56 protein-coding genes (1 of these 56 cut by a window edge) are annotated in these 57085 nt (G+C 63.2%); 24 read left to right on the top strand and 32 right to left on the bottom strand.

The genetic code is table 11. From position 1 onward, the window contains the following. Window positions 1-1608: the 3' portion of a GNAT family N-acetyltransferase gene (locus IHE39_RS28920; protein WP_192568936.1), read on the top strand. It extends 15 nt beyond the left edge of the window; 1608 of the gene's 1623 nt are visible here — the last part of the coding sequence; its start codon lies beyond the left edge, outside the window; its stop codon occupies window positions 1606-1608. 37 nt (window positions 1609-1645) lie between these two features. Here IHE39_RS28920 and IHE39_RS28915 read toward each other — a convergent pair whose 3' ends face one another. From IHE39_RS28915 to IHE39_RS28860, 12 genes are all read right to left on the bottom strand, one after another. Further along, the gene (locus IHE39_RS28915) at window positions 1646-2452 is read right to left on the bottom strand and encodes a 3-methyl-2-oxobutanoate hydroxymethyltransferase (RefSeq protein ID WP_192568935.1); all 807 of its coding nucleotides are present in this window, start codon (window positions 2450-2452) and stop codon (window positions 1646-1648) included. Window positions 2453-2495: 43 nt separating this feature from the next. After that, a complete protein-coding gene (gene iolB / locus IHE39_RS28910; protein WP_184769727.1) occupies window positions 2496-3308 on the bottom strand; it encodes a 5-deoxy-glucuronate isomerase in 813 nt (270 codons plus the stop codon). 6 nt (window positions 3309-3314) lie between these two features. After that, entirely contained in the window at window positions 3315-3515 is a 201-nt protein-coding gene (locus tag IHE39_RS28905) for a DUF3329 domain-containing protein (RefSeq protein WP_184769726.1), read from the bottom strand. A 160-nt stretch (window positions 3516-3675) separates the two neighbouring features. Further along, window positions 3676-4593, bottom strand: a complete 918-nt coding sequence (iolE, locus tag IHE39_RS28900; protein ID WP_192568934.1) for a myo-inosose-2 dehydratase — start codon at window positions 4591-4593, stop codon at window positions 3676-3678. Window positions 4594-4726: 133 nt separating this feature from the next. Beyond that, window positions 4727-6577, bottom strand: a complete 1851-nt coding sequence (gene iolD / locus IHE39_RS28895) for a 3D-(3,5/4)-trihydroxycyclohexane-1,2-dione acylhydrolase (decyclizing) (protein WP_192568951.1) — start codon at window positions 6575-6577, stop codon at window positions 4727-4729. Window positions 6578-6638: 61 nt separating this feature from the next. Next, window positions 6639-8573: a bifunctional 5-dehydro-2-deoxygluconokinase/5-dehydro-2-deoxyphosphogluconate aldolase gene (locus IHE39_RS28890; RefSeq protein WP_192568933.1), complete on the bottom strand. Its 1935-nt coding sequence runs from the start codon at window positions 8571-8573 to the stop codon at window positions 6639-6641. 168 nt (window positions 8574-8741) lie between these two features. Continuing rightward, window positions 8742-9737, bottom strand: a complete 996-nt coding sequence (gene iolG / locus IHE39_RS28885; protein ID WP_184769722.1) for an inositol 2-dehydrogenase — start codon at window positions 9735-9737, stop codon at window positions 8742-8744. A 151-nt stretch (window positions 9738-9888) separates the two neighbouring features. Next, entirely contained in the window at window positions 9889-10932 is a 1044-nt protein-coding gene (locus tag IHE39_RS28880; RefSeq protein WP_184769721.1) for an ABC transporter permease, read from the bottom strand. Window positions 10933-10962: 30 nt separating this feature from the next. After that, window positions 10963-12504 carry a sugar ABC transporter ATP-binding protein gene (locus IHE39_RS28875; protein ID WP_434781353.1) on the bottom strand — a complete coding sequence of 514 codons (1542 nt, stop codon included), beginning with the start codon at window positions 12502-12504 and terminating at the stop codon, window positions 10963-10965. 197 nt (window positions 12505-12701) lie between these two features. After that, window positions 12702-13637, bottom strand: coding sequence for a substrate-binding domain-containing protein (locus tag IHE39_RS28870; protein WP_184769719.1), 936 nt, complete (start codon window positions 13635-13637; stop codon window positions 12702-12704). Between the two features lie 310 nt (window positions 13638-13947). Then, complete coding sequence (locus tag IHE39_RS28865; protein ID WP_192568932.1) at window positions 13948-14763, bottom strand: TIM barrel protein; 816 nt, start codon at window positions 14761-14763, stop codon at window positions 13948-13950. Between the two features lie 148 nt (window positions 14764-14911). Beyond that, window positions 14912-15943, bottom strand: a complete 1032-nt coding sequence (locus IHE39_RS28860) for a LacI family DNA-binding transcriptional regulator (RefSeq protein ID WP_184769717.1) — start codon at window positions 15941-15943, stop codon at window positions 14912-14914. Window positions 15944-16104: 161 nt separating this feature from the next. Here IHE39_RS28860 and IHE39_RS28855 point away from each other — a divergent pair, with 161 nt between their 5' ends. The 4 genes from IHE39_RS28855 (at window position 16105) to IHE39_RS28840 (ending at window position 19866) form a co-directional block, all read left to right on the top strand. Next, a complete protein-coding gene (locus tag IHE39_RS28855; protein WP_192568931.1) occupies window positions 16105-17193 on the top strand; it encodes a fatty acid desaturase family protein in 1089 nt (362 codons plus the stop codon). Between the two features lie 26 nt (window positions 17194-17219). Next, the gene (locus tag IHE39_RS28850; protein ID WP_192568930.1) at window positions 17220-17534 is read left to right on the top strand and encodes a MocE family 2Fe-2S type ferredoxin; all 315 of its coding nucleotides are present in this window, start codon (window positions 17220-17222) and stop codon (window positions 17532-17534) included. A gap of 4 nt (window positions 17535-17538) precedes the next feature. After that, window positions 17539-18771, top strand: a complete 1233-nt coding sequence (locus IHE39_RS28845) for an NAD(P)/FAD-dependent oxidoreductase (RefSeq protein WP_246485674.1) — start codon at window positions 17539-17541, stop codon at window positions 18769-18771. Between the two features lie 75 nt (window positions 18772-18846). Further along, complete coding sequence (locus IHE39_RS28840; protein WP_192568929.1) at window positions 18847-19866, top strand: aldose epimerase family protein; 1020 nt, start codon at window positions 18847-18849, stop codon at window positions 19864-19866. Window positions 19867-19869: 3 nt separating this feature from the next. Here the strand turns inward: IHE39_RS28840 and IHE39_RS28835 are convergent, their stop codons facing one another. The 5 genes from IHE39_RS28835 to chvE all read right to left on the bottom strand — a co-directional run bounded on the left by IHE39_RS28835 (window position 19870) and on the right by chvE (window position 25909). Further along, window positions 19870-20640 carry an SDR family NAD(P)-dependent oxidoreductase gene (locus IHE39_RS28835; protein WP_192568928.1) on the bottom strand — a complete coding sequence of 257 codons (771 nt, stop codon included), beginning with the start codon at window positions 20638-20640 and terminating at the stop codon, window positions 19870-19872. Window positions 20641-20651: 11 nt separating this feature from the next. Further along, a complete protein-coding gene (gene araD1 / locus IHE39_RS28830) occupies window positions 20652-21647 on the bottom strand; it encodes an AraD1 family protein (protein WP_184769712.1) in 996 nt (331 codons plus the stop codon). Window positions 21648-21804: 157 nt separating this feature from the next. After that, complete coding sequence (gene mmsB, locus IHE39_RS28825) at window positions 21805-23061, bottom strand: multiple monosaccharide ABC transporter permease (RefSeq protein WP_184769711.1); 1257 nt, start codon at window positions 23059-23061, stop codon at window positions 21805-21807. Then, the gene (gene mmsA, locus IHE39_RS28820; RefSeq protein WP_184769710.1) at window positions 23058-24599 is read right to left on the bottom strand and encodes a multiple monosaccharide ABC transporter ATP-binding protein; all 1542 of its coding nucleotides are present in this window, start codon (window positions 24597-24599) and stop codon (window positions 23058-23060) included. The genes mmsB and mmsA overlap by 4 nt, the downstream gene beginning before the upstream one ends. A gap of 242 nt (window positions 24600-24841) precedes the next feature. Then, complete coding sequence (gene chvE, locus IHE39_RS28815) at window positions 24842-25909, bottom strand: multiple monosaccharide ABC transporter substrate-binding protein (protein ID WP_192568927.1); 1068 nt, start codon at window positions 25907-25909, stop codon at window positions 24842-24844. 296 nt (window positions 25910-26205) lie between these two features. Here chvE and IHE39_RS28810 point away from each other — a divergent pair, with 296 nt between their 5' ends. Then, window positions 26206-27192, top strand: coding sequence for a LysR family transcriptional regulator (locus tag IHE39_RS28810; RefSeq protein WP_184769708.1), 987 nt, complete (start codon window positions 26206-26208; stop codon window positions 27190-27192). A gap of 46 nt (window positions 27193-27238) precedes the next feature. Here the strand turns inward: IHE39_RS28810 and IHE39_RS28805 are convergent, their stop codons facing one another. The 8 genes from IHE39_RS28805 to IHE39_RS28770 all read right to left on the bottom strand — a co-directional run bounded on the left by IHE39_RS28805 (window position 27239) and on the right by IHE39_RS28770 (window position 36516). Next, window positions 27239-28417, bottom strand: coding sequence for a serine hydrolase domain-containing protein (locus IHE39_RS28805; protein ID WP_192568926.1), 1179 nt, complete (start codon window positions 28415-28417; stop codon window positions 27239-27241). A 28-nt stretch (window positions 28418-28445) separates the two neighbouring features. Then, window positions 28446-29642 (bottom strand): serine hydrolase domain-containing protein, encoded by a 1197-nt coding sequence (locus tag IHE39_RS28800; RefSeq protein ID WP_184769706.1) that lies wholly within the window; start codon window positions 29640-29642, stop codon window positions 28446-28448. Window positions 29643-29708: 66 nt separating this feature from the next. Continuing rightward, window positions 29709-30743 carry an extracellular solute-binding protein gene (locus tag IHE39_RS28795; protein WP_184769705.1) on the bottom strand — a complete coding sequence of 345 codons (1035 nt, stop codon included), beginning with the start codon at window positions 30741-30743 and terminating at the stop codon, window positions 29709-29711. A gap of 107 nt (window positions 30744-30850) precedes the next feature. Continuing rightward, window positions 30851-31885, bottom strand: coding sequence for an ABC transporter substrate-binding protein (locus IHE39_RS28790; RefSeq protein WP_192568925.1), 1035 nt, complete (start codon window positions 31883-31885; stop codon window positions 30851-30853). Between the two features lie 17 nt (window positions 31886-31902). Then, on the bottom strand, window positions 31903-32703 hold the full coding sequence (locus IHE39_RS28785) for an ABC transporter permease (RefSeq protein ID WP_192568924.1): 801 nt from the start codon (window positions 32701-32703) through the stop codon (window positions 31903-31905). After that, window positions 32696-33616, bottom strand: a complete 921-nt coding sequence (locus IHE39_RS28780) for an ABC transporter permease (RefSeq protein WP_192568923.1) — start codon at window positions 33614-33616, stop codon at window positions 32696-32698. Before IHE39_RS28780 ends, IHE39_RS28785 begins: the two co-directional genes overlap by 8 nt. A 3-nt stretch (window positions 33617-33619) precedes the next feature. Continuing rightward, window positions 33620-34714 (bottom strand): polyamine ABC transporter ATP-binding protein, encoded by a 1095-nt coding sequence (locus tag IHE39_RS28775; RefSeq protein ID WP_192568922.1) that lies wholly within the window; start codon window positions 34712-34714, stop codon window positions 33620-33622. Window positions 34715-34839: 125 nt separating this feature from the next. Beyond that, entirely contained in the window at window positions 34840-36516 is a 1677-nt protein-coding gene (locus IHE39_RS28770; protein WP_192568921.1) for an amidohydrolase, read from the bottom strand. Window positions 36517-36772: 256 nt separating this feature from the next. On the opposite strand from IHE39_RS28770, the gene IHE39_RS28765 reads away from it, so the two are divergent. Further along, complete coding sequence (locus IHE39_RS28765; protein ID WP_192568920.1) at window positions 36773-37426, top strand: TetR family transcriptional regulator; 654 nt, start codon at window positions 36773-36775, stop codon at window positions 37424-37426. A 17-nt stretch (window positions 37427-37443) separates the two neighbouring features. Beyond that, the gene (locus IHE39_RS28760; RefSeq protein WP_192568919.1) at window positions 37444-38475 is read left to right on the top strand and encodes a histone deacetylase family protein; all 1032 of its coding nucleotides are present in this window, start codon (window positions 37444-37446) and stop codon (window positions 38473-38475) included. Between the two features lie 101 nt (window positions 38476-38576). Here IHE39_RS28760 and IHE39_RS28755 read toward each other — a convergent pair whose 3' ends face one another. Further along, entirely contained in the window at window positions 38577-39764 is a 1188-nt protein-coding gene (locus tag IHE39_RS28755; RefSeq protein ID WP_192568918.1) for a TMEM43 family protein, read from the bottom strand. A 412-nt stretch (window positions 39765-40176) separates the two neighbouring features. Between IHE39_RS28755 and IHE39_RS28750 the strand changes: the two genes are divergently transcribed. Both IHE39_RS28750 and IHE39_RS28745 read left to right on the top strand, forming a co-directional pair. Continuing rightward, window positions 40177-40878 (top strand): helix-turn-helix transcriptional regulator, encoded by a 702-nt coding sequence (locus IHE39_RS28750; RefSeq protein ID WP_192568917.1) that lies wholly within the window; start codon window positions 40177-40179, stop codon window positions 40876-40878. Further along, window positions 40875-41633: a helix-turn-helix transcriptional regulator gene (locus IHE39_RS28745; RefSeq protein ID WP_192568916.1), complete on the top strand. Its 759-nt coding sequence runs from the start codon at window positions 40875-40877 to the stop codon at window positions 41631-41633. The genes IHE39_RS28750 and IHE39_RS28745 overlap by 4 nt, the downstream gene beginning before the upstream one ends. 45 nt (window positions 41634-41678) lie before the next feature. Here IHE39_RS28745 and IHE39_RS28740 read toward each other — a convergent pair whose 3' ends face one another. From IHE39_RS28740 to motA, 6 genes are read right to left on the bottom strand one after another with little or no spacing between them, the layout of a single operon-like run. Next, window positions 41679-42122 carry a BspJ family T4SS effector nucleomodulin gene (locus IHE39_RS28740; RefSeq protein WP_184769694.1) on the bottom strand — a complete coding sequence of 148 codons (444 nt, stop codon included), beginning with the start codon at window positions 42120-42122 and terminating at the stop codon, window positions 41679-41681. Then, complete coding sequence (flhB, locus tag IHE39_RS28735; RefSeq protein ID WP_192568915.1) at window positions 42119-43195, bottom strand: flagellar biosynthesis protein FlhB; 1077 nt, start codon at window positions 43193-43195, stop codon at window positions 42119-42121. The genes IHE39_RS28740 and flhB overlap by 4 nt, the downstream gene beginning before the upstream one ends. Window positions 43196-43221: 26 nt before the next feature. Next, window positions 43222-44235 (bottom strand): flagellar motor switch protein FliG, encoded by a 1014-nt coding sequence (locus IHE39_RS28730; RefSeq protein ID WP_192568914.1) that lies wholly within the window; start codon window positions 44233-44235, stop codon window positions 43222-43224. A gap of 44 nt (window positions 44236-44279) precedes the next feature. Continuing rightward, window positions 44280-44684, bottom strand: coding sequence for a flagellar motor switch protein FliN (fliN, locus tag IHE39_RS28725; RefSeq protein ID WP_184769691.1), 405 nt, complete (start codon window positions 44682-44684; stop codon window positions 44280-44282). A gap of 51 nt (window positions 44685-44735) precedes the next feature. Further along, on the bottom strand, window positions 44736-45668 hold the full coding sequence (locus IHE39_RS28720) for a FliM/FliN family flagellar motor switch protein (RefSeq protein ID WP_192568913.1): 933 nt from the start codon (window positions 45666-45668) through the stop codon (window positions 44736-44738). A 36-nt stretch (window positions 45669-45704) separates the two neighbouring features. Further along, entirely contained in the window at window positions 45705-46580 is an 876-nt protein-coding gene (gene motA / locus IHE39_RS28715) for a flagellar motor stator protein MotA (protein WP_184769689.1), read from the bottom strand. A gap of 155 nt (window positions 46581-46735) precedes the next feature. Between motA and IHE39_RS28710 the strand changes: the two genes are divergently transcribed. The 14 genes from IHE39_RS28710 (at window position 46736) to fliP (ending at window position 56878) form a co-directional block, all read left to right on the top strand. Further along, window positions 46736-47857, top strand: coding sequence for a DUF1217 domain-containing protein (locus tag IHE39_RS28710; RefSeq protein WP_184769688.1), 1122 nt, complete (start codon window positions 46736-46738; stop codon window positions 47855-47857). A 6-nt stretch (window positions 47858-47863) separates the two neighbouring features. Beyond that, a complete protein-coding gene (flgF, locus tag IHE39_RS28705; RefSeq protein WP_184769687.1) occupies window positions 47864-48586 on the top strand; it encodes a flagellar basal-body rod protein FlgF in 723 nt (240 codons plus the stop codon). After that, on the top strand, window positions 48587-49987 hold the full coding sequence (fliI, locus tag IHE39_RS28700) for a flagellar protein export ATPase FliI (protein WP_184769686.1): 1401 nt from the start codon (window positions 48587-48589) through the stop codon (window positions 49985-49987). Beyond that, window positions 49971-50597 carry a hypothetical protein gene (locus IHE39_RS28695; RefSeq protein WP_192568912.1) on the top strand — a complete coding sequence of 209 codons (627 nt, stop codon included), beginning with the start codon at window positions 49971-49973 and terminating at the stop codon, window positions 50595-50597. The genes fliI and IHE39_RS28695 overlap by 17 nt, the downstream gene beginning before the upstream one ends. 72 nt (window positions 50598-50669) lie before the next feature. Beyond that, window positions 50670-51050, top strand: a complete 381-nt coding sequence (gene flgB / locus IHE39_RS28690) for a flagellar basal body rod protein FlgB (RefSeq protein WP_184769684.1) — start codon at window positions 50670-50672, stop codon at window positions 51048-51050. A gap of 5 nt (window positions 51051-51055) precedes the next feature. Beyond that, complete coding sequence (flgC, locus tag IHE39_RS28685) at window positions 51056-51472, top strand: flagellar basal body rod protein FlgC (protein ID WP_184769683.1); 417 nt, start codon at window positions 51056-51058, stop codon at window positions 51470-51472. Continuing rightward, on the top strand, window positions 51472-51783 hold the full coding sequence (gene fliE, locus IHE39_RS28680; protein WP_192568911.1) for a flagellar hook-basal body complex protein FliE: 312 nt from the start codon (window positions 51472-51474) through the stop codon (window positions 51781-51783). Before flgC ends, fliE begins: the two co-directional genes overlap by 1 nt. An 11-nt stretch (window positions 51784-51794) precedes the next feature. Next, a complete protein-coding gene (flgG, locus tag IHE39_RS28675; RefSeq protein WP_184769681.1) occupies window positions 51795-52583 on the top strand; it encodes a flagellar basal-body rod protein FlgG in 789 nt (262 codons plus the stop codon). 59 nt (window positions 52584-52642) lie between these two features. After that, window positions 52643-53062, top strand: a complete 420-nt coding sequence (gene flgA, locus IHE39_RS28670) for a flagellar basal body P-ring formation chaperone FlgA (protein ID WP_246485673.1) — start codon at window positions 52643-52645, stop codon at window positions 53060-53062. Beyond that, window positions 53059-54333: a flagellar basal body P-ring protein FlgI gene (locus tag IHE39_RS28665; protein WP_246485672.1), complete on the top strand. Its 1275-nt coding sequence runs from the start codon at window positions 53059-53061 to the stop codon at window positions 54331-54333. Before flgA ends, IHE39_RS28665 begins: the two co-directional genes overlap by 4 nt. Before the next feature lie 3 nt (window positions 54334-54336). Continuing rightward, a complete protein-coding gene (locus IHE39_RS28660) occupies window positions 54337-54930 on the top strand; it encodes a MotE family protein (protein ID WP_246485671.1) in 594 nt (197 codons plus the stop codon). After that, entirely contained in the window at window positions 54927-55631 is a 705-nt protein-coding gene (flgH, locus tag IHE39_RS28655) for a flagellar basal body L-ring protein FlgH (RefSeq protein WP_184769680.1), read from the top strand. Before IHE39_RS28660 ends, flgH begins: the two co-directional genes overlap by 4 nt. A gap of 9 nt (window positions 55632-55640) precedes the next feature. Beyond that, window positions 55641-56150, top strand: coding sequence for a flagellar basal body-associated FliL family protein (locus tag IHE39_RS28650; protein WP_184769679.1), 510 nt, complete (start codon window positions 55641-55643; stop codon window positions 56148-56150). Beyond that, window positions 56147-56878, top strand: a complete 732-nt coding sequence (gene fliP, locus IHE39_RS28645) for a flagellar type III secretion system pore protein FliP (RefSeq protein WP_184769678.1) — start codon at window positions 56147-56149, stop codon at window positions 56876-56878. The genes IHE39_RS28650 and fliP overlap by 4 nt, the downstream gene beginning before the upstream one ends. Window positions 56879-57085: the final 207 nt, after the last annotated feature.

Genomic DNA, 57085 nt, shown 5'->3' with positions numbered 1-57085 from the left:
ATTACCGATGTTGAAACGCTGGCCAAGCTGCAGCAGGACTGGGAGCGCCTGTACAAGGCCGACCCGGAGGCGCAGTTCTTCGTCTCATGGAGTTGGCTGGTGCCCTATATGCGCTTCTACAAGGGCGCATGGTTCGTGCTCGCCGCGCGCCTTGGCGATCCGGGATCGCCTTATGTCGCGCTGATGCCGTTGCGCATGCGCACCCGCATGAGCGGCAAGACCGGCCTGTTCTTCAACGAAATCAGCATGGCCGGCAACAATGCCGCCGACTACACCGGCGCCATCTGCGATCCGGAGCATGCCGAAAAGGCGTTGCAGGCCTTCGGCCGCCACGTCGCGCAGATGGGTTGGGCACGGCTCAATCTCGAAAACCTGCGCATGTCACGGGAGCGCGTCTTCGCCTTCATCGGCCAGTTCTCGCGCGACATCTTTGCGATGCGCGAGTTCAGCCGCGTCAATGCCGCCGACAATGTCGACAACTGCCGCTGTTTCGCGGCCGCCCTGCCCGACACCTTCGACGGCTATCTCGACAATGTGCTGAGTACCAACACCAGGCAGAAGCTGCGACGCTTCCTGCGCAAGGTCGATGCCGGCGAACTGCGCATCACCCGTGCCGACGCAAACACCTACGAGCGCGACATCGACACGCTGCTTGAACTGTGGCGGGTGAAGTGGGGCGCCCGCAAGGGCGACCGGCTGGCCGCCATCCTGCACAACAATCGCCGCGTGTTGCGCGACAGTTTCCGCAATGGCACGCTGTACCTGCCGGTCCTGTGGCAGGGCGACCGGCCGCTGGGCGGGCTTGCCATCTTCGTCGACCCGGTCAAGAAGGCGTTGCTGTTCTTCATGGCCGGCCGCGACGAGACCGTGCCCTCTATCCCCGCCGGCCTGATCCTGCATGGCCACTGCATCAAGCTGGCCATCGAGAACGGCCTCACGAGCTATGATTTCCTGCGTGGCGACGAGCCTTACAAGTTCGCCTTCGGCGTGACCGAGAGCAAGATCAACTGCGCTCAGATCTACACCCAGAGCGGGCGCAACAATGGTGACCGCCTCGATCCCCGTTCGCTCAACGGCATCTTCGCCGAGGTCACGCGCTTCCATCAGCAGGGGCAACTGGCGAGAGCGGAAAACGGATACCGCCAGATACTCGCCACCGACTCCCTTCATTCGCGCGCGCTCTATGGCATCGGCCAGTTGCTGTCGGCCAAGGGCGATCACCGCGAGGCGCTGGCTCATTTCCAAACACTGGCAACATCCGTGCCGACCTCGTCCAAGGCATGGCTGCGCGTGGGAATGGAATTCCAGGCGCTGTCCCGGCACATCGAAGCAGCGGATGCATTCCGCAAGGTGCTGCAGCTGGCGCCCGATTTCGCTGGCGCGGAGTTCCTGCTGGCCAAGAGCCTTGTCGCGCTGGAGCGCAGCGAAGACGCCATCGAAACGCTGGACGCATTGCAGAACAAACTCGAAGCGGCTTCGCGCGACGACATGCTGCTGGTCAAGACCAGATCGCTGCTCAGGCAGCTCAAATTCGATAACCGGCCGAGCTACATCATGCTCAATCCGGATCGGAAGGCAGTGACGCGAGTTCTGAGTACCGCGCTTTAGGCGCTGGCGTGCGAACCGTCTTCCGGAGCGGGCAGGCCTAGGCCTGCCCGCTCAGAAATTCCTCGAATTTGCGCATCTCGGCGGCGTCGATGCCGACCGTGTGGCCCGCTGCCGGATAGGCACCGCTGGCGACGTCGCCGGCATATTCCTGAAACGCCGCAATCCGCTCCTGCTGGATGCGGTCATATTCCACAGCCAGATTGCGATAGACCTTGGCGTGGCGCGGAGTGTGGCCGCGATTGAGCCCAAGCACATCTTCGGCAAACAGATACTGCGCGTCGCAGCCCGCGCCCGCGCCCATCGAGATTAGCACCAATGGCGTGCGCCTGGAGATTGCGCTCGCCACCTCAGCCGGCACGACCTCGATCTCGGCGGCAAAGGCGCCGGCGTCTTCGAGATCCTTGACCTGCTTCCACACCAGCGCCGCTGTCTCTGCCGTCTTGCCCACGGCCCGGAAGCCGCCGGTCCAGGTCGAGTGCGTCGGGATCAGGCCGACATGGCCACAGACCGGGATGTGCTCGTCGCGCAGCCGTCGGATCGTCTTGAAGCTCGCCGAGCAATAGACGGCATCAGCACTCGCCGCCTTCAGCTTGACCGCCGTGCGCAGGACCTCGGCTGTCGTCGCTCCCATCATGCCGTATTCGTCGCCGGGCACGGCAAAGCAGGTCGGAGCCGCGTCGCGAAAGCCCTTGTCGAGCATCAGCCCGTAGGTCACCGACAATAGGTCGATGCCGGCACGCTCGGCAGCCTCGGCTTCTTCGAGCGTCGTCACCCTGAGCTTCGACAGTTGCCGCTTGCCTTTCAGCGCGCGCAGGTCCGCGACCGTTGGCCTGTTGCGTGCCATCGTTTTCTCCTCGGTTCGGGAATGTGCAAGCTGCGTCGGCCCTTCAGGCCTTCAGCAGCCACTCATGCTCTTTGGCGTTGTGGAACTTCCACGTCCGCTTCGGCCCGGCCATGACGTTGAGATAATAAAGGTCGTAACCGTGGCAGGCCGCACAGGGATGGTAGCCCTTGGGCACCAGCGTCACGTCGCCGTCCTCGATCGCCATCGCTTCGTCGAGCTCGCGATGGCCGGCATCGTTGAACTCGGTGTAGACGCGCTGGAAGGCGAAACCCTGCGGCGGGTTGAGCCGATGATAATAGGTTTCCTCCAGCAGTGATTCAGCTGGAAGGTTGTCCTGGTCGTGCTTGTGCGGCGGGTAGCTCGAGCTATGGCCACCTGGTGTGATGACCTCGACCACCAGCAGCGAATCCGCCGGCTCGCCTTCCGGCAGGATGTTGGTGACGTAACGCGTGTTGGTGCCCTTGCCGCGCGTCTCCTGCTTGACGTCGTCGGGGCCGATCACCCGCACCGGCAGGTTGCCGCCGAGGCCCGGAGCGGTGCACACTGCGAGCTCGACATTGGTCTCCGCCCGCACCGACCAGTCGCCGCCCGCAGGCACGTAGACCGACCACGGCTTACCTTCGAATGGCGACATGCGCTCGCCCAGCGTTCCAAGATCGTCGTCGCCGACCCTGACATGCGCCTTGCCGGTGACCAGCACCAGGCAGGTCTCGCGGTCGGCCGTCCAGTCACCGAACGTGTCGCCAGGCTCGAGCTTGTGCAGGTCGAAGCCGACATAGGTCCAGCCGGCGGTTTCAGGCGTCACATGGGTGACACGTCCGGTGCCATGCTTGGGCTTGATCAGCAGTTTCGACATGGTCTCTCACTCCTTGTCGGTGGCGTCGTCGCCGGGTTTGTAGGCAATCAGGAACTGATAGGCGCCGACGACCGCCATGCCGCCGGCGAGCGTGCCCCAGAAAGCCGATCCGGTGGCGAACTCGAAAATCGACCAGGCCGCGCAGAAAACAACAAGCGCTATGCGCCTCCACAACGGGCGAAGGAACGGATGGTTCTGATCGTTCATCAATTTCGCAATGCCTCGCCTGTGATCCTGATGGGATCGTAGCTGGCCCCGGCACCATGCTCAAGCACCGCGGCGCCTCGCATCCATGACGGACACAGACTGCCGCAATGCCTTGAATTGAAGCATGGTCCCCAGAGATGACAGGCAGCACTCTTGCGGGTCATGCGTTGGGGAAGCCCTGGGTCTCTACCGTGTAACCGGCGGCGGTCATCACCCGCATCAGCTCGGCATGGCCGACCTCGGCCATCTTCAACGGCGGGTTCTTTTTCGGGTCCTGCTCGGCTTCAACGACGAACCAGCCCTCATAGCCGTAGTCGGCGAACTTCTGGACGATCTTGCCGAAGTCGAGCGAGCCGTCGCCGGGCACGGTGAATGCCCCGAGCGCCACGGCGTCGAGGAACGACTGCTTCGTCCAGTCGAGCGCGCCAATGACGTCCATGCGCACGTCCTTCACATGCACATGGTTGATGCGCTTGTGATGATTGTCGATGGCGCGCAGCACGTCGCCACCGGCAAAGGCGAGATGGCCGGCGTCGAGCAGCAGCGGGATACCTTCGCCAGAATGTCTCATGAAGGCGTCGAGCTCATGCTCGAACTGCACCACCGCCGCCATGTGGTGGTGGTAAGACAGCGGCATGCCCTGTTCGGCGCACCATTCGCCGAACGCGGTCAGCTTGCGAGCATAGACTTTCATCTCGTCATCGGAGAGTACCGCCTTGCCGGCGAGCGGCCCGGAGCGATCGCCCTGGATCGAGCGGCCGACCTCGCCATAGACGATGCACGGCGCGTCGACCGCCTTGAACAAATCGATCATCGGCTGGATACGATCCTTGTTTCCGGCCAGTTCGTCATTGACCAGCGTGCCCGAGAACCAGCCACCGCACAAAGTCACGTCGGCCTTCTTCAGGATCGGCAGCATCTCGCCCGGCGTAGTCGGGAACCGGCGCCCCTGCTCCATGCCGGTGAAGCCGGCTGACCGAGACTGGCGAAGGCATTCCTCCAGCGACACGTCATCACTCAGTTCCGCAAGATCGTCATTCCACCATGCAATGGGGGACATGCCCAGTTTGGCTTTCACTTCAATTCTCCAGTGTCATTGCCGGCTATCACGTCGGACAGCGTGTGTTCGTCATCGTCTGCGCTGGTCCTGCCGGACAGTCCGGCAGGACAGTGAGGGGCAGCGCCAACATTCACAAATTCCGGGCTCAGCCTCAGTCCCCAACCCGCTGCAGCTTGAGCTTTTCCTCATAGCCCTTGCGCGCAACATTCACTTCAGGACGGGCGCTCACCTCAGGCACCGCGACGTCCCACCAGTGCCCACCCGCGTCGGTCGAGATCAACGGATCGGTATCGATCAAAACGACAGTCGTCCGGTCGCTCTTGCGGGCGCGGTCGAGCGCTGCCTCAAAATCGGCGATGGACGACGCCTTCTCGGCATGAGCTCCAAGGCTCTTGGCATGCGCCACGAAGTCGATGTCAGGCAGCACCTCATGGCGGCTGTCGCGCAGGAGATTGTTGAAGCTGGCGCCACCGGTGGCCATCTGCAGTCGGTTGATGCAGCCATAGCCACGATTGTCGAGCAGCACGATAGTGAGCTTGAGGCCGAGCATCACCGAAGTCGCGATCTCCGAGTTCAGCATCAGGTAGGAGCCGTCGCCGATCATGATGACGACCTCCCTGTCAGGCCGCGCCATCTTGGCACCCAGCCCACCTGCGATCTCGTAGCCCATGCAGGAGAAGCCATATTCGGAGTGGTAGGAGCCGGGGCTCCCCGCCCGCCACAGCTTGTGCATCTCGCCCGGCAGGCCGCCAGCCGCATGCAGCACGATGACCTCGCTGCCCAGCGTACGCTGGACCGCACCGATTACTTGCGCGTCGGAGGGTAGTGCTGCGTTGGTCGCGGCCGTCACCTTGGCGGCCGCCTTGCGCCACTCGGCTTTTCCGCTCCTGGCATTCTCGGTCCACGATGCCGGCGCCTTGTAGGCGGCGACCGCGGCGCCGAGTTCGGCAAGCCCTTCCCTGGCGTCCGCCACCAGCGGCAACGCCTTGTGCTTGGCGGCATCGAACGGCTGGACATTGAGGCCGATGATGGTCTTGCCTGCGTTCTTGAACAGCGACCATGAGCCGGTGGTGAAATCCTGCAGCCGGGTGCCGACAGCGAGCACGACGTCCGCTTCTTCGGCCAGCCGGTTGGCAGCCGATGTGCCGGTGACGCCGACAGCGGCCATGTTGAGCTCATGTTCATCGGTCAGCGCCGACTTGCCGCCCTGTGTCTCGCAAACCGGAATGCCGGTGGCCTGGACGAAGCGGTCGAGTTGCTTGGATGCGCCGGAATAGAGCACGCCGCCACCGGCGACGATCAGCGGCTTCTTTGCTGCCTTCAACGCTTCGGCTGCTGCTGCGAGTTCATCACGGTCCGGCCGTGGCCGGCGCTGCGACCACACCTTCTTGGCGAAGAAGCTCTCGGGATAATCATAAGCCTCGGCCTGAACGTCCTGGCAAAGCGACAGCGTCACCGGCCCGCAATCGGCCGGGTCGGTCAGCACCTGCATGGCGCGCGCCAGCGCCGCAATGATCTGCTCGGGCCGCGTGATGCGGTCGAAATAGCGCGACACCGGGCGGAAGCAGTCATTGGCTGATACCGTGCCGTCGCCGAAATCCTCGACCTGCTGCAGCACCGGATCGGGCACGCGGTTGGCGAACACGTCGCCGGGCAACAACAGCACCGGCAGCCGGTTGACGTGGGCCAGTGCCGCCGCCGTCACCATGTTGACCGCGCCCGGACCGATGGAGCTGGTCGCCGCCATTATCCGCTGGCGGAAATTGGTCTTGGCAAAAGCGATCGCCGCATGCGCCATCGCCTGCTCATTGTGGGCGCGATAGGTCGGCAGCTCGTCACGTAGCTGGTACAGCGCTTCACCGATGCCGGCGACATTGCCATGGCCGAAGATCGCCCAGACACCCCCGAACAGCGGCAGTTTCTTGCCGTCGATCACGGTCATCTGCCGCGTCAGGTAGCGCGTCAGCGCCTGCGCCATCGTCAGGCGAACGGTCTTGGTCATCATATCCTCCTCCCGCTGCAGCAGTGCATCCGGGGATGCAGGCCTCGCTTCAGCTGTCTGTTTATGCCGCCCGACTGTCGCGTGCGGCAAGCCATGCCTTGGTCAGCTGTTCGAAACGCTGGGCCATGTCGTCGACCGCGGCCTGGTCGTTCATCCGGCCGGCCATCCACTCTTCCGCCGCATAGGCAAAGATGCTGCGCCCGACCGCGAAGCCCTTGACCACCGATGCATCGGCGGTCGCGGCAAACGCCACTTCCAATTCGGCCAATGGCGCCTCGAGCCCGAGCAGCACGACGCCACGGCAATAAGGGTCGTTGCCGGTGATGACCGCCTCGATCTTCTTCCACGCGCCGGCTGAAGCCTGCGGTTCGAGCTTCCACCAGTCGGGCTTGATGCCGATCGCATAGAGCTCTTCCAGCGCGCGCGGAATGGTGTCCTCATCGAGCTTGCCGTGCTTGCCAGCAATGATCTCGATCAGCAGTTCGCGACCCACCTTGCGCGCGGCCTCGAACAGGGTGCGCAGCTTCTGCTGCTGCTCGGCCTTGAGTTCCGCCGGATCGTCGGGGTGGTAGAAGCACAGGCACTTGATGGTGTGGTCGAGCGGCCATTCGACGAGCTGCGAGCCAATATCCTGCGAGAATTCGAAACGCAGCGGCCGCGAGCCCGGCAGCTCCACCGGCCGGCCGAGCCAGCCGAAGGTATGACGGGCGAATTCGAACATCGCCTCGCGGCCATGCTTTTCATCGATCAGCATTCCGTAGCCGTCGCGCCCGCCGGCAACCTTGGCCGCCGCCTTGACCGCCAGAACCTTGAAGTCGCGGATGCGCGCCGGGTCGGTGCCGGTGCGCGCGGCGACATCTTCGAGCTGGCTGCGGTGGTCGCAGGCCAGCGCCATCATCGAGGGGATCTCGTTGCGCCGGGTGGTTGCCCAGTGCACGTGGTTGATCGCCTCGTCCTTGCGCAGAGCGTGCTGCTTGCTGCCGTTGCTGAGGAAGAACTGCAGCTCCTCGAAGGTCGGGATTTCCGGCGAACAAAGCAGCCGCGACACCGCAAAGGCGCCGCAGGCATTGGCCCAGGTCGCTGAGGTGGCCAGGCTTTCACCGCCCAGCCAGCCACGCAGGAAGCCCGACATGAAGGCGTCACCCGCGCCAAGCACGTTGTAGACCTCGATCGGAAACCCCTTGCCGACGATGCCGGCCTCGAGGTCGTCTGATATCGGCCCGTCATAGACGATGCAGCCCATCGGGCCGCGCTTGAGCACGATTGTCGCGTCCGACAGCGCGCGGATGGTCTTCAGCGCGTCCAGAAGTTCGCCTTCGCCGGACGCGATCATCACCTCTTCTTCGGTGCCGACGATCAGGTCGCAATCGGCCAGCACACCCTTGAGGTGGTTGGAAACCGCATCGGAGGCGATGTAGCGGCTTTCGCCCGCCGCATGGCCGGCCAGCCCCCAAAGATTCGGACGGTAGTCGATGTCGAACACCACCTTGCCGCCGACCTCCTTGATGAGCCGCATCGCCTTGCGCTGGGCGGCATCGGTGGAGGGTCGTGAAAAATGCGTGCCCGTGACGACGATCGCCCGGGCCGACCGGATGAAATCAGGGTCGATGTCGTCTTCGACGAGCGCCATGTCGGCGCAGTTCTCGCGGTAGAAGATCAGCGGGAAGGTGCGGTCGTTCTCGACCGACAGCAATACCAGCGCCGTCAGCCGCTCCTTGTCGGTCACCAGCCCGTCGACGCAAACGCCCTCGCGCCGCATCTGCTCGCTGATGTAGCGGCCCATATGCTCGTCGCCGACGCGTGTCAGAAGTGCGGAGCGCAGGCCCAGCCTTGCCGTGCCGATTGCGATGTTGGCCGGGCAGCCGCCGACCGACTTGGCGAAGGACGCGACATCCTCGAGCCGCGAACCGGTCTGCTGGCCATAGAGATCGACCGAGGCGCGGCCGATGGTGATCACGTCGAGTTGCGCTGTAGGCTGGGTGTTGGGATCGGCCATGTGTTCCTCCCGGTCGCTCCGCCGCGCCGGCCTGCCTTGTTTGGTGCAGCAGGCCAAACAATGAAATTTCAATTCCACAATACAGTCAATCGGAATATTTATTCCTTTGACGGATTGTGCTTCGCCACCCCTGGCCTGTTGCGGTCGAGGGGTGGTGTTGCCGCACGATCAACCCTTGAGGCGGACCGTTTTGCCTTCCTTGGCAGATTTCAGCGCGGCATCGGCAAGCTGCAGCGCAATCAGCCCGTCGCGGCCGCTTGGCGAAACTTTCGCGCCCTTGGTCACCGAGGCGACGAAGGCAGCGATCTCGGCGGCATAGGCCTCGGTGTAACGGGTCATGAAGAAGTCGTGCAGCGGCGGGCGCGTGTAGCCCTTGCCGTTGGCGACCTCGATCGACACGGCGCGCTGGTTCTCGGCCGCCACCATGCCGTCCGATCCATGCACCTCGATGCGCTGGTCATAGCCATAGGTGGCGCGGCGCGAATTGGTGATGACACATTGCTGGCCGCTCGCCGTCTCCAGGATGACGCTGACGCTGTCGAAATCGCCGAGCTCGCCGATCTTCTTGTCGACAAGCACCGACGCTGTCGCCGTCACTGCCACCGGCTCGGCACCGAGCAGGAAGCGCGCCATGTCGAAATCGTGGATCGTCATGTCGCGGAAGATGCCGCCCGAACGCGTGATGTATTCCGCCGGCGGCGGGCCGGGATCGCGCGAGGTGATCACCACCTGTTCGACCTTGCCGACGGCGCCGTCGTCGATCGCCTTGCGCACGGCGGCGAAATGCGGGTCGAAGCGCCGGTTGAAACCGACCATCAGCGTGCCGCCCGCCTTGTCGACGACGGCGAGGCACTGTTCGACGCGCTTGGCATCGAGGTCGATCGGCTTTTCGCAGAACACCGCCTTGCCGGCGAGCACAAAACGCTCGATCAGGTCGGCATGGGTATCGGTCGGCGTGCAGATCACCACCGCGTCGATATCAGATGCTTCCTCGATCTGCTCGATCGAGCGTACGTCGCAGCCATAGGCCTCGGCGAGATCGTTCGCCGCCTTTTCGAAGGCGTCCGCCACCGCAACGAGCCTTGCCGAAGCATTGGACGCCACCGCCTTGGCGTGGACCTTGCCGATGCGGCCTGCGCCCAGGACACCAAACCGAACTGTCATGACAACCTCATTTCCGTGACCCGCACCGTCCGGGCACTGCATATCTTGATCTGGGAGGGATGGAGCCGCCCGCCGACGGGATGCCGGGCGGCCCGAGTTCTGACGTGATCCCAAAGGTTTTCGGACAAGATCACGTCCCAGGCAACGTCGATTACGCCTTCTTGCGCTTGTTCTGGCGGTGCTGGTCGATGATCACGGCCGCCACGATGATCATGCCCTTGATGATTTCCTGATAATAGGCGCCGACCTTGAGGAAGGTGAAGCCCGACGTCAGGACGCCGAGGATGATCGTGCCGATGACCGTGCCGGTGATGCGCCCGACGCCGCCCGACAGCGAGGTGCCACCGATAACCGCCGCCGCAATGGCATCCAGTTCGTAGGCGACGCCCATGCCCGGCTGGCCGGAGGCGGCGCGGGCCGCGGTCATCACCCCTGCCAGGCCTGAAAGCAGGCCGGCAATGGCATAGACCTTGATCAGATGGCCGCCGATGTTGATGCCCGAGACGCGTGCCGCCTGCGGGTTGGCGCCGATGGCGTAGGTGAACTTGCCGTAGCGGGTATAACCCAGCGCAATGTGGAAAATGACAGCAACGACAAGAAAGACGATCACCGGCAGCGGCAGCGGAAAGCCCATGATATTGAAGCTCTTGCCGAGCCAGGTGAAGCTGTCGTCGAGCAGCGCCACGGGCTGGCCGAGCGTGTACCATTTGGCAAGGCCGCGCGCTGAAACCATCATGCCGAGCGTGGCGATGAAGGGCGGTATCTTGGTTCGGGCGATCAGAAAGCCGTTGACCGAGCCGGCGAGAAGGCCGACGCCAAGGCCAGCGAGGATCGCCCAGATCGGTGAAATGTCAGTGAGCGAAGGGTAGACCGCCCTGGGATTGAGCGAGGTCTGTGCCAGGCTCGCTGCCACCATGGCGGCGAGACCGACGACCGATCCCGAGGACAGGTCGACACCGGCGGTGATGATTACCTGCGTCACCCCGACCGCGATGATGCCGATCACCGACACCTGCAGGATGATGATCGAAAGACGCTGCTTGTTGGCGAGGAAGCTGTCGCCGACGATGATCCAGCCAAGAATCTCGAAGACGATGGCAATACCGATCAGCACGGCCAGGATCGATACCTCAGGCGGCAGGCGCTTCTTGCTTCCAATGACACTTGTTGGGCTGGCAATCTCGTTCGTCGACATGGTTCTTCCACCCTTGAGCTCTTGGCGCCGTCAGTGCGACGCGAGTTCCATGATCTTGACCTGGTTGGCTTCGGCGCGATCGAGGAAGCCGGTCACTTTTCCCTCATGCACCACCATGATGCGGTCGCTCATGCCCAGAACCTCGGGCATTTCCGACGAGATCATGATGACCCCCACACCTTGACCCGCGAGCTTGGAAATCAGCCTGTGGATCTCGGCCTTGGCGCCGACGTCGATGCCGCGGGTCGGCTCGTCGAGGATCAGGATCTTGGGCTTGGTCAGCAGCCAGCGGCCGATCAGCACCTTCTGCTGGTTACCGCCCGACAGATTGATGATCGGCTCGGCCATGTCGGGCGTCTTCACCCTCAGCGCCGCGCTGATCTCTTTCGAATCCTTGGACAGTTGCGTCTGCTTGACGAAGCCGTTTTTGACGTAGCCCGACTGCAGCACCGCCATCTGGGTGTTTTCCTGGATGTCGAGCAAAAGGAAGCAACCGGTTTCCTTGCGGTCCTCTGTAAGAAACGCCAAGCCATGGCTCATCGCCGTCGAGGGACTGTCGACACGCACGGTCTTGCCGAAAAGCTCGATCGTGCCTGAAGTGGCGGGGGTCACTCCAAAGATCGTTTCAGCGATGTTCGACCGGCCGGAGCCGACCAGCCCGGCAATGCCGAGAATCTCGCCGGCGCGGAGATCGAACGAAACGTCGGAGAAGACGCCCTTCAGCGTCAGCCCCTTGGCCGACAGCACCACCTCGCCGATCGGCACTTCTTCCTTGGGGAACATCTGGGTGATCTCACGCCCGACCATCATCCTGATGATGTCGTCGCGCGTTACCTCGTGTGAAAGCTTTGTTGCGATGTACTTGCCGTCCCGGAACACCGAAAATTCGTCGGCGATCTCGAACAGCTCATTCATCTTGTGGGTGATGTAGATGATGCCCTTCCCCTGCTCCCGCAGCGTCCGGATGATCGTGAACAGGTGGTCGACCTCGCGCTCGGTTAGCGCCGACGTCGGCTCGTCCATGATCAGCACGTCGGATTCGTAGGACACCGCCTTGGCGATCTCGACCATCTGGCGGTTGGCGACGCTCAGCGTGCCGACCTCGATGTCGGGATCGATGTCGATGTTGAGACGCTTGAACAGCGCGACCGTCTTGCGCCGCATCTCGCCGTGATCGACGAAGCCGAAGCGGCTCGTCGGCTCGCGCCGGATCCAGATGTTTTCGGCCACCGTCATCGGTGCCATCAGGTTGAGCTCCTGATGGATCATGGCGATGCCGTTTTCGAGCGCGTCGAGCGGACCGTTGAGCCGGATGTCCTTGCCGCGCAGCTTGAAGGTGCCAGAATCGGGCGTATAGATGCCGGCAACGATCTTCATCAGGGTCGACTTGCCGGCACCGTTCTCGCCCATCAGCGCATGGACGCTGCCGCGCTTGAGCCGAAGCTGGACGTTGTCGAGGGCCAGAACGCCGGGGAATTCCTTGCGCACGTCGGCGACTTCGAGAAGGTAATCAGGAGCAGGCGCAGCACCGCTTTCGCGCGCTGCCTCGGTCATGCCAGGGCTTTGCATAATCGGTCCTCCCAGACCCGGCTCAAGCTTGGCTTGAGGCGCTGTATCCCACAGCGCTGCGCGTCCCATGGATGCGCAAAGGACGCCGCGACAACTCAAATCCGTGCATGAACTTCTTCGAAAATCGATCCCGATTTCCAGGGTCACGCACGGAGGGAAGATGCGCCACCGCCGCTCGGCGGCGCATCTCATGGATCGTATCAGTTCTTGGAAACGAACTGGTCCATGTTCTCAGGCGTCACCAACTGGAACGGGATCCAGACCTTGGGCTCGACCTTTTCGCCCTTGGCCAGAGACATCGCCGCCTTGATGGCGCCGCCACCCTGGCCGGCCGCGTCCTGGAACACGGTCACGTCGAGGTCGCCAGCCTTCATGTAGGCAAGCGCTTCCTGGGTCGCATCGACACCGCCGACGATGACGTCCTTCATGTCCCAACCGGCAGCCTTCATGGCGTTGATCGCGCCGATCGCCATGTTGTCGTTGTTGGCGATCACGGCATCCGGCTTGTGGCCGGCAGCGATCCAGTTGGTCATCAGATCCTGTGCCTTGACCGGATCCCAGCCGGCCGTCTGCTCGTCGATGATCTTGATGAAAGAGCAATCCGGCGTCGCGATCACGTCGTGGACGTCCTTGGTACGCATCACGGCGGCCTGGTTGGCGAGGTCGCCCTGCATCACCAGGATGCCGGCTTCGGTCTTGCCGGCCGCTTTCAGCAGGCGGCAGGCTTCCTTGGTCTCGAGCGTGCCGGATTCGGCCTCGTCGGAAGCGACGAACGCGCCCTTTTCGCCAAGCGCATCGACGTCGATCGGCTGGCGGTTGACGTAGACGATCGGAATGCCGGCGTCATTGGCAAGCTTGGTCATCGGCGTGGTCGCCGAGGTGTCGACGGCGTTGACGATGATTGCGTCAACCTTGGCGGCGATGAAGTTCTGGACCTGGCTGAGCTGCTTGTTGACGTCGTCGTCGGCAATTTCGATGACGACAGGCTGGCTGGCGTCGGCCGCGGCCTTTTCGATGCCCTTGCGCAGGACGGTCAGGAAGGTGTCCGAATTCGCCATGCTGACGCCGATGTCGCCAGCAAGCGCGGAACCCGTCATCAGCGCCGACAAGGCAGCGCCGAGCAAATACTTCTTCATGATTACTCTCCTCCACGAATGGTGCCCGGCTGCACCTCACAGTGCCGGAAGCCCGCAGCTGCGCCGAAGGCTCATATCCACGGGCGCCACCATCGCTCCTCTGCGATGTCGAAGTGCCGCCCGCCTCCCGATGGTGCCGACCCTGATTTCAGAATGTTCGGGCCGTGTTTTTATAATATGAAATGTTTATTCCATATTCCATGCGAACGTCAAGCGATATTCCATTTCGGCGCGATCAATCTTGCCCACAGGCAAAAGCGGGCCGGCCTGGCGTGGCCGACCCTTGGTTGTCAGTTGTTTTGAAAGGCCGTCAGAGCCGCGAGCCGATAAAGGCGATGCTCTGGGCCAACGCCGCCTGCGGATCGGCAAGCCGGTGCACGGCAGGCGAAAACGGCTCGAACGACAACAGCCCGGAATAGCCGCCGGCGACCAGCGCGCGGATCTGCCCGACATTGTCGAGCCTGTCGCCGGCATCGACAAGGATACGGTGTGGATCGCGCATGTCGGCGACACCGACTACCGGATCGTCGACGCCGGAAATGTGCACAAGGCCAGTCATCCCGGGGAAAATGTCGGGCTCGCCGGCAAGATGGTGGTGGAACGTGTCATGCACCATACGGAAAACGTCGAGGCCGCCGACATCGGCGATCGCTTCTGCCGCTTCGCGCTTGGAACGCAAGGAACAGACTTCGAACCCGAGCGGCTCGACAAGACCACGCACGCCGCGGTCGCCGAGGATGGTCTTCAGTGCTGACAGCGCGCCCCTGACGTTGCGCTGGCGCTCGCCATCGCCCTGCCCCGACCCGTCATTGACGGGCACCAGCACCAGAGCCGCAGCACCGACGTCGCGGGCATAATCGGCAAGCGCGATCGCTTCGGCCGCGCGCGTCGCATTCCACTCATTGAAGCGCTGCAGCGCGTTGATGCTCGTTATGGATATTCCAGTTTCCGCGGCCAGGTCGCGAATGACCCCGGCGGGCGTGCCGTCGAGGATCGCGTTGCTGGCGAGATCGTTGCGGATTTCAACATTGGAAATGCCGAGCTTCTTGCTCAGCGCAAAGAAGTCCGCCGGCGACAAGCCTGGCGCCGCCATGTGATTGAGCGCGAAATTGAGCGTGCTGGTCATGCCGATTTGTTCCTCCGGATCGCGGTCGACAAGCTACGATATTTTCGTTCCAATCTACCTATCAAATGGAATAGTCAATCTGAATAATGACGAAAATCCATCATTCTCTGATAGATTCGAACGGCCAGTCGCAGCACGTCAACGCCGGTTAGATGTTTTCCGGCAGGAAGACGTCAAACGGCAGGAAGGTCTGGCCGGGGGCATTGGCCGACCCCTCCTCGATCGAATGCGCCATCAGCCCGATGAGCTCACGGCACAATGGCCCCAACGGCGTTGCGATCACCATGACAGCCAGATTGTCGGCAAGCGCTGCGCGCGTGTCGTTGGTGATTTCGTTGCAGATCAGCACTGGCAGCGGATCGGGCCTCGCCTGCCGCAGCGCCGAGATCGCGCCTTCGATGCCACCGCCGGCGACATAGCAGCCGACGACGTCGTCATGCTGCCGCAGCAGGTCTTTGACAACCTCATGGGTGACCTCATGCGACTCGTGGTTGACGATCGTCTCGAGCAGCGTGAAATCGGGCGCGTGCTCGCGAAAGAAGGCGCGAAAACCGATCTCGCGCAGTTCGTGGCCATGGAAACGATGGCTACCGACAAACAGCGCCACCTTGCCCGGCTTGCGGGCGCATTTCGAGATCATCCATGCCGCCGTACGACCGACCTTGAGGTTGTCGATGCCGACATAACCCTCGCGAATGCCTGACGCGAAGTCGGACAGCAGCGAGAACACGGGAACGCCGCGCTCCTTCAACTCAGTCACCGCCGCCGTCACCGTTGGATGGTCGGGACTGACCAGTGCCACCGCATCGCAGCTCGCCGCCAGCCGCCGCAGCCGCTCCACAATCTCTTCCGGCGCCAGCGTATCGGCGAATTCGATCACCGCGGTGCCGCGGAAACCCGACGCCTGGGCGATCGCCTTCTCCAGTTCGCTGGCGAAGGCACGGTAGAACACATCCTTTGGGCGCAGCAGCACGAAGCCGAGACGGTGCACCGGCAGCTCCTTGCGCATGCGCTGCGCAATCAGCCCGGCGGCGTGATAGCCGATTGATGTCGCGGCTTCGTAGACACGACGCTGCGTTTCCTCGCGCACCGGCAGGCGCCCGTTCAGCACCCGGTCGACGGTGGCGACGCTGACGCCCGAGGCGTTGGCGAGATCGGTGATGGTCGGGCGCTTGCTCATGTCCGCTCCTGCAGCAGGCACCCACCATAGCTCACAATGATGGAAAATGATAGAAACCATCATGCTATGATTGAAAAAATATCATCATGCGTTACCATCCTTGCAGTGAACGATCTCCAGCGCCCATCGCGGAACCGTTTCCGACTTCCAGGGAGAGAGCCATGACCGTGACGCCTTCGGCGCGCGACTACAGTCTTGTGGGAGACAGCGCGCGCCGCGCCATCGACAGCGGCCTCGCCGCCGCCGAGTGGTACCACACCGACATTCCGCGCAAGCAGATGAAGGAGCTGATGCAGCGCTCCGACGGCCCGGCCATCCGCGACACCGCGATCTGGCTCGGCCTGCTCGTTGCTTTCGGCGCTGCCGGTGCAGCGCTCTGGGGCAGCTGGTGGTGCGTGCCGTTCTTCGTCTGCTACGGCGTGCTCTACGGCTCGGCCACCGACTCGCGCTGGCATGAATGCGGCCACGGCACCGCCTTCAAGACGCCTTGGATGAACGACGCGGTCTACCAGATCGCCTGCTTCATGATCATGCGCAATCCGGTGACCTGGCGCTGGAGCCACACCCGCCATCACACCGACACCGTCATCGTCGGTCGCGACCCCGAAATATCAGTCATGCGCCCGCCGGATCTGCTGCGTGTCGTACTGAACTTCTTTGGCCTGCTCGATGCCTGGCATGCCATGGTCGACATGTTCCGCAACGCATCAGGTGTGATCGGCGCCGAGGAAAAGACCTTCATCCCCGAAAGCGAGCAGCCAAGGGCCATCCGCATCGCCCGTATCTGGGTGGCGATCTATGCCGCGACCATCGCGCTCGCCGTCTATCTCGGCTCGTGGCTGCCATTGATGCTGATCGGCCTGCCGCGGCTCTACGGCGCCTGGCATCATGTGCTCACCGGCCTGCTGCAGCATGGCGGTCTCGCCGACAACGTCATCGACCACCGGCTCAACAGCCGCACCGTGCTGATGAACCCGGTCAGCCGCTTCATCTACTGGAACATGAACTATCACGTCGAACACCACATGTTCCCGATGGTGCCCTATCACGCGCTGCCCAAGCTGCACGCAATGATCAAGCACGACCTGCCGGCACCCTGTCAGTCGATCTGGGCCGGCTATCGCGAGATGTTGCCAGCCTTCGTCCGCCAGCTCCGCAACGACGACTATTTCGTCAAGCGCGAACTGCCGCCTACGGCGCGGCCCTATCGCGACGAGTTCCATAGCGAGACGGCGCTAGCCGCCGAATAGCTTTCGAAACATCAGGGGACAAAGACATGAGCGACTGGATCGAGGCCTGCGCGGCCGACGACATCGACGAGGAAGACGTCATCCGCTTCGACCATGCCGGGCGCACTTTCGCGCTCTACCGCAGTCCGGAGGACGAGTTCTTCGCCACTGACGGCCTGTGCACGCACGAGCAAATCCACCTGTCGCAGGGGCTGGTCATGGGCGACATTATCGAGTGCCCCAAGCACAATGGCCGCTTCAACTACAAGACCGGTGCTGCCCGCGGCGCGCCCGTCTGCGTCAACCTCAGGACCTATCCGGTGAAAGTCGACGCCGGCAAGGTCTTCGTCCAGTTGGGCTGACCCGATGTCGGCGGGAATGGTCATCATCGGTGCGGGCGAGTGCGGCACACGCGCTGCCTTCGCCCTGCGGGAAATGGGCTACGACGGCACCGTCACGCTGGTCGGCGCTGAAGCGCACCTGCCTTACGAACGGCCGCCACTGTCCAAGGACGCGATGGTCGCTTCCGAGACACCTTCCATCAAGGCCATTTCGGATGCAGCTCGCCTCAGCGAACATCGCATCGACCTGCTCGGCGCGAGCTCTGCCACCTCGATCGACCGCGCCAACCGTTCGATCCGCCTGAGCGATGGATCTGATCTCGACTACGACAAGCTGCTGGTTGCCACCGGTGCCACCCCGCGGATGTTGACGCTTCCGGGCCTGGGTGCCCGCTGCGTTTATCTCCGCACCTTCGACGATGCCCTCGCCATCCGTGGCTATTTACGTGCCGGCGCACACATCGCCATCATCGGCGGCGGCTTTATCGGCCTCGAACTCGCTGCGTCCGCCCGCAAGTTGGGGGCCGACGTCACCGTCATCGAGGCGCAGCCCCGCATCCTGATGCGCGGCGTACCAGCGGAAATCGCTGCTGTCGTCCACGAAGCTCACGCAGCCGAAGGCGTAGATTTCATCTGCGGCAACGGCATCGCTGCCGTCAACGACGACGGCACGTCCGTCCGCATCGCGCTGGCCAGCGGTCGTGCCGTTGCAGCCGACCTCGCCATCATCGGCATCGGCGCCATCCCGGTGACGGCACTTGCCGAAACCGCTGGCCTCACCCTCAACAATGGCATCGCTGTCGACGCGCAACTGCGCACCAGCGATCCCAACATCTTCGCCGCCGGTGACTGCTGCTCGTTTCCGCTTGCCGTCTATGGCGGACGGCGGGTCCGGCTGGAGGCCTGGCGCAGCGCCCAGGAACACGGTGCGCTCGCCGCCCGCAACATGCTCGGTGCCGACGAGGTCCATGCCGGCGTGCCCTGGTTCTGGTCCGACCAGTACGGGCTCAGCCTGCAGATCGCCGGCCTGCCCGACGAAGGCGAGCACACCATCCGCCGCGATCTGGACGACGGCGCCTTCATCCTGTTCCACCTCAAGCACGATGGCCGCCTCGTCGCTGCCAGCGGTATCGGTCCCGGCAATGCGGTCGCGCGCGACATCCGCCTGGCCGAGATGCTGATTGCGAGATCGGCGCACCCCGACATCGACGCACTGGCCGCGCCGTCGGTCAAGCTCAAGAGCCTGCTTGCCGCCTAGGCAAAAGCCACTTGAGAATCGTGTCGGTTTGCAGGACGCTGCGCGGGGCCCGATGGCCGCGCGGAGCGAACCAAGATGCCGATCAGCGAATTCGGTCGAATGCCCGACGACAGCGTGGTGCAGGCGATCACCATCGCCGCCGACGGCATCGAGGCAAAAATCCTGACCTTCGGCGCGACGCTTGCCGATCTGATCGTCGCCACGCCCAGCGGCCCGCGCTCGGTCATCCTCGGCTTTGACGATCTATCCGGCTACCTCAGCCATGGCGGCTACTTCGGCGCCATTGCCGGACGTTGCGCCAACCGTATCGCCGGCGGCCGCTTCTCGCTTGACGGACAGGACTTCCGGCTCGACCTCAACGAAGCCGGCCACACCCATCTTCATGGCGGCGGCGACGGGTTTTTCCGCCGCAACTGGATCACTGTCGACGCTGATGACAGCTCGGTCCTGCTCGCCCTGATCTCACCCGACGGCGACCAGGGATACCCCGGCAAGGTCATCGCCACCTGCCGCTATTCGCTCGATTCCGGCGGCTTGCGCATCGCGCTCGGTGCCCGCACCGATGCGCCGACGCTGGTCAACCTTGCCGCCCACGCCTACTTCAATCTCGACGGCGGCGGCTCGATCCTCGATCATCGCCTCAGGATCGCCGCCGAGGCCTACACCCCGGTGGACGATCGCAACATCCCGACCGGCGAGGTGCTCGCCGTGGACGACACCATTTTCGATTTCCGCGAGCTTCGCCCCATCCGCAACGGTCCGGACGACGCGCACAATGCTTACGACCACAACTGGGTGCTTGCCATGCAGCCGGCGCCCGAGCCATGGCACGCCGCTCGGTTGGAAGGTCCGCTATCGGGCATCCGGCTTGACCTGTGGACCACGGAACCCGGGCTGCAGCTCTATGACGGCGCCTTCCTGCCGGTCGCCCCGCCATTGCGCGGCGGCATCGAGCCGGTGCGCCACGGCGCACTGTGCCTAGAGCCGCAGCGTTTCCCCGACGCCATCCACCAGCCGCATTTTCCGAGTGCCATGCTGAGGCCGGACGAGATCTACACGCAGGTCACCGAGTATCGCTTCTCGATGGCCGAATAGCTGCTAGACCCAGCCGCCGTCGACGACGAAATTCTGTGCCGTACACATCCTTGAATCGTCGGCGGCGAGGAACAGCGCCATGCGCGCGATGTCGTCGGGCAAGACACGCCCGGCCAGGCACTGGGCCTTGTCGATCTCGGCATTCGCCGCATCGTCGACCCAAAGGTCGATCTGGCGTTTGGTCATCACCCAGCCCGGGACCAGCGTGTTGACCCGGATGCCATGCTTGCCGAGGTCGCGGGCGAAGGAACGCGTCATGCCGTGCACCGCCGCCTTGGACGCGGCATAGATGGGATAACCGCCTGATGCCTTCATCCAGCCGATCGAGCCCAGATTGACGATCGCGCCCTCGCCGGCGGCGATCATGCCGGGTACCACCGCCTGGATGGCGAAGAACGCGTGCCGCAGGTTCACCGCGACGCGGGCATCGAAATAGTCAGGCGTGACCTCGCGCCAGTCGTGCCTGATGTCGTTGGCGGCATTGTTGACCAGCGCCAGCGTCGGACCGTGCAGCGCCTCGATCGCTGAAATCGCCTTGCGATAGGCCTCGATGTCGGTGATGTCGCAGCAGCGGAACGCCACTGTCGCGCCTGTGGCGGTCAGCTCATCGGCAAGCGCATTGCCTTCCATCTCGGCGAGGTCGATGAAGCCGACCTTGGCGCCTTGCGCGGCGAAGTTCCGCACCAACGCTTCGCCGATCCCGGACGCTCCGCCTGAAACCAGCACCCGCCGGCCGGCCAGGCTCGGATAACGCCCCATGATCTCGATGGTCATCATTTGGATCCCTAGAGAGTTCGCACGGCAACAGGTGCGGTCGCCCGCGCCAGCTTGAGCGAATTGCGCAATGGCAGCCCGAACGCCGCCGCCTCGATCTCGAACACGTCGCCCGGCTCGGCTTTCACGCCATCGGCGAAGGACAGCGTCGCGGTGCCGAACATGTGCACATGTACGTCGCCCGGCTGGCGGAACACACCATACTTGAAATGATGGTGCTCGAGATTGGCGATCGAGTGGGACATGTTGGCCTCGCCCGACAGGAACGGCTTTTCCCAGATCGTCTTGCCGGCGCGGACGATACGCGACGTGCCCCTGACATCAGCGGGTAGGTCGCCGACGAGGATCTCCGGACCGAAGGCGGCATTCCGCAGCTTGGAATGGGCAAGGTAGAGATAGTTGATGCGCTCGGTGACGTGGTCGGAAAACTCGTTGGCAAGCGCAAAGCCGATGCGGTAGGGCGTGCCGTCGTCGCCGACAAGGTAGATGCCGGCGATCTCCGGCTCTTCGCCGGCATCGAGCGCGAAGTGCGGCGACACCAGCGCCTTGCCGGGATCTACGACCATATTGCCGTTGCCCTTGTAGAACCATTCCGGCTGCACGCCTGCCTGCCCGCGCCCCGGCTTGCCGCCTTCAAGGCCCATTCGGAACATCTTCATGGAATCCGTCAGCGCCTGCTCGCCCTCCGCGTCGAGCTTCTTGTGCATGCTGTCGCGTGTCGCCGCCGAGCCGAGATGGGTAAGCCCGGTGCCGGTGAGATGCAGATGTGCGGGGTCGGGATGCCTGACCGGCGACAGCACCTGCCCAGCGCGTATGGCCGCTTCGAGATCGACGGCCTCGCCAAGGCCGCGGTCCGAGACGACGGTGGCAAGCGTGGTCCCGGCGCGCACCGCCTCCAATGCCAGCGCGTAGATCGACTTGGCGTCGTTGACCAGCCGCGCCGTACCGCCTTCTCGCACGGCCACCCGGCTCTTGCCGTCGGTGGAGATGATCTGGGACATCAACATTCCTGCACTCCTTTCGGTTCGCCCCAGCCGGCTTGCGGCGATCGGCAAAACCTCCCCGTCGCGCAACGCCTCGACGCCGCACGCCTGATTACGTTTCTTTCGAGATTGCGAGGCCCGCTCCTCCAGGCGCCGCAGTCGGCCGCGCTCTCCTTGCGGCCTAGGCCTTCTTCTTGTTGTAGAGATCGAAGGCGACAGCGCCGAGCAGCACCAGGCCCTTGATCACCTGCTGCCAGTCGATGTTGATGCCCATCACCCCCATGCCGTTGTTCATGACACCCATGATGAAGGCGCCGATGACCGCGCCGGCAACCTGGCCGACACCGCCGAGTGCGGACGCCCCGCCAACAAACACCGCGGCGATGACGTCGAGTTCAAGCCCCGCACCCGCCTTGGGTGTCGCCATATTGAGGCGCGCGGAATAGATCAGGCCAGCAAGGGCCGCCAGCATGCCCATGATGACGAAGATGTAGAATGTCAGCCTTTCGGTCTGGATGCCCGACAGCTTGGCCGCCTTCTCATTGCCGCCCATGGCATAGATGCGCCGGCCGAACGTCATGCGCTTGGTCACGAAGACGAACAAGGCGATCAGTATCCCCATGACGACAAGGACGTTGGGCAAGCCCTTGAACGAGGCGAACTTGTACATCAAAAACAGGATAATCCCCGACAAGACGAGGTTCTTGACGACAAAGAACGAGAACGGCTCGGCGGCATAACCGTGCTCTTCGCGGTTCCGGCGGCTCTTCAAGGCGAAGTAGAGCATCGCCGCAACGATCAGGATGCCGATCAGCATCGTTGTCGAATGCAGCACGATGCCCGTTCCCGGCGTCGGTCCGCCGGCTGCGTTGAGCCTTGGCGCCACAAGGGTCACCGGTCCCAGGAAGTCGGGAATGAAGCCGGCGCTGAGCAGCTGGAACACCGGCGGAAACGGGCCGACCGAACGGCCGCTGAGAACGTTGAGCAATAGCCCCTTGAACACCAGCATGCCCGCCAGGGTGACGATGAAGGACGGGATTTTCATATAGGCGATGAAATAGCCTTGCACGCCGCCGATGGCGGCACCCAACGCGATGCACAACAGGCCGGCAAGCAACGGATTGACGCCGTAGTCGACCATGAGCAGTGCTGCCACCGCTCCAATGAAACCCGCCACTGCGCCAACCGACAGATCGATGTGGCCGGCCACGATGACCAGCAGCATGCCGAGCGCCATGACGATGATGTAGGAATTCTGGAGAACGACATTGGTGAGGTTGACCGGCAAGAACAGGATGCCGTTGGTCATCACCTGGAAGAAGACCATGATGATGACGAGCGCCAAAACCAGGCCGTATTCGCGCAAGTTTTCCTTCATGGCACCTTGCATCGAGGCCTTGGCGGCGTTGACGACGGGCGGTGCGGTTTCGGTGCTCATGACGCTACCTTCTCTTCGCCGCGGACGATCGCCCGCATGATCTTTTCCTGTGATGCTTCCTCGCCTGAGAGTTCGCCGACGATGCGACCCTCGTTCAGCACGTAGATGCGGTCGCAGATGCCGAGCAGCTCAGGCATTTCCGAAGAGATCATCAGGATGCCTTTGCCCTCCTCCGCGAGCTTGTTGATGATCGTGTAGATCTCGTACTTAGCCCCGACATCGATGCCGCGTGTCGGCTCGTCGAGGATCAGCACGTCGGGGTTGGCAAACAACCACTTCGACAGCACCACCTTCTGCTGATTGCCGCCTGAAAGGTTGCCGGTGATCTGATAGATGCTGGACGAACGGATGTTGGTCTTCTTGCGATATTCGTTGGCCGCCTTGACCTCGCAGTTGTCGTCGATGACGCCTGACTTCGACGAAATGCCGGGCAGGTTGGCGATCGTCACATTGTGCTTGATGTGGTCGATCAGATTGAGGCCGTAGACCTTGCGGTCCTCGGTGGCGTAAGCGAGCCCGGCAGCAACGGCCTTGCCGACATTGCTGGTGTCAGACGGCTTGCCATGCAGGAAAACCTCGCCGGAAATCTTGGCGCCATAGGTGCGGCCAAAGACGCTCATCGCCAGTTCCGTGCGCCCTGCTCCCATCAGCCCGGCAATGCCGACCACCTCGCCTTTGCGCACCGACAGATTGACGTTCTTGATGACCTGCCGTTCGAGGTTAAGCGGGTGATAGACCGACCAGTTCTTCAACTCGAAGATGGTTTCGCCAATTTTCGGCGTGCGCGACGGGTAGCGGTTTTCCAAGGCGCGACCGACCATCGAGGTAACGATGCGGTCTTCGGTGATATCCGCCTTGTCCATCGTCTCGATCGACTTGCCGTCGCGAATGACGGTGATCTGGTCGGCGATCCGTTTGATCTCGTTTAGCTTGTGCGAAATCATGATCGAGGTGATGCCTTGCGTCTTGAACTCAAGCAGCAGGTCGAGAAGCGCATGGCTGTCTTTTTCCGACAGCGAGGCTGTCGGCTCATCGAGAATGAGCAGCTTGACGTCCTTGGCCAGCGCCTTGGCGATTTCAACCAGTTGCTGCTTGCCGGTGCCGATGTTGGTGATCAGCGTGTCGGGGGCCTCCTTCAGGCCGACCTTCTTCAGCAACTCGCCGGCACGGCGCTGCACCTTGTCCCAGTTGATGATGCCGCGGCTTGCCTGCTCATTGCCGAGGAAGATGTTCTCGGCGATCGACAACAGCGGCACCAGCGCCAGTTCCTGGTGGATGATGACGATGCCGAGCTTTTCGGAGTCGTGAATGCCATTGAAGCGGCACTCCTTGCCCTCGTATTCGACCTCGCCCTCGTAGCTGCCGAAAGGGTAGACGCCGGAGAGCACCTTCATCAGCGTCGACTTGCCTGCGCCATTCTCGCCGCAGATGGCGTGGATTTCGCCGCGCTTGACCTGCAGATTGACCTGTTCCAGCGCCTTGACGCCGGGAAACGTCTTGGTGATGCCGCGCATTTCCAGAATGGTGCTGTTCGTCATTCGAGCTCTCGATCCAGCATGGCCGCGCATCTTGCAGCTAAGTGACGTCACTTGGCGGTGGCAAGACGTGCAAATTCAAAGTGCTAGAGCGGTCATGTGCGTCGTTCGGGCGCGCGGCGCTCTGATACAACAGACATCGCAGTCTGCCGCACTTCTGGAGAGAAGAAAACGCCTGTGCTTGGACCCTGCCACTTCCCCCGCTGTCGCGGGAGAAGGGGTGAGGTCCGAGAGGGCGCGTTGAGTTACTTCAGCTCTTCCGCCTTGATGTAGCCGGAGCCGACCACGATCTGCTCGTAGTTGGACTTGTCGACCGAAACCGGGACCAGCAGGTAGGACGGAACGATCTTGACACCGTTGTTGTAGGTCTTTTCGTCGTTGATCTCCGGCTTGCCGCCAGCAAGCACGGCATCGACGAGATTTGCCGTCACCTTGGCCAGTTCGCGGGTGTCCTTGAACACCGTCGAATACTGTTCGCCGGCGATGATCGCCTTGACCGAAGGTACTTCGGCATCCTGGCCCGAGATGATCGGCCATGGCTGTTCGGCAGTGCCGTAGCCAACGCCGCGGAGCGACGAGATGATGCCGCGCGACAGGCCGTCATAGGGCGCCAGCACCGCGTCGACGCGGCTGCCGTCCGAGTAGTTGGCCGACAGGATGTTGTCCATGCGGGCCTGCGCCACCGCCGCATCCCAGCGCAGCGTGCCAACCTTTTCCATGCCCATCTGGCCCGACTTGACGACCAGCGTGCCCTTGTCGATCAGCGGCTGCAGCACCGACATGGCGCCGTCGTAGAAGAAGAAGGCGTTGTTGTCGTCGGGCGAACCGCCGAACAGCTCGACGTTGAACGGACCGGGCTTTTCGGGATAGCCGAGGCCCTTGAGCAGCGACTCGGCCTGCAGCACGCCAACCTTGAAGTTGTCGAAGGTGGTGTAATAGTCGACATTGCCGCTCTCGCGGATCAGGCGGTCATAGGCGATGACCTTGACGCCCTTGTCGGCTGCCTGCTGCAGCACCGCCGAAAGCGTCGTCCCGTCGATCGATGCGATGATCAGCGCCTTGGCGTCCTTGGTCACAAGGTTCTCGATCTGGGCGAGCTGGTTGGGGATATCGTCTTCGGCATACTGCATGTCGACGGTGTAGCCCTTGGATTCCAGTGCCGCCTTGAGCGCGTCGCCATCTGCGATCCAGCGCAGCGAGGACTTGTTCGGCATGGCGATGCCAACCAGGCCCTTGTCCTGGGCCTGGGCCGCAAAGGTCATGGCCGATAGGCCAACCGCCAGGGCGGCTACGAACGTCTTGATGATCTTCACCTTCTCTCTCCCTTGTGAAGTGCCGGCGCGCGGACGCAAGCGCTCGCGCGTGGCCCCGCCATGAACGGCGCGGCTAAGCCAAATTCTGTGACTTTCTCCCAAAAGGCCGCGAGCCCTGCGTTTCCTCCGCTCGATGCGCCAGCGTCGGGCTGGCTGACATCGAACTCGCGACGACCCTCAACCTCAGGGAGAGTGACATAACAGTCAAATGCAAATTCAGCTCCATGGCATATCATTTCTGATATGCTTTTCTCTGTCTGGCCGGGGTGACCGGCCGGCACGGGAGGCATGGTGCTATGGTCGACATCCAGAATGACGCTCGCATAACCGGCTCCAGCGTGCGTATCAGCGACAACGAGACCCTGCTGCGCAGCGGCCTCAAGCTGCGCCACATGCGCATGGTGGTGGCGCTCGAGGATCATGGCCAGATCAGCGCCGCAGCCCAGGTGATGAACATCTCCCAGCCCGCCGCATCGCGCATGATCTCCGAGATCGAGGATATCCTCGGCGTGCAGATCTGCGAAAGGCTGCCGCGCGGCATCCGGCTGACGCCTTATGGCGCGGCCCTCGCTCGCCGCGGCCGCGCCATCCTGCTCGAGATGCAGCAGGTCGACCGCGAGATTTCGGATCTCAAATCCGGCAAGGGCGGCTCGGTTGCGATGGGTGCCGTCACCGCCCCTGCGATCGAGCTCGCCGTGCCCGCCATCCGCAAGATCCGCGAGCGCTACCCGCGCATCGAAATAAGCGTCCAGATCGAGACCAGTGCCGTGCTGGCACGCGAATTGCTGGCGTCACGCCACGATTTCATCGTCGCCCGCGTGCCCGACGATCTCGACCCGCGGCTGTTTGAAAGCCGCATCATCGGCATCGAAAAAGCCTGCCTCATCGTCCGCCGCGGCCATCCGCTGGCCGGGTCCGGCACCATCGCGCTCGAGCGTCTCGCCGAATTCGACTGGGTGTTCCAGCCTGGCGGCTCGCTGCTGCGCCAGACGGTGCAAGGCATCTTCATGAGCCGCAACGTTCGCATGCCCGACCGCATCCTCAACACCAGCTCGCTGTTGCTGACGCTGGTGATGGTCGCGCAGTCCGATGCCATTGCCCCCATCGCCATCGACGTCGCCAAATTCGTCAACAGCGAGAGCGGGCTGGCCGGCGCGATCGAGATCCTGCCGATCGCCTTTGACATCAACGTCCAGCCCTACAGCCTGATCACGGTGCGCGGGCGCACGCTGTCACCGACGGCACAGCTGCTGCACGACCACATCCTGCGCGAAATCGCGTAGCAACGCCGTGACGGAGAGAGGTTATTCGATCAAAAGCCAGGCATCCTCAAACCCTTGCGCAGATCGCCTCGAAAAACGCGACATTGTCGAGGTCGAGCGGATCGTCCACCGGCAGCGCCTGCGACGACATCTTGGAGATGACCAGCTCGGCCTTGGGGTCGACATAGAGCCATTGGCCGTGGATGCCGATGCCGCAATAGGCGCCGCTCGCATTGGCGCTCTGGTACCATTTGTTGCGATAGCGCCCATGGGCAAACAGGTTGGTCATCGTGCCACGCTGCCACACTTCGGCATCGCCGCCATGGATGGTGTCCTCGACCCAGACCTGCGGCACGATCCGCCCACCTTCGGCGGCACCCCCCTGGCGCATCATTTCGCCGACGCGGGCAAGATCGCGCACCGCCACCGACACGCCACCGGCGGCGCGCGCAGAGCCTTCCGCGTCGACGCTGACAAAGCCGTCGCGCACCGCACCCAGCGGCCGCCACAGCTTGTCCGACATCAGGTCGGCATAACGCTGTCCCGAGGCGCGCTCGACGACGATGCCAAGCAGGTCGGAATTGGGCGAACGGTAGCGGAAGGTCCGGCCATGCGGCTCGTCCAGCTGATGCAGCGAAACGAGGAACTCGCGCAGCGTCTCCGACCCGCCGCCCGGGTTCCACATCGTGGCGCGGCGATAGCGCGCAAACGCGCTTTCGGGATCGAGATAGGCCTCATCGAAATCGAGGCTGACGGTCATGTCGAGCACGTGCCGCACGGTGGCATTGGCATAGACCGAGCCTTTGGCCTCCGGCACGTAATCAGTCACCGGTGCATTTGGATCGAGCTTGCCCTCGCCTTCCAGCGCGCCGGCAAGGATCGCCGTCAGCGACTTCGAGATCGAGAAAATGACGTGCCGCGCTTCGGGCGGCATCGTCGGCGCGAACCAGTCGCCGATGAAGCGCCCCTTCTTCATCACCGCGAACGCATCCGTCGATGAGCGCTCGAGGAAACCAGCCACGGTCTCGCTTCGGCCATTGATCGCAACGGTTTCAGCCAGAAGCCCTCCGAGCTCGACCGGCGCGCGCTCGACCTTGCCCTCGCCGGCAGGGATCCGCGCGCTGCGCACCATCTCGCCGATATTCTGGAACGCCCAGCGGTTGAACGGCTGTTCGCGCCAGTTGCCGAGCGTCACATCCGTGCGCGCAAAACCGAATGCCTGCTCGAAGGCGGTTGATGACGTCATGATATGTCCTTGCTGCTTGTTGTTCCGGTCAGGCGAGTGCGGCTGAAATCGCGTGCACGGCCTTCAAGGTCGCCACTGAATAGGGCACCGAGGTGAAGTCGGGCCAGGTCGACAGCTTCACCGTCACCATCGCGGCGTCGAAGTCGATATGGATCAGTTGCCCGAACACGCCGCGGCACATCAGCGCCCGCGAGCGCGGGTCCTCGATCCAGAACTGGTTGCGGTAGCTCGCCTCCGGCATCGACGTGCTGAAGTTCGGGCCATGCACGCCATTCCGCGTGTCGGCGATCCAATCGGCGGGCACGATGCCGGCCCCGTCTTCGAGGATCGTCTGGCCGAAGCGGGCATAGTCGCGCAGCGTCGCGTTGAAGCCGCCGTCGGCCACCGCGTAGCCAGCGCTGTCGACGGTGAAACAGGCGCTCTCTTCGGCGCCGATCTTCTGCCACAGCTCTTCCGAAACCAGCTGCGGCAGCCGCTTGCCGGTGGCGCGTTCCATGATGAAAGCGAGCACGTCTGTCTCGATCGAGCGGTACTCGAAGGCAGCGCCATGCGGCCGCGTCGTTTCGCTGAGGCGCTGGATCAGCTCGAACATATGCCGCGGCCATTGGAAACCGGGATCGGTGCCGGAGGGGATCGGCTTCCAGCCACAAGCGACATCGACCTGACCGATATCGGAATAAGGATCGGTGTAGGCTTCGCTGAAGCGCACGCCGGTGGTCATGTCGAGCACCTGCTGGACAGTGCCACCTTTCCAGCCGGTCGTTGCCAATTCTGGCAGATAGTCGGTCACAAGCTTCTTCGGGTCGACGATGCCTTGCCCGGCGAGGATGCCGAACACCGTTCCCGTCACTGATTTCGCCACCGATTGCGACAGATGCAGCGTGCGCGCCGTCATGCCGTTGAAGTAGCGCTCATAGGCGATCTTGCCGTCCTTGAGCACGAGGAAGCCGTCGGTGTAGGTCTCGTCGAGCAGGCCCGAAAGCGGCGTCGGCTTGCCCTCGCTGTCGACGACATCAAGCCCATCGAGATCCGTCTCCAGGCGTGGCAATGCACGCACCGGACCTTCACCGCGCCACACCTCCGCTGTCGGCACGATCTCGCGCACATGCTGGAACGCCCAGCGGTTCCATGGCGGCATATCCCAGGCTGTCTTCGGCACAGGCATTGCGGGCGGCGAGCCCTGCATGATGGGGGGCGGCACGTCGCTGTTGCGGTAGGAGCTCATCGCATCACCTCACGCTTTAGGCGAGCATGGGGTCAGGCGCGGACGCCGAACCCCGCTGTCGAACGTTCACTTCTGCAGGTCGGTCCAGATCTTGGTATAGATCGCATCGACCTCCGGCGGGCACATCATGGCCATCGTACCATGCGCCTTGCTGGCCTCCGGAATGACGATCTCGGGTGCATCCTTCATCTCGGCCGGCATGAACTTTTCCGAGCCGGCGATGCCGTTGGCATAGCGGTGAAAGGTCGAAAGCCCGGCCGCGATCTCGGGATCCATGATGAAGTTCTGGAACAGCTTGGCGTTCTCGACGTTCTTGGCGTCCTTCAGCACCACGACATTGTCGCTCCAGTAGGTGAAGCCTTCCTTCGGATAACCGAAGTTCACGTCAGGACGTGCCAGTCGGATGCGCAGCGCGGCCCCATTCCAGGTTGTCGAGGCCTGGAAGTCACCTGCCTTCATCTTGTCGATGGCGCCATATTCCATGGCCACCCAGTTGGGCTTGGCCGCCACCAGCAGGTCGCGCGCCTTCTTCAGCACCTCCTTGTCGGCCGTGCACTGTTCGCCGCCGACATAGCGGATCGCCGCTGTCACAACGTCCTTCATCTCGGGGACGACATTGACCTTGCCCTTCAGCTCGTCAGGCGTCTCGAAGATGATCTTCCAGGTGTTGATGTCGCCCTTGTAGGTGCTGGTGTTGACCACCGTGCCGACGGTACCCCAGGCCCACGGCACCGAAAATTTGCGGCCGGGGTCGAACTCGGGATTGGCCCAGTCGGGCGACACGTTTTTGAAGTTCTCCATGCCGCCCGGATTGGTCTCGAGCAGCAGTCCCTCCTTGATCCAGATCGGCAGGTGCGTCTGGGAGGGAACGGCAATGTCGAAACCGCTGCCGCCCTGACGCACCTTGGCGAGTGCCGTGTCGTTCGAGTCGTAGTCGGTGATCGTCACCTTGACCTTGTATTTGTCCTCGAACTTCTTGATCATTTCGGGATTGGTGTAGTTGCCCCAGTTGTAGATGTTGAGCTGGCCTTCGGCGCGGGCGAAGCCAGTTGCAGCCAGCAGCGCCAGGACGGCGGTGGCCGCGGACAATCTCGGGTTCATGGCAATGTCCTTTCATTGATATGATTTCTTCTGCCAGCGGCAGATAAGAAGTGGGTGACAACCGGGATCGATTTTCGTCGACCCCGGCTGCATTGTCCGCGCAGAACTTACTTCTGCAGTTCGGTCCAGATCTTGGTGTAGAGCGCCGTCACTTCAGGCGCGCAGGTCTGCAGGATCTCGCCGTTCTTCTTGAACTCCTCCGGCACGATGACCTCCGGTGCCGTGGTCATGTCGGCCGGCATGAACTTCTCCGAGCCGGCGATGCCGTTGGCGTAGCGGTGGAAGGCCGAGTTCATCGCCGCGTTTTCCGGATCCATCATAAAGTTCTGGAACAGCTTGGCGTTGTCGACGTTCTTGGCTTCCTTGAGCACCACGACGTTGTCGGACCAGTACTGGAAGCCCTCGACCGGATAGCCGTAGTGGATGGCCGGGGTCTTCAGCCGCTGGCGCAGTGCCGAGCCGTTCCAGTCGCTGGTTGCCTTGAAGTCGCCGGCGCCCATCTTCTCGATGGTGTTGTATTCCATGGCGATCCAGTTCGGCTTGGCGGCGACGAGCACGTCGCGCACCTTCTTCAGCACTTCCTTGTCGCCGGTGCACTGCTCGCCGCCGACATACTTGATCGCGGCGTGCATGACGTCGTTCATCTCGGGGACGACGTTGACCTTGCCCTTCAGCTCCTCAGGCGTGTCGAAGACGATCTTCCAGGTGTTGATGTCGCCCTTGTAGACGTCGGTGTTGACTACCACGCCGACGGTGCCCCAGGCCCACGGCACGGTATACTTGCGGCCCGGATCGAAGGCCGGGTTGGCCCATTCGGGCGCCACGTTCTTGAAGTTCTCCATGCCGCCGGGATTGGTCTCGAGGATGAGCCCTTCCTGGATCCAGATCGGCACATAGGTCTGCGACGGCATGGCGACGTCGAAGCCGGTACCGCCCTGGCGCACCTTGGCGAGTGCGGTGTCGTTCGAGTCGTAGTCGGTCACGGTGACCTTGACGCTGTATTTCTCCTCGAACTTCTTGATCATGTCGGGGCTGATGTAGTTGCCCCAGTTGTAGATGTTCAGCGCGCCTTCAGCCGAGGCGAGGCTGGTCGATGCCAGCAGCGCAACGCCGGCTGCCATCGACATGGATTTCAGGTTCATCATCTCACTCCCGTTGATTAATCCCGTTTCCTGCTCATGAAGAAGAACAGCGTGACGATGACGACCGACAAGAGCAGGAAGACGGTCGATATCGCATTGACCTCCGGCGTGATGCCGCGGCGGATCTGCCCCAGCATGTAGGTGGGCAGCGTGTCCTGCCCGCCCGACTTGACGAATTCGGTGATGACCACGTCGTCGAGCGAGATGACGAAGGCCAGCATCAGCCCGGCGATGATGCCCGGCCACAAAAGCGGCAACGTCACCCGGCGGAACGCCTTCCATGGCGTGGCGTAGAGATCGGCCGCGGCGCGTTCGAGCGTCAGGTCCATGTTCTCGAGCCGCGCCCGGATCGGCAGATAGGCGAAGGGGATACAGAACGCCGTATGCGCAGCGATCAGGTAGCCGAGGCCGGTGTAGCCGCTGCTGATCTTGATCTGGGCGAAAAAGATCAGCAGCGCCACGCCGGTGACGATCTCGGGCACCATCAACGGCTGGTTGATGAAGGCGTATTTGAACGTCAGCCCGCGATAAGCCCGCGTGCGGGTCGTCGCCAGCGCCGCCATCGTCGCCGCAATCGTCGCGATGATGGCCGCCGAAGAGGCGATCTTCAGCGACCGCCAGGAAGCGTCGACGACCTGCTGGTTGGACCAGGCAGCAGCAAACCAGCGTAGCGAGAAACCGCCCCAATCGGAGACCGAACTCGACTCGTTGAAGGCATAGATCACCAGCACGGCGATCGGCAGGTAAAGCAGGAAGAAGCAGGCGAAGGCGATCGTCGTGAAACCGGTCTGCTGCTTGATCGAAAAGCGCTTAGCCATGACGCACCTCCGAGCCCGAGGTGTTGCGGACATAGACCAGCAGCGCCACCATGACGATCGCCATCACGGTGATCGAAAGGGCTGCCCCGAGCGGCCAGTTGCGCCCTTGCCCGAACTGCAGTTCGATCAGGTTGGCAAACATCATGTTCTTGCCGCCGCCCAGGACGCTTGGCGTGACATAGGCGCCGATGGCCGGGATGAACACCAGGATCGATCCGGCGACGACGCCGGGCCTGACCAGGGGAAAGATGATCCGCTTCAGCACCTGCCAGCGTGTGGCATAGAGGTCGTAGCCTGCCTCGACGAGGCGGAAGTCCAGTTTTTCCATGCTGGCATAGAGCGGCAGCACCATCAGCGGCAGATAGACATAGACCATGCCCACCATGATGGCGAAGTCGGTGTAGAGCATCTGGATCGGCTGATCGATGATGCCGAGATTGATCAGCGCCGTGTTGATGAGGCCTTCGTTGCGGATCACCTGCAGCACGGCAAAGGTGCGGATCAGAAGGTTGGTCCAGAACGGGATGGTGATCAAGAACAGCCAGATGTCACGCGTCCGCTCCGGCCGCGTGGCGATGAAATAGGCGGTCGGAAAGCCGAAGACCAGCGTCGCCACCGTCGCCATGAGGGCGAGCTTCAGCGACCGCCAGAAGATGGTGAGATGGGCACTGGCAAACGACAGCGTGTCGTCGAAGATGTCGCGTTCGAGGAAGACCGAGACCCAGCCTTCGGTCGAGAATTTCCAGACGACGTCGCCATAGGGCCCGGGCGTCAGGAACGAATAGAAAAGCACGATCAAAAGCGGGCCTGATGCGGCCAGAAGGATGATGATCAGCGCCGGCGCCGAGAGAAACCAGCGGTTCCTGACCTCCCGCGCCTCTGCCTGTTTTTCGATTTCGGCTGCGGTTGCCATGGCTCAGTCCTTCAGGATCTGGGCCGCATCGTCCCCGATGACGATGCCGACGCGCTCGCCGCGCTCAAACTCCATCATGGCGCCGCGCGTGTTCTGCTGGCGCACGGTGAAGGTCTCGCCGTCGTCCAGCCTGACATGAACATGCGTGTCGGTGCCGAAATAGACGACGTTTTCGACCACGCCGGAGATGTCGCCCGTGCCCTTCACCGCCTTGGCGTGCTCGGGCCGGATGACGACGGTGGCGTCGCCGTCGGGCTTGAAGCCGTCGGCCACGGTCGCCGAAATCGTCGCGCCCGACTTCAGCGTCACCTTGGCCTTGCCGCCATCGATGCTGTCGATACTGGCGTCGAGGAAGTTCGTTTCGCCGATGAAGTCAGCGACGAAACGAACCGCCGGCCGGTCGTAGATCTCGCGCGCCGATCCAACCTGCAGGATCTTGCCCGACGACATCACCGCGATGCGGTCCGACATGGTCAGCGCCTCTTCCTGGTCGTGGGTGACGAAGATGAAGGTGATGCCGGTCTCATGCTGCAGCCGCTTGAGCTCGATCTGCATTTCCTTGCGCAGCTTGTAGTCGAGTGCCGACAGCGGCTCGTCGAGCAGCAGCACCTTGGGCTGCGGCGCAAGTGCGCGGGCGAGTGCTACGCGCTGCTGCTGGCCGCCCGAGATCTGGCTGGTGCGGCGCTTGGCAAGCTTTTCCATGCGCACCAGCTTCAGCATCTCGGCGACGCGGGCGTCGATCTCGGCACGCGGCTTGCCCAGCATCTCGAGCCCGAAGCCGATATTCTCGGCCACGGTCATGTGCGGGAACAAGGCGTAGGACTGGAACACCGTGTTGACCGGCCGCTTGAACGGCGGCAGCGGTGCGATATCGCTGCCATAAAGCAGGATCTCACCTTCCGACGGGAAGTCGAAACCGGCGATCAGGCGCAGAAGCGTGGTCTTGCCGCAGCCGGAAGGTCCAAGCAGCGTGAAGAACTCGTTTTCCCTGATCGACACTGAAACGGTGTCAAGCGCCGCGACCTGCGCCTCTCCCGTCCCGAACACTTTTCTAACCCCGCGAACCTCGATCGCATTCTTACCCGGTGTGTCCGGCACGCAAACGCCCCATTGTTTCGCCCACCTTCACGGTGGAACTTTTTTCCCCGTTCAATTGTCACCATAGGCCGTCAGGCTTGGCAACAACGGCTCGCAGTCTCGTTGCCAGGTGCTTGCCATGCGGCTCACGCCTGGTAGGTCACCCGTCCCCCGCAGATCGTCGTCACCGGCCGCACCTCGTGCAGGAGCGCCGGATCTGTTGCTTCCATGTCGGCAGAGAGCACGACAAGATCGCCGAAATAGCCTGGCTTCAGCCGGCCCTTCCGATCTTCCATGAACTCGGCATAGGCGCCCTCGACGGTGTAACCGGATAGCGCCTGGTGCAGCGAAACGCTCTGGTCGGGCATGTCGTGCGCCCACGGCCTGCGCAGCATCGCCGCTTGCATGCCCTCGATCGGATCGATCGGCGCCACCGGCCAATCGGAAGCGAACACCACATGCGCGCCGGCCTCGATCAGCGTCCGGGTCGGATAGGCATAAGGCCAGCGCGCGCGGCCGATGCGCGACACCGTCGGCTCCAGCGGAAAGCTCATCGCGCCCGGCGGATGCGGAGGCTGCATCGAGGCAATCACGCCAAGATCGACGAAGCGCTCGATGTCAGCGGCGGTGGTCAGTTCGACATGCTCGACGCGGTGGCGGCTGTCGCGCTTGCCGTTGGCCTTCGCGGCCGCTTCGTAACCGTCGAGCACGGCACGTGTGGCGCCGTCGCCAATCGAATGCACGGCGATCTGCAGGCCGCGCCGGTCGATCTCGATAGCGATGCGCTTGAATTCCTCGGCCGAAAACAGCGGCTCGCCGACCCAGTCCGGACGATCGGCATAAGGCTCGATCATGACAGCCGTCCAGGAGTCCAGCACGCCGTCGTAGAACAGCTTGACCATACGCGACGACAGCCACTCGCTGTCATAGCGCTCGGCCATGGTGGACGCCTTGTCCAGCATGTCTGGTGTCATGAAGTTCTTGTAGTGGAACGGGATCTTCACCCGGCAGATCAGGTCGCCCTCGGCCTCGACCTCCGAGAGAAGTTCCAGTTGGTAGAAATTGCCGTCCATGTTCTGGATAGAGGTGATGCCGTGGCGCGCGCACCAGTCGAGGCCGCGGCGCATGATGGCGCGGTCGCCGGCGCGCTCCTCCGTACTTGGCATCGGATCGGGCTCGCCGCCGGTAGACAGTCCGAGCCGCACCCGCTCCTCACCCGCAAGCTTGAGCACCGGGTTGAACGCCTCGTTCTCACGCAATTCGCCCTCGGCTAGGCCGTCGGCGCCCATGACGATCTCGTTGCCGGGCGTCAATTCGCGCCCGCGCAACACATCGGCCATCTCGAGCGCCCTGGTATTTGCCCAATAGGTGTGATGGTCGGGCGCAGCCATCAGGAATGCCCGGTCGGGCAGGATGGCGTCGAGGTGATGCCGCGTCACGCGTTCGCTGCCCAGGATGGTGTAGTCAGCCCCCTGGGCGACCAGCATGCGCTGGTTCGGATAGGCAGCCGCATAAGCCAGCACCGCCTCGCGCAAGGCATCGAAGCCATGGATGCCGGAAAGCTGCAGGTGCGCAAGTTCCGCGGCACCCGAAAACAGATGCATGTGTGCTTCGATGAAGCCCGGAACCACCGAGCCGCCGCGGGCATCGATGACCTTCGTGTCGGGTCCGCGCAGTGCTTCGATTGTTGTCTTGTCGTCGACTGCGGTGATCAGGCCATCGGTGATCGCCACTGCTTCCGCGGTCGGACGGGTCTGGTCCATGGTCAATACGCGGCCGTTGATGACGATCAGATCGGCATTGCGAACCGTTTGGACAGACATCGCGACTCCGCGCTCTTGACTGACTGAGACCGCTCAAACCTGCATCGGCTGCCCCCCATTTTCCACGGAGTGTCGCAACCAGACTGGAAGGCTGGGCCGGTACGCTGCCCCAGGAATTCCCCTAAGTTTCCCTAAAGACAGCACTCTGAAAAAATGCGACTAATTATTCGCGTTTGTCAATGCGGGATTCTTGGAGGCGTTGTGGAGGACGCCGTCGTGTATGATGCAGGCGCCCAGGGAGCGAGAAGTTCAGTCCGTGAATCGCAGTCTCACAAAGAAGGCCACGACGGCGCTTAGCCCGCGCAAGCAGCCGCGACAGGAACGGTCGAGCAAGGTCGTCGACAGGATCCTCAATGCCGCCCTGATCCTGACCCGGGAACAGGGAACCAAGACACCGACCACGCTTGCCATTGCGCAGCGCGCCGGCCTATCGGTCGGTTCGGTCTACCAGTACTTCCCCAACAAGGAAGCCATTCTTCTCGATCTCGCCCGTCGCTGGCTCGGGGCCTTCCCCGAAGTGATCGCCAGGCGTATAGCAGCACCCCGCCCGACCAACCGCGACGAGTTCCAGCTGGAAGTGGACAAGCTCTTCGTCGACACGTCCAGGCTCTATCTCGACAACGCCAACTTGATGCCCGTCATCGAGGCCATAACAGGTAACCCCGATCTTAGGCCTATCCAGAACGAGTACGATGACCAGATCATCGCGCTTTATGCCGCCTGGCTGCGGCACGTGAATCCAGACCTTGACGACTCCATCGCCAGCCGGCTCGGCGTGGTGATGATGGAAGTCGGCCACGTCTGCCGGCTCGTCGGGCTCAAGCGCGACCGCAAGGCCTTCGATCTCATCCAGGACGACGTCAAGACCATGTGGCTTGCCCTCGTCGACCCTTATCTCGACCTCAACTAGAACCAGGAAGGATTTTCATGAAGACAGTCTTTTCGCCGCTCCATGCCGGCCACAGCGGCCAGATGGAGCTTGTCGCCGGCGCCATCGTGCCCGGCTTCGAAAAACCCTCGCGGGCCGAGATCATCAAGGCGCGGATCGAAAATCAGAAGCTGGGGGATATCCTGGCGCCCGAGGTCCATGACCTCACCGCCGCCAAGCGGGTGCACACCGCCGACTACATCGACTTCCTGCCGACCGTCTGGCCGCAGTGGGAAGCCGCCGGCAAGACCGGCTCGGCCATTCCCTTTGCCTGGCCGACGCGCGGCTTGCGCGGAGACGTACGCCCCGGGACACTTGAAGCGCAGCTCGGTTACTACTCCTTCGACGGCGGCGCTTCATTCGTGAAGGGCACCTGGGACGCCATCAAGTCGTCCTATGACGTGGGGCTGACCGCAGCCCAGCTCGTCAAGTCAGGCGAGCGCGCCGCTTTCGCGCTGTGCAGACCGCCGGGCCACCATGCCGGTGCTGCCTTCATGGGCGGCTACTGCTTCATCAACAATGCCGCCGTCGCAGCCCAGTGGTTCCGCGACCAGGGCGCCAAGCGCGTCGCCGTCCTCGACGTCGACTATCACCATGGCAACGGCACGCAGGAAATCTTCTACGCCCGCGCCGACGTTCAGGTCATCAACCTGCACGGTGACCCGATGACCGAGTATCCGTTCTTCCTTGGCCACGCCGACGAGCACGGCGCGGGCGAAGGCGAAGGCTTCAACCTCAACTACCCGATGCCGTTCGGCACCGCGTGGGAGAAGTGGAACGAGGCGCTGGAAGACGCCTGCCAAAAACTGGCGGCATATGCGCCCGATGTCGTCGTCGTCTCGCTCGGCGTCGATACCTTCGAGAAGGACCCGATCAGCCACTTCAAGCTGACCAGCGCCGACTATCCGAAGATCGGCGCCCGCATCGCCAGGCTCGGCCTGCCCAGTCTTTTTGTCATGGAGGGCGGCTATGCCGTCGACGAGATCGGCGTCAACGCCGTCGGCGTGCTCACCGGCTTCGAAGGCCGTTAGTCGTCAAGCTCCTTCTCCCCGCCTGCGGGGAGAAGGTCCCGGCCCGGCGATAAACTCAGGGTCGGATGAGAGGCGGCGCCAGCCGCCGAGCCGCTCTCAAATCACTGTACCGAGACGGGACCCACGGCCGCCGGCGCGGTCGTCTTCTTCCGTCCGAACCGCGTCAGCAGATAGGCCAGCGCCAGCCCTGCCACCGCGATGCCGATCGCAAGCAGCGGCCGGTACCAGAACCAGGCAATCGCGATCGTCGCCGTTCCGACCAGCAGCGCCAGCACGAAGGCGACAAGCCCCGTACCCATGCGCACGATCGACCCGACGAACGGGATCACGTCGGCGATCACGCCGAGCGGCGCCAACAGCAGCCCGAAGCCGACCGCCAGCAACAGCAGGCAGCCGGCGCGCACCAGCCAGGTGATGATGGTGTTGGCGCTCACCGCGTCGGCGAACATCTTGTCGGACGGCACCCGGCCGCTGTCGACCAGCAGCAGCTCGTCGCCGGCGACCGTCTGGTAGGGCGAAAACCTGTCGCCGGTCTGGCGGCCGATGACGCTGATGTCGCCGAGCGGCACCAGCCGGTACTCGATGCGATAGTCGCCGATGGCCGGAGAAGTCGAATTGGCACCGAGATAGATGCGCCCGTCGACAACGTTGACGCGCTCGGTGCCGGGATAGGCCGCGGCGATATCAGGCAGCTGGCTCGGCGTGATGGTCAGTGGATTGCTGTCGCCGATGCGGTCGAACACCGGCTCGTCGAGCGTGAAGGCGCCGAGCTTGCCTTCATGGATCTGGAACGTGCGCGAGCCGAGCGCCATCGAGGGGTTCTGATGGTTGGCCGGCTGCTTGAACTCGGCCGAGTCGATCGGCCTGTCCTGCCATTCCTTGGCATAACTGTAGGTGGTGACGGTTTCCTCACCGCCACCGAGCTTGGTATTGGTCTCCGACTTGGAGTTCTCCACCCACTGGAACATCTCCACGGTGCGCACGAGGCGCACGCCCTTGGCTTCGATGGCGAAGTCCGGATCACTGACCTCGTCCGAGGTCTCCACCGGCCCTGTCGTGTGCACCAGTTCGCCCTCATTGGCGGCGTCGATCTTGTCGACAGGCACCGACACCACTGCCCCGGCACCCTCGGCCAGCGAGCGCGCGGTGATCACCGCCCGGCCCTCGTTCCAAAACAGAACCGCAACCATGGCAAGGACGAGGATCAGCCCGACCAGCACCCCGCCGACCGAACGCCTGATCCGGCCGAACCACGACACGCTGGTCACTTCACGAAACTGATCGCTCATCGCATCCCCCTGCCCTCGGCGACGCAGCGTTAAGCCGAATGGGTCGGTCGATCAATGGCGATTCTTGCGAAGCTTTCCCCAAGGTTTCCGCAGCCTTTCTGCCTACCTTGAGTCTGTCGAAGGACTCTGAATTAACTTTTTGTCAATTATGTTTGCGGAGCGATTCGCGAGGGGTTAGATTACACCCGAATCAGCCGGTCCTCGGGGGGCGCGGCGAACCACCAACTCTCTGAAATGCCGGGATTTTCCTCGGTTGAGAGCGCGTCAGGTTTCGCGTGACCCGCACGGATTCTGCCGATGGATGCCCAAGCGTCCGCGTCGCGTTTTTAACGTCAAAAGTCACGAGTTTTTCGACCGGTTCGGGCGCCGCCCAAATCTGGTTCCACAATGGATTCCGGCAGAAGTTTTTGAAATGACCGCCCTCGCCGCCCGCAACGAACAGACCAACGTCGCAGCTAGGCTCGCATCCAGGAGCGATCTCACCGCTTTCTTCATGAACCTGACCGATGAGATCGGCGCAGACGGCTACATGCTCGTCGCCATCGCCCAGGAGCAGGAGCGTGACAATCTCCAGATCATCGCCTCGAACTGGATCTATGACGCCATCCAGCTCGCCGGCCATGCGCTGATTGCCGGCCTCGCCCAGGGCCCTTTCGCCAGCGCACCGGGTACACGCCCGCAAAGCCTGCTGGCCTCTCAGGCGCCGGCCATCCTCGGCGGCGAGGAAGCCCGCCTGCTCGAGGTCCTTGGCCATGCCGAAATCTTCGCGCTCCGCCTGCATGTCGGCCGCCAGCGCCTGTTCGTGCTGTTCTCGGCGGCCGAAGCCGGCCGCATCGACCCGAATATCATGCCGCGCACCCAGCTCGAATGCTGCTATGCCCTGTCGCAGGCGCCGAGCGTGCTGGCCGCCGCGACGATGCAGGACCCGCTGTCGGACCGCGAACGCGAGTGCCTGTTCTGGGTCTCCGAAGGCAAGACCACCGACGAGGTGGCGCTGATCCTTGGCGTGTCGTCCAACACCGTCAATAGCTACATCACCCACGCGATCCAGAAACTGTCGGCTTCCAATCGCGCCATGGCGATTGCGACCGCAATCAGGAGCGGCATCATTTGAGCTACGCCCAGGCAAAGCAGCTGAGCCGCGCGCCAGAGTTCGAACAGGACGTCGCCGCCTCCGCACCGCACGCAGCCGGCCTGCACGCCGTCACGCTTGCCGATGCCGCCAAGCGCTGCCGCTGGATTTCTGTCGACCTTGGCGCCCGTGATTTCACGCTGTGCCTGGCAGGCCCGGCAGCCGACAGCGGCCGGCTGACGCCATGCTTTGATTCCGACTACCCCAGCACCATGTCCGCTGCCCGCCTGCTTGGTGGCGGTATCGGCGAACACCTGATGCGCCATGCGCGCCAGTCGACGGCGCCATGCTGGTGGGCGGACGACGCCGATGCCGCCCTGGCCTTTTCAACGCTTACCTGGACGAGCCGCATCGAACCGCTGGCACAGAGCGGCCGTGGCATCGCCTTTCCTGTCTACACCGATCGTGGCCAGGTCGGCCTTTTCATATTTGGCGGCCCAGAGCTTTCGCCAAACCCGCAGACCCTGCACGACCTGCACGGCCGCTGCTTTGCGCTGTTCGATGCGGTGTCGCGTATCATTTCCACTCAGTCGCGCGACCTGCCGTCCATGTCGCGCCGCGAAATTGAGTGCCTGAAGCTGACCTCGCGCGGCTACACCAGCGAAGAGATCGCCAAGCTGCTCAAGCTTTCGGTGCACACCGCCAACCAGTATCTCACCCAGACGACGCAGAAGCTCAATGCCGTCAACCGCATGCATGCGGTCGCCAAGGCGCTGCGGCTCGGCCTGATCGACTAACCTATGTTGAGATGAAGGTCAGGCCGAAGCGGCCTCACCTGAAGCTTAGGCGGCCTCAGCCTGCGGTGTTTCCGTCCGCCTTATCATCGCGTGCTGGATGGCGGCGGCAAGATATTCGGTGTTCTTTTCGGGCTCGGGGTCCGGCTTTTCGAACGACACGTAGTGGACTTCCACCGACGCGTTGGTGGCCGTCATCGACAGCTGGAAATAGACCACAGCCCCTTCTGGCCTGAGCTCGAGATCGAGAACGATGCGCGGGCTGCCCGTCCAGCTGACATGTGCCTCGCCGCCCAGCCCCAGGCGCAGCGCGCCCGGCATGAAGTAGAGCTCCGCCGCTGAATCGACCAGGTCGGCCACGTTGGCGAAATGCTCGAGCCTGATGAAGGCGATATAGTCGGCCAGGTCGACGAGGCGCAATTCGCGCACCACCGGCTGGATCGCCGTTGCAACAAGTACTTCACGGGTCGAAGCGTACTGCTGATTTTTCATGACGGATTGTGCTGAGCCTTGTTTCCGTAAACGATCCGCACCAGTTCGGCGACGGCCTGGTAGAACTGCGATGGAATGACACTATCCACCGAAACTTGCTTGTACATGGAGCGGGCAAGAGCCACGTCCTCGAATACCGGGATGCCGTTCTGTTCGGCAATTTCGCGGATCTTCAGCGCCACCAGGTCTTGCCCCTTGGCGAGCACGACGGGTGCTGCGTCCTCGTTGCGGACGTAGCGCAGCGCGATGGCGAAGTGGGTCGGGTTGGCGATGACCAGGGTCGCCCTGGGCACTGCCGTCATCATGCGCTGGCGGGCGCGGTCGCGGGCGATCGAGCGCAGGCGGGCCTTGACGATCGGATCGCCCTCCGACTGCTTCATCTCGTCTTTGACCTCCTGCTTGGTCATGCGCTGTTCCTGGAACCAGTGGAAGCGCGACCACAAGATGTCGGCGACGCCGATCGCGCCCATGACGAAGACGATCGCCACCAGGATATCGACGGTGATGCCGCGGATGACATCGCCGAAGGCAACCGGATTGGTGATCATGCCGGCCAGCAGCCGGCGATGGTCGTCCGACAAAACGAAGTAGAGCACGATCATGACGAAGGCGAGCTTGCACAGCGACTTCAGGAACTCGACGAGCCCCTGGGCGCCGAACATGCGCTTCCAGCCCTTGGTCAGCGAGATACGTTCGGCCTGCGGGCGGATGCGTTCGCCGACGAATTGCGGCACGTTCTGGACCAGCGATGCGCCGACACCGGCAACGATCAGCATCAGGAACAGGCTGGCTACCGCACGCCCGACCTCGACCGCCACCGCCTGGTAGAGTTCGATGACATCGCGCTCGGTGCCGAGCGGCCAGGATTCGGGTTTTTCCAGGAAATTGGCAAGGAAGACGCCGAGTTCGGCCACCGACGGACCGACAAAGAACACGGCATAGACCATGATCGCCAGGAACGAGGTGAAGATCGCGACTTCCTTGGAGACGGGCAGCTTGCCCTTCTCCATCGTGTCGCGGATTTTCTTCTCTGTCGGTTCTTCTGTTTTGGAGTCTTTGTCCTCGCCCGACATCGCTCAGCAGACCGCGCCGGATAAGGTCAGGCGGCGTTCTGCGCCGATGGCAATTCGAGGAGACCCTCGTTGGCCATGCGCAAAGCGGTGGAGGCAATGGTCTTGCGGGCACGCAGGATGTCGGCGGGCTGGATGCCTTCCGATCCCTGGCTCAGTTCGGATTCGATCATGCGGCGCGAGCGCGCGCCGATCGACGACAGCACGGCCTCGGCGAGCGGCAGTGCGGTACCGCGCAAGGCCATGGTGATGAGTTCGGTCGACAGCCCGTCGAACAGCGCCACGCGCGCCTTCTGCGCCATCGAGGGAATGTCTTCGAAGGAAAACAGCCGGGCGCGGATGGCGTCGAGATCGGCCATGCCGACTTCTCTCAGGTCGCTCATGACTTCTTCGAGTTGCGACTTGTCGAGTTCGTTGAGGACGCTGGCAACGCGCGTCTGTCCGGCCGAGGTATCCTTCTGGGCGCTTTCGGTCAGCACCTGGCTGCGAAGCTGCTGTTCGACCAGCTTGGTCGCGGCCTCAGGCACGTTGGCCAGTTCCATCATGCGCTTGATGATCTCGCTGCGCTGCGGCTTGTCCAGCGACAGCACCACCCTTGCCGCATAGGTCGGCGCTAGGTTGGACAGGATCATCGCCGCGGTCTGCGGATGCTCGTTGGCAAGAAAGGCGCCGATCTGCGTCGCTTCGAGCCTTTCGATCTGCGGCCACACCGGCGGCAGGTTGTCCTTGATCGCCAGGGGCTCGCCATTGCCCATCAGGGCGTTCATTTCTTCCGCCGACAGCGACTCGTTGAGGATCGTGTCCATCTTGTCGGCCGAGTCGAGCAGGCCGGCACCTTCAGTGAACTCGGCCTCGAATTCGGCGACGATGCGTTCCAGATCGGCCTGCGGGATCGTGCGCAGGAGCCGCGCACCTTCGATCAAGGCCTTGAGCTCTTCCTGCTTGAAGAATTTCAGCAGACGGCTGGCCGAGGGCTTGCCCATCGCCACCAAAATGGCCGCGGCCTTCTGTGGCCGCGTCAGCGACGCCAGCGACGTGGTCATGCGGAGGCCTCTCTGGAAGCAAAGGTAAGCACGGTCAACAGTCCTCAGGCGCTCTTCGTCGCCGCTACGATTTCAGTCAGGCGGATGCCGAAGCGCGACGGATCGCTTTCAAGTACCGTGATTTCGCCACGCGCGATACGCCTGCCATTGACCACGACATCGACGGGTTCGCCGATGCGGCGGTCGAGAGCAACCGTCGAGCCCTTCTGCAACGCCATCAGTTCGGACACCGGCATTTCAGTGCTGCCGAGCACGATCTGCACTTCGACAGGAATGCCAAAGATCACGCTGTTGTTGCCGGCAGCGGTAGTCGCGCTCGTCGCACTTGGGCGCTTTTCTTCTTCGCTCAGCACGCCGCGCAATTCCTCGATGGCACGGTTGAGCTGATCGTCCTCGACTTCTTCGATTTCGGGCTTGTCGACCTCGGGCTTGGACTGCGCCTTGCTCATCGGTGTTCTCCAGTTCTGTCGTTCGCGGTAGCCTATGCTGTGGGCAGCACTTCAACCCGCGACGATCCCTTCAATTGTTTCTTCGGTAGAGTCGAACGGACGCCGGATGCGTACAGTGTAATTCTGGCCGAGCTTGCCGAACTCGCAGGCAAACAGCGTCTTGCCGCGGGCAGCGATCACCGCATTGGACTGGGTGTTCTCGGCGAGTTCGATGACCTGCCCAACCTCGAGCCCGGTCAGTTCGCCAAGCGTCATGCGCCCGATCGGCATCGAGGCCTCCAGCTTCACGGTCGAGCGCATCAACTCGTCGGAGAAGCGCGAGCGCCATTCGGTGGTCGGGGCAGCAGTGGTTTCAACCTCGGCCGGGCGGCGGTCGGACACCAGCACGCGTTGCGGCAGCGTCAGCGTCAGCGTACCGCGCGAAGCGGTCGTCGAGACCGTCAGCACGATACGCGCCGAAGGCCCGTCGCGAAACACATGCTTCTTCATCGTCGCGCCGGTGATCGCTTCGGGCGCCGGCAGCTTGACGCCGAGCCCGCCGTCCGGGCCTTGCGCGTTCATCGCACGCGCCACGTCCTGGATCAGCAGCGAGACCACGCCGAGTTCGATCGAAGACAGATCGCGATCGATCGCGGCGACATCGCGGGTCGGTTCGCCGCCGAACATCAGGTTGACCAGGATGGCGATGGCCTGCGGATCGAACGTCATCACCAGGCCATCGGGCGAAAGCCGGGTCGGGGCGACTGTCATCGCCTGGTTGCTCTTGCCTGCCTTGGCGTCGGTCATGCGGCCAAGCTTGACCTCGCCGACCTCGACGAAGACCGATGTCGGCAGCGCCTGGTTGATCGCTTCGGCAACCGCTGACGCCGCGCGTTCGGCCAGACGGCGCGCTGCGGCAAGCACCTTCTCCGGTTCGCCGGTATCGCCCAGCAGCCGCTCGATGACGACATCCCGCGATTCCGCCGGGCTTGCGGTGGTATTCATGACTTGCAATGCCCTTTATCAGCGTCCCGCATTGGCTCAGGCCGCCTTCTTATCGACGATGGCCGTATTCAGCGTGCTCTGCTCCACCGAATCGATCGACGGACGATCATAAGACGAGATCGTCTTGCGGCCGAACTCGATCGCAACCTGCGGCAGCGAGCCGTTCATGTAGGCAAGCAGCGTCTGCTTGACGACGATGTAGAGACGGTTCTTCTTTTCGCGCACCGTCTTGATCTTGGTGGCGATCGGCGCGACCACGGCATAAGACAGGAAGATGCCGAGGAAGGTGCCGACGAGTGCGGCACCGATCAAGCCGCCGAGGATTTCGGGCGACTGGTCGAGCGCGCCCATCGCCTTGACCACGCCGAGCACGGCGGCAACGATGCCGAGTGCCGGCAGGCCGTCACCGACAGCGATCAGCGCGTGGTAGGACTTGAGCTTGTCGGCGCGGATGGTCTGGATTTCTTCGTCCATCAGCGCCTCGATCTCGTGCGAGCGGGCATTGCCGATGATGATGATGCGGCAGTAGTCGCAGATGAAATGCGTCAGGTCGTAGTTCTTGAGCACCAGCGGATAGGCCTGGAAGATCGGCGAGTCGTCGGGATTGTCGATATGCGCTTCGACCTCCGAGCGGGTCTTGGTGCGCAGCTCGCGCATCAGCGAGTGCAGAACGCCCAGTGTCTCGAGATAGTCCTGCTCTTTCGGCACCGCCTGCTTGAGCGCTTCGACAATCGCCTTGCCGGTATCCTTGACGGTGGCCATCGGGTTGGCGACCAGGAACGTTCCGAGGGCTGCACCGCAAATAATGACAACCTCCCAGGGCTGCATCAGGACGTCCAGGTGTCCACCCATCGCCATGAAGCCGCCGAGCACACAGCCCAGCGTCACGACGAGTCCGATCAGAATGCCCACAGCAGGTCCTTCCGCACATTCAAAGCAACATACAGGCACAGATAGCTGCCGTGCCTTGTGTGAGGCTGAAGAAACATGCCGTCGGCCGATTCAGCCTCGCGCAAGCATTTGGGCGTAGCCTTCCCCGTCTATGCTGCGGCGGAAGGGCTGTTGTCGTGATCAATACCTTTACAAGTTACCAGATGATCGCGCGGGATCTCGACAGGGCCCTTGGCCGTGTCGAGGACCAACCGACGGTCGAGCGTGAGACGGAATACTACCTCAAGAACATCACCAAGGTGAAAAGCGTCGACGAGTTCGTCAAGAACGACCGCCTGTTCAGATATGCCATGAAGGCGCACGGCTTGGAGAACATGACCTACGCCAAGGCGTTCATAACCAAGGCGCTTAAGGAGGGCCTGGCCAACAAGGACGCCTTCGCCAACAAGCTGAGCGACAAACGCTACGCCGAATTCGTCAAGAGCTTCAACTTCGCCGAGCTCGGCGACAAGGCCACCGTCTTCAACAAGGCGCAGCAGGGCGCGGTCGACAAGTACCTCGCCCAGGTCAAGCTGGGAGGGGGAGACCCCAACTCCGCTGCCGTTCAGCAAGAGGTCAAGTACTACCTCGACAACATCGTCAAGGTGAAGTCGGCCAAGGACCTGATGGCCGATAACAGGCTTTACACCTTCGCGATGAAATCCTTCGCCATCGAGGCATCGATCCCCAACAAGGAGATGATGGAAAAGGTCCTGGCCGGCGGCGTTCGCGATCCGAAAAGCTTCGCCAACCAGATGACGGACAAGCGCTACGCCGCTTTCGCCGGCACCTACAATTTCGAGGCCTTCGGCAAGGATGCGACCACCTACAATCCGGCCCAGAGGCCCGCGGTTGACAAATATGTGCGCCAGACGCTCGAGGAAGACGCCGGCAAGAGCAATGAGGGCGTACGCCTCGCCCTCTATTTCGAGCGCAAGGCCAAGACAGTCACCAGCTTCTACGAAATCCTTGCCGATCCCGCCCTGGCCAAGGTCGTGCGCACCGCGCTCGCCTTGCCCGAAGCCTTTGCCCAAGCCGACATCGACAGGCAGGTCAAGCTGTTCGAGAGCAAGCTCAAGATCGAGACTTTTTCAGATCCCAAGAAGCTCGGCGACTTCCTCAAGCGCTTCACCGCCCTTTGGGAAATCAACAACTCTTCCTCGCCGGTACAGCAGTCGGTCGGCGTGCTCTTCGGCAAATCACCGTCCTTTGGCATTTCAGCCGACTTGCTCTTTTCGATGCATAAAATGAGGTTCTGAGACATCATGCAGAACGGTCTCTACGTCGCCCTTTCCGCCCAGGTGGCGCTGGAAAAGCGTCTCAACACCATCGCCGACAACGTCGCCAACGCTTCGACCGTCGGCTTCCGCGCCACCGGCGTGAAGTTCGAGGACGTGGTTTCCGGCCTCGGGCAACAGTCGGTATCCTTCACCTCGCCGGGCGATACCTATCTTTCGACCCAGCATGGCGCCATGCGCGAGACCGGCAACCCATTCGACTTTGCCATCCGTGGCGATGCCTGGTTCGGCATCGAAACACCGGCTGGCGTGGTGATGACACGCGACGGCCGCTTCTCCATGACATCCGAAGGCCAGTTGGTCACCGTCGAGGGTCACCCGGTGCTCGATGCCGGCGGCGCACCGATGCAGCTCGACCCGCGCGCCGGCCCACCGACGGCAGGCACCGACGGCTCGTTGCGCCAGGACGGACGCCTTGTCGGCGCCATCGGCCTCTACGAGTTCAATCCGGGCACCAATTTTGTCCGCTACGGCAATTCCGGCATCATTCCGCCGACAGCGCCCGAACCGGTGGTCGACCGGATGGATGCAGGCATCGTCCAGAACTTCGTCGAAGAATCCAACGTCAATCCGATCAAGGAGATGACCAAGCTCATCATGGTGCAGCGCGCCTTCGAAAACACCGCCGCCCTGATGCGCCAGACCGAAGCCTCGTTCTCCGACGCCATCAAGACTCTCGGTTCGCGATAAGTGAGCACCTCGCTGGCCAGCATCCGCAACGAGCCCCAGGCGGTCCACGACAATCGGCTCGAAGCGCTCGAGCGGATCCAGCATCGCTTCGCCGATGACCGCCTGCTGGTCAGGCGTGGTGGACAAGTAACCGAAATCGCGCCGACCCATTACAAGGTCGGTGGCCTGTCATCGAGCGCGCGCCTTGGCGACATCGTCGAGCATCGCGGCCATGGCCGCAACCGGCGCGGCGAGATCGTCCAGATCGGCCGCGAAGAGGTACTGGTCGCACCTTATGAAAGCAGCGGAGAGGTTGGCGTCGGCGATGCCGTCTTCACCCGCGGACCGATCGCCATCACGCCGCATCCGAGCTGGCGCGGCCGTGCCATCGACGCGCTCGGCCGTCCCATCGACGGCGGCGTCGCGCTGGTTCGCAGCATGAAGGACGACGCCACCGAATCCATTCCGCCGGCCGCACTCGCACGCCAGCGCGTCGAGACCGGCTTCCTGACCGGCGTTCGCGTCATCGATATTTTCACCCCGCTCTGCTTCGGCCAGCGCATGGGCATTTTCGCCGGCTCGGGCGTCGGCAAATCCACTCTGCTTGCGATGCTCGCCGGTGCCGACGCCTTCGACACCGTCGTCGTCGCCCTGATCGGCGAACGCGGCCGCGAAGTGCGCGAATTCCTCGAAGACACCATCGGCGCAGCCTCCATGGCCAAGACCGTCGCTGTCGTTGCCACGTCGGACGAGAGCGCGATGATGCGCCGTCGTGCCCCCGACACCGCCATGCGTGTCGCCGAGCATTTCCGCGACAAGGGCCACCGCGTCCTGCTCGTGCTCGATTCCATCACCCGTTTTGCCCATGCCCTGCGCGAAGTCGCCATCGGCGCCGGCGAACCGCCGGTGGCGCGCGGCTATCCCGCATCGGTCTTCACCGAACTGCCCAAGCTGCTCGAACGTGCCGGCCCCGGCATGGAGGGTACCGGCTCGATCACCGCGATCATCTCGGTGCTCATCGACGGCGACGATCACAACGATCCGGTGGCCGATTCCGTCCGCGGCATCCTCGACGGCCACGTCGTGCTCGACCGCTCGATCGCCGAGCAGGGCCGCTATCCGCCGGTCAATCCGCTGGCGTCGATCTCGCGTCTCGCCGGCAAGGCCTGGACGCCGGAACAGCGTCAGCTGGTCGGCAAGCTCAAGGCGTTGATCTCGCGCTTCGAGGACACGCGCGACATCCGCCTGCTCGGCGCCTACCAGCCCGGCGCCGATCCCGACCTCGATCTTGCCGTGAAGCAGGTCCCGGTGATCTACGAGGCGCTTGGCCAGTCGCCTGTCGACGGGCCTTCGCTCGATCCGTTCTCCGACCTCGCACGCCATCTGAAATCCAAGGACAGAGCCCATGTTCAGGCGGAATGACCCGGCCAGCGAATTCCTTGAGATGATCGGTTCCAAGGACCAGCCGCGCACGCTGATGCAGCGGATCGGCCTGAAGCGCTCGCCGTTGACCATCACGCCCAAGCGCCAAAAGCGCAATCACCGCAGCGACTTCATCATTGCCGCCCTCGGCATCGCGCTTGGGCTCACCTGCGCGCTGTTTCCCTGGTACATCTTCTTCAACCAGGACAAGTTCGGCATTCGCGCGATGAAATTCTCCGGCGGCGGCCAGAACGACCAGGCGGTCCCACTGGTGATGGGCCAGCCGGTCGAGCGCGTCGGCGCGCCGATGTCGGTCGAAGACATTCCGCCAATGAAGCTCGACCTGTTCGCCACCGGCTCGCTGCGCCCAAACAAGAACGAAGAAGGTCTCGCCGGCGTCGCCGAACAGCCCTTCCCCGGACCGAGGATCGAGTTCAAGCTCGTCCACATCGCCAACGGCCGCGCCATGGTCGAGGACGATGCTGGCGTCTGGGTCGTCCAGCGCGGATCGGTCCTTCCCGACTCGAGCCGCGTCGCTTCGATCGAGCAGCGCGACGGCAAATGGGTGCTCGTCACCTCCCGCGAAGAGGTCTTCCAGGTCGCGCAGTAGCGGCGCTGGCTCCCGCGCAAGGCCCGCGCAAGACTGGGGCAATAGTGTTTGGAAATCTGCTCGGAGATTTCCATGGACCCCGTCAACCTGTTCGATCTGGCCGCCCAGCAGGCTCGCTGGCTCTCAGTGCGCCAGAACGCCATCGCCGGTAACGTCGCCAACGCCAACACACCCGGCTATCGGACCAACGACATCGAACCGTTCGACAAGGTGCTCGACCGTTCGCGGGTCGCCATGACCTCGACCCAGACGGGTCACCTCAGCGGCGGCGCCACCGAAGCCGGTTACGCCATCAAGGCCGAGGAGCCCAAGCACCCGGTCCTGCCATCCGACAACACGGTCGCCGTTGAAGACGAGCTCATGAAAGCCGGCGAGGTTCGCCGCTCGTTCGAGCTCAACACGGCCATCGTCAAGGCCTTCCACCGCATGATCATGCTGAGCACGAAGGGCTGACCGGGATGGATCCGCTCGTCGCCGCCCTCAAGGTCGCAGGCTCCGGTCTCGGAGCCCAGTCCGAACGTCTTCGCATCGTTTCGGAAAACCTCGCCAACGCCCAGTCGACCGGCAACACGCCAGGTGCTGATCCCTACCGCCGCAAGACCGTCAGCTTCGCTGCCGAGCTCGACCGCGCCACCGGCGCCTCGACTGTCGAGATCGCTTCCATCGGCCATGACCAGACGGCCTTTCCGCTGGAGTTCCAGCCCGGCAACGAGGCCGCCGACGCCGCCGGCTTCGTCAAGATGCCCAACGTCAATGTCATCATCGAAATGGCCGACATGACCGAGGCCAACCGCTCCTATGAAGCCAACCTGCAAGTGATCAAGCAGGCCCGCGAACTCATTTCCATGACGATTGATCTTATGAGGAACCAGTAATGATCGGCAGCATCAGCCCAGTCGGCACCCAGCTACTGTCCAAGCCGACCAGCATTGTGCCCGAGGCCGGCGCAGCCGCCGGTACCGGTGTCGCCTCGTCCTTCGCGGCAGCCCTTGCGGATGCCGCTGCGCAGACGCAGGCGACCTTGCGCCAGGCCGAGCAGCTGTCGCTCGCCGGTCTCCAGGGCAAGGCCGACACGCGTGAGGTCGTCGATGCGGTGATGAGCGCGGAACAGGCCCTGCAGGCCGCCGTCGCCATCCGCGACAAGATCGTCACGGCCTATCTCGAAGTCAGCCGCATGGGCATCTGAGGAACATCCCGATGAAAGCACTTGCCATCGCCGCCACGGGCATGAATGCCCAACAGACAAATCTCGAGGTGATCGCGAACAACATCGCGAACATCAACACCACCGGCTACAAGCGCGCCCGCGCCGAGTTTTCCGACCTGCTCTACCAGGTCGACCGCACGCAGGGCGTGCCGAACCGGGCCAATGCGGCGATCGTGCCCGAAGGCGTCTCGATCGGTCTCGGCGTCAAGACGTCGGCGGTGCGCAACGTCCACATCCAGGGCGTGCCCACCAACACCGGCAACGAGTACGATCTCGCGCTGACCGGCAAGGGCTGGTTCCAGATCGAGGGTGCCGACGGCCAGACGCTCTATACCCGTGCCGGCTCCTTCAACAAGAACGCCACCGGCCAGCTTGTCACCGTCGACGGCTTCAACGTCATCCCGGCGATCACCGTGCCGCAGGATGCCGTCGAGGTCATCGTCAACAACTCCGGCCAGGTCTTCGCCCGGCTCGACAACCAGACCGCGCTCCAGCCGCTCGGTCAGCTGACGCTTGCCAACTTCGCCAATGAGGCCGGCCTGGCACCGCTCGGCGACAATCTCTTCGCCGAAACCGAGGCGTCCGGTGCCGCCAATGTCGGCATCCCCGGCGATCCCGGCTACGCCACTATCCGCCAGGGCTATCTCGAAAGCTCCAACGTCGATCCGGTCAAGGAAATCACCGAGCTGATCTCGGCGCAGCGCGCCTACGAGATGAATTCCAAGGTCATCCAGGCGGCCGACGAAATGGCCGCCGTCGTCTCCAAGAACATCCGGTGAAGATTATGCGGCGACGGCACGCCCTCCTCCATATATGCACGGCGGTCCTCGCGTTCGCCATGCTTGGCGGCGCAGCGCAGGCTGCCGACCAGGAGGTCGTGCTCGTCCCCAACCGCGTCATCTATCCCGGCGAGACGATTGCCTTGTCCTCGCTCAAGGAAATCACGCTCAAGCCGGGCAAGGTGCGCCCCGATGCCGTTGCAACGCTCGCCGATGAGCTCGATGGCCGCATCGCCAAGCGCACGCTGCTGCCCGGCCGTTATGTTCCGATCACTGCGCTGCGCGAGGCCTGGCTGGTCGACCGCGGCGCCTCCGTTCAGGTCGTCTTCGCTTCCGGCCCGCTGATGATTTCGGCCGCGGCCGTGACGCTCGAACCGGGTGCTGCCGGCGACGTCGTCAAGGTCCGCAACCTCGACAGCGGCAAGGTCTTTACGGGCACGGTCATGGCCGACGGCTCGATCCGCGTGGGTGCCATATGATCCGTAGACTGCTGCTCGCCGCAATTGCCGTGTTCGGCCTGCAAACCGCTTATGCGGACGGTCCCAACAGCGTTCCGGCCGGCCAGTTGAAAGCCGGCGGCAAGGTTGCGGCCGGCGGCTATGCCGCAACGCAGCTCGGCGGCAACGATGGCGACGGCGACTTCATTGCTACATCAGGCGACGGCGGCCGCCAGACGACCCTCAACTCGGGCACCGGCGCCAACCTCGTCAACGTCCGCATCAAGGACGTCGCCTCGCTTCAGGAAGCCCGCGACAACCAGGTCGTCGGCTACGGTCTCGTCATCGGCCTGAACGGTTCGGGCGACAGCCTGCGCAACTCGCCTTTCACCGAACAATCGATCCGCGCGATGCTCGAAAATCTCGGCATCGCCTCCGAGGATGGCCGGGCGCGCGTCAGAAACGTCGCGGCCGTCATCGTCACCGCCAACCTGCCAGCTTTCGTCCAGGCCGGCGCCCGCATCGACATCAACGTCTCCTCGCTCGGCGATGCCTCGTCGCTCGCCGGCGGCACACTGGTGATGACCCCGCTCAAGGCGCCCGACGGCGAGATCTACGCCGTTGCCCAAGGGTCGGTGCTGGTCTCCGGTTTCAACGCGCAAGGCAAGGCCGAGCAGGTCACGCAAGGTGTGCCGACCTCGGGCCGCGTGCCCAACGGCGCCATTGTCGAGCGTGAGGTCAAGGCGCGCTTCGCCGACGAGAACGTGCTCACCCTGCAGCTGTTCAACCCCGACTTCTCGACCTCGGTGCGCATCGCCGACGCCATCAACGACTATGCCCGCCACCGTTTCGGCAAGCGTGTCGCCGGCGAGCAGGATTCGCGTGTCGTCGTCATCCGCAAGCCAGAGGGCGTTTCGACCGCGCGTTTTTATGCCGAGCTCGAAAACCTGATGATCATGTCGGATACCCCGGCAAGGGTCGTCGTCGACGAGCGCACCGGCACCATCGTCATCGGCAACGAGGTCAAGATCTCGCGCGTCGCCATCAGCCACGGCACGCTGACGGTGCGCATCACCGAGCAGCCACGCGTCGTCCAGCCCGAACCGTTCTCGCGTGGCGAAACCGCAGTCGAGGACGCCACCGTCATCGAGACGGAAACGCCGACCTCGAAGCTCGCTTTGCTCGACGGCCCCGACCTGCAGACGCTTGTCGCCGGCCTCAATCGCCTCGGCGTCAAGCCGGATGGCATCATCGCAATTCTCCAGGGCATCAAGTCGGCAGGCGCGCTGCAGGCCGATCTGGTGGTCCAGTAAGCCATGGCCATGACCAACCCGCTTTCCAACCTCCCTCGCCACGCACTTGCCGCGGCAGCGCTCGGCATCGTGTTCGCCAGTGCCGCATATGCCGAGCAGGCCGCACCGAAGACGCCGCTGGTGCAGGGCACGCCGACGCGGGTCATCGAACGCGAGGAGGCGCCGGCAGCACCTGTCGAGGCAGCCGTGCCTCCGGTCGAGCAGAGCGAGGTCGAGCGCTTCTGCTCCAATATCGCCGACGCTGCCCGCGACCGCCGCTACCAGCTGCAGGCCGAGGAGCTGAAGAAGCTGCAGGCCGAGGTCGACAAACGCATTGCCCTGCTCGAGGAGCGCAAGACCGAATACGAGACCTGGCTGAAGCGCCGCGAGGTCTTCCTCGCTCGCGCCGAAGAAGGCGTGGTCCAGATCTATTCGCGCATGAAGCCCGATGCGGCCGCCGAGCGCCTGGCGGTGATGAATGTCGATCTGGCAGCCGCCATCATGATGAAGCTCGACGCCCGCAAGGCCAGCGTCATCCTGAATGAAATGGAAAGCAAGGTCGCAGCGGAGCTGACCCGCATCATCGCGAGCGCCGCACGCCGGGAAGACCCCACATGATCAGAAAAGCCCTCCTCGCAGCAGCCCTTGCCAGCCTTGCCGGCTGCGGCTCCAACCTCAAGGAAATCGGCAAAGAACCGACGATGTCGGCCGTCGGTTCCGGCATCGAGGACGGCAGCTCGTCGATGTACCGCTACCCTGAATCGCCTGCGGCACCGCCCAAGCGCTTTTCGCTGTGGCAGGACAAGCAGAGCCGCATGTTCACCGACCCGCGCGCGCTGCAGCCGGGCGACATCCTGACCGTCAAGATCGAGATCGACGACCGCGCCCGTTTCCAGAACGAGTCCGAGCGTAACCGGGTCACCAACCGGACCATCGCTGCCGGCCTCAACGTCGAATGGGATGGCGCCAAGACCGGCGGCAAGGGCGACGGCAGCGCCGGATCCAAGTCGATCTACTCCGGCGACGGCGCCACCACGCGCTCCGAAAAACTCAACCTGCTGCTCGCCGCCGTCGTCACCGACGTGCTGCCCAACGGCAACATGATGATCCGAGGTTCGCAGGAGGTCCGCGTCAACGCCGAGCTGCGCGTGCTGACCATCGCCGGTATCGTGCGCCCCTCCGACATCGGTCCGGAAAACACCATTCCTTACGAGCGCATCGCCGAAGCCCGCATCTCTTATGGCGGCCGCGGCCGCATCACCGAGGTTCAGCAGCCGCCCTACGGCCAGCAGTTCCTCGACCAGGTCCTCCCCTTCTAGGTCCGGGACATGTCAGACATAGATCAGTTCCTTCCCCAGAAGCCCGGCCCCTCGCTGGTCGTCCAGCTCGGCATCCTCGCGGTAATGACCTCTGCCGCCATCGGCATGGGCTGGCTGTCGGGCAGCTACCTCAAGGGCGAAAGCACGCCTGTCGAACAGGTCGCCGCCGAAGCGCCCAAGGCGCACACCCCCGCCAAGGATGCGCCGGCCGAACACGGCCCGGCCAGCGAAGCCGCCGGCACGCTGGTCCAGCTTCCCGCCATCACCGCCAATCTCGCAGCGCCCGACACCATGTGGATCCGCCTCGAGGTGTCGCTGGTGCTCGACGCACCGCAATCCGCCGATCTCGCCGAGCGCGTCCACCAGGACCTGCTCGCCTTCGTGCGCACGCTCAGGATCCACCAGGTCCAGGGCGCCAGCGCTTTCCGTCATCTCAAGACCGACCTCGACGAACGCGCCGCGATCCGCAGCGACGGCCACGTCAAGGAAGTGCTGATCAGAACGTTGCTCTTCGAATGAAAAAGTTCCTGGCCACCGCAGCCATCCTCGCTGGCGCTGCCGTGCCTGCGAGCGCGCAGCAGCTCGACCTGAGCGCGCTCGGCAATACCGACGGCGCCACCATCGGCTACATCATCCAGATGTTCGGCCTGCTGACCGTGCTTTCGGTGGCGCCGGGCCTGTTGATCATGGTGACGAGCTTCACCCGCTTCGTCATCGCCTTTTCGATCCTGCGCACCGGCATCGGCCTGCAGTCGACCCCGGCCAACCTGATCCTCATCTCTCTGTCGCTGTTCATGACCTTCTACGTCATGTCGCCGACCTTCGATCAGGCCTGGCAGAACGGCGTCAAGCCGCTGATGGACAACCAGATCACCCAGGCGCAAGCCATCGACCGCATTTCCGATCCGTTCCGCACCTTCATGATGCGCAACGTCCGCGACAAGGACTTCAACCTGTTCGCCGACCTCGCCCGCGAGCGCGGCCAGACGGTGTCGGAAGATAAGGTCGACCTGCGCATCCTGGTGCCTGCCTTCATGATCTCCGAAATCCGCCGCGGCTTCGAGATCGGCTTCCTGATCGTGCTGCCCTTCCTCGTCATCGACCTGATCGTCGCCACCATCACCATGGCCATGGGCATGATGATGCTGCCGCCGACGGTCGTGTCGCTGCCGTTCAAGATATTGTTCTTCGTCCTCATCGACGGCTGGAACCTGCTCGTCGGCAGCCTCGTGCGATCTTTCACGTAGCAACTTTCACGATCACCAGTGACGCTCCCCTCCAGCCCTCGGCCGACGCCGAGGGCTTTGGTTCATTCAGCAAAACTTAGAAAAATCAGCTATTTAGAAATACTTAACCACGTTACTTAGCCGTTTGGCAGGGTGTTCCCGGTTAGATCGCGATACAGCGCGAGTTGGCCCGGAACAGTTGGCCATAGGCATGATGCCGCTTCGCCT

This window comes from Aminobacter carboxidus (assembly GCF_014863355.1).
In the GTDB taxonomy this organism is placed as follows: Bacteria; Pseudomonadota; Alphaproteobacteria; order Rhizobiales; family Rhizobiaceae; genus Aminobacter; species Aminobacter carboxidus.
Note: the sequence above shows the minus strand (reverse complement) of the source record. Positions and strands in the feature narration are given on the sequence as shown.

Coding starts and splice junctions, on each gene's coding strand:
- IHE39_RS28915 (WP_192568935.1), bottom strand. CDS start 2,452: ATGGCACGCAACAGGCCAACGGTCGCGGACCTGCGCGCGCTGAAAGGC.
- iolB (WP_184769727.1), bottom strand. CDS start 3,308: ATGTCGAAACTGCTGATCAAGCCCAAGCATGGCACCGGACGTGTCACC.
- IHE39_RS28905 (WP_184769726.1), bottom strand. CDS start 3,515: ATGAACGATCAGAACCATCCGTTCCTTCGCCCGTTGTGGAGGCGCATA.
- iolD (WP_192568951.1), bottom strand. CDS start 6,577: ATGACCAAGACCGTTCGCCTGACGATGGCGCAGGCGCTGACGCGCTAC.
- IHE39_RS28890 (WP_192568933.1), bottom strand. CDS start 8,573: ATGGCCGATCCCAACACCCAGCCTACAGCGCAACTCGACGTGATCACC.
- iolG (WP_184769722.1), bottom strand. CDS start 9,737: ATGACAGTTCGGTTTGGTGTCCTGGGCGCAGGCCGCATCGGCAAGGTC.
- IHE39_RS28880 (WP_184769721.1), bottom strand. CDS start 10,932: ATGTCGACGAACGAGATTGCCAGCCCAACAAGTGTCATTGGAAGCAAG.
- IHE39_RS28870 (WP_184769719.1), bottom strand. CDS start 13,637: ATGAAGAAGTATTTGCTCGGCGCTGCCTTGTCGGCGCTGATGACGGGT.
- IHE39_RS28865 (WP_192568932.1), bottom strand. CDS start 14,763: ATGACCAGCACGCTCAATTTCGCGCTCAATCACATGGCGGCGCCAGGC.
- IHE39_RS28860 (WP_184769717.1), bottom strand. CDS start 15,943: ATGAGCAAGCGCCCGACCATCACCGATCTCGCCAACGCCTCGGGCGTC.
- IHE39_RS28855 (WP_192568931.1), top strand. CDS start 16,105: ATGACCGTGACGCCTTCGGCGCGCGACTACAGTCTTGTGGGAGACAGC.
- IHE39_RS28850 (WP_192568930.1), top strand. CDS start 17,220: ATGAGCGACTGGATCGAGGCCTGCGCGGCCGACGACATCGACGAGGAA.
- IHE39_RS28845 (WP_246485674.1), top strand. CDS start 17,539: ATGTCGGCGGGAATGGTCATCATCGGTGCGGGCGAGTGCGGCACACGC.
- IHE39_RS28840 (WP_192568929.1), top strand. CDS start 18,847: ATGCCGATCAGCGAATTCGGTCGAATGCCCGACGACAGCGTGGTGCAG.
- IHE39_RS28835 (WP_192568928.1), bottom strand. CDS start 20,640: ATGACCATCGAGATCATGGGGCGTTATCCGAGCCTGGCCGGCCGGCGG.
- araD1 (WP_184769712.1), bottom strand. CDS start 21,647: ATGTTGATGTCCCAGATCATCTCCACCGACGGCAAGAGCCGGGTGGCC.
- mmsB (WP_184769711.1), bottom strand. CDS start 23,061: ATGAGCACCGAAACCGCACCGCCCGTCGTCAACGCCGCCAAGGCCTCG.
- mmsA (WP_184769710.1), bottom strand. CDS start 24,599: ATGACGAACAGCACCATTCTGGAAATGCGCGGCATCACCAAGACGTTT.
- IHE39_RS28810 (WP_184769708.1), top strand. CDS start 26,206: ATGGTCGACATCCAGAATGACGCTCGCATAACCGGCTCCAGCGTGCGT.
- IHE39_RS28805 (WP_192568926.1), bottom strand. CDS start 28,417: ATGACGTCATCAACCGCCTTCGAGCAGGCATTCGGTTTTGCGCGCACG.
- IHE39_RS28800 (WP_184769706.1), bottom strand. CDS start 29,642: ATGAGCTCCTACCGCAACAGCGACGTGCCGCCCCCCATCATGCAGGGC.
- IHE39_RS28795 (WP_184769705.1), bottom strand. CDS start 30,743: ATGAACCCGAGATTGTCCGCGGCCACCGCCGTCCTGGCGCTGCTGGCT.
- IHE39_RS28790 (WP_192568925.1), bottom strand. CDS start 31,885: ATGAACCTGAAATCCATGTCGATGGCAGCCGGCGTTGCGCTGCTGGCA.
- IHE39_RS28785 (WP_192568924.1), bottom strand. CDS start 32,703: ATGGCTAAGCGCTTTTCGATCAAGCAGCAGACCGGTTTCACGACGATC.
- IHE39_RS28780 (WP_192568923.1), bottom strand. CDS start 33,616: ATGGCAACCGCAGCCGAAATCGAAAAACAGGCAGAGGCGCGGGAGGTC.
- IHE39_RS28770 (WP_192568921.1), bottom strand. CDS start 36,516: ATGTCTGTCCAAACGGTTCGCAATGCCGATCTGATCGTCATCAACGGC.
- IHE39_RS28760 (WP_192568919.1), top strand. CDS start 37,444: ATGAAGACAGTCTTTTCGCCGCTCCATGCCGGCCACAGCGGCCAGATG.
- IHE39_RS28755 (WP_192568918.1), bottom strand. CDS start 39,764: ATGAGCGATCAGTTTCGTGAAGTGACCAGCGTGTCGTGGTTCGGCCGG.
- IHE39_RS28750 (WP_192568917.1), top strand. CDS start 40,177: ATGACCGCCCTCGCCGCCCGCAACGAACAGACCAACGTCGCAGCTAGG.
- IHE39_RS28740 (WP_184769694.1), bottom strand. CDS start 42,122: ATGAAAAATCAGCAGTACGCTTCGACCCGTGAAGTACTTGTTGCAACG.
- flhB (WP_192568915.1), bottom strand. CDS start 43,195: ATGTCGGGCGAGGACAAAGACTCCAAAACAGAAGAACCGACAGAGAAG.
- IHE39_RS28730 (WP_192568914.1), bottom strand. CDS start 44,235: ATGACCACGTCGCTGGCGTCGCTGACGCGGCCACAGAAGGCCGCGGCC.
- fliN (WP_184769691.1), bottom strand. CDS start 44,684: ATGAGCAAGGCGCAGTCCAAGCCCGAGGTCGACAAGCCCGAAATCGAA.
- IHE39_RS28720 (WP_192568913.1), bottom strand. CDS start 45,668: ATGAATACCACCGCAAGCCCGGCGGAATCGCGGGATGTCGTCATCGAG.
- flgF (WP_184769687.1), top strand. CDS start 47,864: ATGCAGAACGGTCTCTACGTCGCCCTTTCCGCCCAGGTGGCGCTGGAA.
- IHE39_RS28695 (WP_192568912.1), top strand. CDS start 49,971: ATGTTCAGGCGGAATGACCCGGCCAGCGAATTCCTTGAGATGATCGGT.
- flgB (WP_184769684.1), top strand. CDS start 50,670: ATGGACCCCGTCAACCTGTTCGATCTGGCCGCCCAGCAGGCTCGCTGG.
- flgC (WP_184769683.1), top strand. CDS start 51,056: ATGGATCCGCTCGTCGCCGCCCTCAAGGTCGCAGGCTCCGGTCTCGGA.
- fliE (WP_192568911.1), top strand. CDS start 51,472: ATGATCGGCAGCATCAGCCCAGTCGGCACCCAGCTACTGTCCAAGCCG.
- flgG (WP_184769681.1), top strand. CDS start 51,795: ATGAAAGCACTTGCCATCGCCGCCACGGGCATGAATGCCCAACAGACA.
- flgA (WP_246485673.1), top strand. CDS start 52,643: ATGCTTGGCGGCGCAGCGCAGGCTGCCGACCAGGAGGTCGTGCTCGTC.
- IHE39_RS28665 (WP_246485672.1), top strand. CDS start 53,059: ATGATCCGTAGACTGCTGCTCGCCGCAATTGCCGTGTTCGGCCTGCAA.
- IHE39_RS28660 (WP_246485671.1), top strand. CDS start 54,337: ATGGCCATGACCAACCCGCTTTCCAACCTCCCTCGCCACGCACTTGCC.
- flgH (WP_184769680.1), top strand. CDS start 54,927: ATGATCAGAAAAGCCCTCCTCGCAGCAGCCCTTGCCAGCCTTGCCGGC.
- IHE39_RS28650 (WP_184769679.1), top strand. CDS start 55,641: ATGTCAGACATAGATCAGTTCCTTCCCCAGAAGCCCGGCCCCTCGCTG.
- fliP (WP_184769678.1), top strand. CDS start 56,147: ATGAAAAAGTTCCTGGCCACCGCAGCCATCCTCGCTGGCGCTGCCGTG.